57 protein-coding genes, 1 tRNA gene and 1 pseudogene (2 of these 59 cut by a window edge) are annotated in these 56,725 nt (G+C 68.4%); 34 read left to right on the forward strand and 25 right to left on the reverse strand.

The features are described from left to right. Together AB0K11_RS08545 and AB0K11_RS08550 are read left to right on the forward strand one after the other, a co-directional pair. Positions 1-205, forward strand: the end of a protein-coding gene (locus AB0K11_RS08545) for an ABC transporter substrate-binding protein (protein ID WP_364974701.1). Its footprint begins 1,064 nt before the window's first position; only the last 205 of its 1,269 coding nucleotides appear in the window; its start codon lies off the left edge, out of view; its stop codon occupies positions 203-205. A gap of 91 nt (positions 206-296) precedes the next feature. After that, positions 297-1,043 carry an SDR family oxidoreductase gene (locus AB0K11_RS08550; protein ID WP_364974703.1) on the forward strand — a complete coding sequence of 249 codons (747 nt, stop codon included), beginning with the start codon at positions 297-299 and terminating at the stop codon, positions 1,041-1,043. Here the strand turns inward: AB0K11_RS08550 and AB0K11_RS08555 are convergent. The 4 genes from AB0K11_RS08555 to AB0K11_RS08570 are packed head-to-tail and all read right to left on the reverse strand — an operon-like array spanning position 1,040 to position 3,936. Then, positions 1,040-1,525: a MarR family winged helix-turn-helix transcriptional regulator gene (locus tag AB0K11_RS08555; RefSeq protein ID WP_364974706.1), complete on the reverse strand. Its 486-nt coding sequence runs from the start codon at positions 1,523-1,525 to the stop codon at positions 1,040-1,042. The genes AB0K11_RS08550 and AB0K11_RS08555 overlap by 4 nt on opposite strands. Positions 1,526-1,585: 60 nt before the next feature. After that, complete coding sequence (locus tag AB0K11_RS08560; protein ID WP_364974708.1) at positions 1,586-2,473, reverse strand: sucrase ferredoxin; 888 nt, start codon at positions 2,471-2,473, stop codon at positions 1,586-1,588. Beyond that, positions 2,470-3,681, reverse strand: a complete 1,212-nt coding sequence (locus AB0K11_RS08565) for a cupin domain-containing protein (RefSeq protein WP_364974711.1) — start codon at positions 3,679-3,681, stop codon at positions 2,470-2,472. The genes AB0K11_RS08560 and AB0K11_RS08565 overlap by 4 nt, the downstream gene beginning before the upstream one ends. Positions 3,682-3,690: 9 nt before the next feature. Beyond that, on the reverse strand, positions 3,691-3,936 hold the full coding sequence (locus tag AB0K11_RS08570; RefSeq protein ID WP_364974713.1) for a BatC protein: 246 nt from the start codon (positions 3,934-3,936) through the stop codon (positions 3,691-3,693). A 105-nt stretch (positions 3,937-4,041) separates the two neighbouring features. Between AB0K11_RS08570 and AB0K11_RS08575 the strand changes: the two genes are divergently transcribed. Next, positions 4,042-4,338, forward strand: a complete 297-nt coding sequence (locus AB0K11_RS08575) for a hypothetical protein (RefSeq protein ID WP_364974715.1) — start codon at positions 4,042-4,044, stop codon at positions 4,336-4,338. 18 nt (positions 4,339-4,356) lie between these two features. On the opposite strand, the gene AB0K11_RS08580 is transcribed toward AB0K11_RS08575, so the two are convergent. Both AB0K11_RS08580 and AB0K11_RS08585 read right to left on the reverse strand, forming a co-directional pair. Further along, positions 4,357-4,905, reverse strand: coding sequence for a DUF1697 domain-containing protein (locus AB0K11_RS08580; protein ID WP_364974717.1), 549 nt, complete (start codon positions 4,903-4,905; stop codon positions 4,357-4,359). Positions 4,906-4,958: 53 nt separating this feature from the next. Next, positions 4,959-6,593 carry a long-chain fatty acid--CoA ligase gene (locus AB0K11_RS08585; RefSeq protein WP_364974719.1) on the reverse strand — a complete coding sequence of 545 codons (1,635 nt, stop codon included), beginning with the start codon at positions 6,591-6,593 and terminating at the stop codon, positions 4,959-4,961. A gap of 113 nt (positions 6,594-6,706) precedes the next feature. On the opposite strand from AB0K11_RS08585, the gene AB0K11_RS08590 reads away from it, so the two are divergent. Next, the gene (locus tag AB0K11_RS08590; RefSeq protein WP_364974721.1) at positions 6,707-7,948 is read left to right on the forward strand and encodes a methyltransferase domain-containing protein; all 1,242 of its coding nucleotides are present in this window, start codon (positions 6,707-6,709) and stop codon (positions 7,946-7,948) included. 59 nt (positions 7,949-8,007) lie between these two features. Here the strand turns inward: AB0K11_RS08590 and AB0K11_RS08595 are convergent. The 3 genes and pseudogenes from AB0K11_RS08595 to AB0K11_RS08605 form a co-directional block, all read right to left on the reverse strand. Further along, positions 8,008-9,090: pseudogene (locus AB0K11_RS08595) on the reverse strand (YbfB/YjiJ family MFS transporter); the annotation flags it as partial. A 70-nt stretch (positions 9,091-9,160) separates the two neighbouring features. Further along, positions 9,161-10,048: a hypothetical protein gene (locus AB0K11_RS08600; RefSeq protein WP_364974723.1), complete on the reverse strand. Its 888-nt coding sequence runs from the start codon at positions 10,046-10,048 to the stop codon at positions 9,161-9,163. A gap of 52 nt (positions 10,049-10,100) precedes the next feature. After that, a complete protein-coding gene (locus AB0K11_RS08605) occupies positions 10,101-11,027 on the reverse strand; it encodes a hypothetical protein (protein ID WP_364976693.1) in 927 nt (308 codons plus the stop codon). Between the two features lie 163 nt (positions 11,028-11,190). On the opposite strand from AB0K11_RS08605, the gene AB0K11_RS08610 reads away from it, so the two are divergent. Together AB0K11_RS08610 and AB0K11_RS08615 are read left to right on the forward strand one after the other, a co-directional pair. Continuing rightward, positions 11,191-11,847 (forward strand): lysophospholipid acyltransferase family protein, encoded by a 657-nt coding sequence (locus AB0K11_RS08610; protein WP_364974726.1) that lies wholly within the window; start codon positions 11,191-11,193, stop codon positions 11,845-11,847. Positions 11,848-12,051: 204 nt separating this feature from the next. Further along, on the forward strand, positions 12,052-13,407 hold the full coding sequence (locus AB0K11_RS08615; RefSeq protein WP_364974728.1) for an acetamidase/formamidase family protein: 1,356 nt from the start codon (positions 12,052-12,054) through the stop codon (positions 13,405-13,407). Positions 13,408-13,434: 27 nt separating this feature from the next. Here the strand turns inward: AB0K11_RS08615 and AB0K11_RS08620 are convergent, their stop codons facing one another. Both AB0K11_RS08620 and AB0K11_RS08625 read right to left on the reverse strand, forming a co-directional pair. Continuing rightward, entirely contained in the window at positions 13,435-13,809 is a 375-nt protein-coding gene (locus tag AB0K11_RS08620) for a hypothetical protein (RefSeq protein WP_364974730.1), read from the reverse strand. Next, positions 13,806-14,489: a hypothetical protein gene (locus tag AB0K11_RS08625; RefSeq protein ID WP_364974733.1), complete on the reverse strand. Its 684-nt coding sequence runs from the start codon at positions 14,487-14,489 to the stop codon at positions 13,806-13,808. The genes AB0K11_RS08620 and AB0K11_RS08625 overlap by 4 nt, the downstream gene beginning before the upstream one ends. 186 nt (positions 14,490-14,675) lie before the next feature. Here AB0K11_RS08625 and AB0K11_RS08630 point away from each other — a divergent pair, with 186 nt between their 5' ends. Next, positions 14,676-15,455, forward strand: a complete 780-nt coding sequence (locus AB0K11_RS08630) for a TIGR02206 family membrane protein (RefSeq protein WP_364974736.1) — start codon at positions 14,676-14,678, stop codon at positions 15,453-15,455. Between the two features lie 44 nt (positions 15,456-15,499). Then, entirely contained in the window at positions 15,500-16,387 is an 888-nt protein-coding gene (locus AB0K11_RS08635) for an oxygenase MpaB family protein (protein WP_364974738.1), read from the forward strand. A gap of 45 nt (positions 16,388-16,432) precedes the next feature. Here AB0K11_RS08635 and AB0K11_RS08640 read toward each other — a convergent pair whose 3' ends face one another. Beyond that, positions 16,433-17,590 (reverse strand): low temperature requirement protein A, encoded by a 1,158-nt coding sequence (locus AB0K11_RS08640; RefSeq protein ID WP_364974741.1) that lies wholly within the window; start codon positions 17,588-17,590, stop codon positions 16,433-16,435. Positions 17,591-18,258: 668 nt separating this feature from the next. On the opposite strand from AB0K11_RS08640, the gene AB0K11_RS08645 reads away from it, so the two are divergent. Further along, entirely contained in the window at positions 18,259-18,825 is a 567-nt protein-coding gene (locus tag AB0K11_RS08645) for a type 1 glutamine amidotransferase domain-containing protein (protein WP_364974743.1), read from the forward strand. A 74-nt stretch (positions 18,826-18,899) separates the two neighbouring features. Next, complete coding sequence (locus AB0K11_RS08650) at positions 18,900-19,196, forward strand: antibiotic biosynthesis monooxygenase (protein ID WP_364974746.1); 297 nt, start codon at positions 18,900-18,902, stop codon at positions 19,194-19,196. Positions 19,197-19,478: 282 nt separating this feature from the next. On the opposite strand, the gene AB0K11_RS08655 is transcribed toward AB0K11_RS08650, so the two are convergent. Next, a complete protein-coding gene (locus tag AB0K11_RS08655) occupies positions 19,479-20,282 on the reverse strand; it encodes a glycoside hydrolase family 16 protein (RefSeq protein ID WP_364974749.1) in 804 nt (267 codons plus the stop codon). 215 nt (positions 20,283-20,497) lie between these two features. Between AB0K11_RS08655 and AB0K11_RS08660 the strand changes: the two genes are divergently transcribed. Continuing rightward, a complete protein-coding gene (locus AB0K11_RS08660; RefSeq protein ID WP_364974752.1) occupies positions 20,498-21,508 on the forward strand; it encodes a hypothetical protein in 1,011 nt (336 codons plus the stop codon). A 125-nt stretch (positions 21,509-21,633) separates the two neighbouring features. Here the strand turns inward: AB0K11_RS08660 and AB0K11_RS08665 are convergent. Beyond that, positions 21,634-21,707: transfer RNA gene (locus tag AB0K11_RS08665), tRNA-Leu, on the reverse strand. 176 nt (positions 21,708-21,883) lie between these two features. On the opposite strand from AB0K11_RS08665, the gene AB0K11_RS08670 reads away from it, so the two are divergent. Continuing rightward, on the forward strand, positions 21,884-22,612 hold the full coding sequence (locus tag AB0K11_RS08670) for a GAF and ANTAR domain-containing protein (RefSeq protein WP_364974755.1): 729 nt from the start codon (positions 21,884-21,886) through the stop codon (positions 22,610-22,612). 47 nt (positions 22,613-22,659) lie between these two features. Here AB0K11_RS08670 and AB0K11_RS08675 read toward each other — a convergent pair whose 3' ends face one another. Together AB0K11_RS08675 and AB0K11_RS08680 are read right to left on the reverse strand one after the other, a co-directional pair. Next, entirely contained in the window at positions 22,660-23,307 is a 648-nt protein-coding gene (locus AB0K11_RS08675) for a DUF4396 domain-containing protein (protein ID WP_364974757.1), read from the reverse strand. Positions 23,308-23,357: 50 nt separating this feature from the next. Next, complete coding sequence (locus AB0K11_RS08680) at positions 23,358-24,041, reverse strand: decarboxylase (protein WP_364974759.1); 684 nt, start codon at positions 24,039-24,041, stop codon at positions 23,358-23,360. A gap of 321 nt (positions 24,042-24,362) precedes the next feature. On the opposite strand from AB0K11_RS08680, the gene AB0K11_RS08685 reads away from it, so the two are divergent. Genes AB0K11_RS08685 through AB0K11_RS08710 form a run of 6 tightly spaced genes read left to right on the forward strand, consistent with a single transcriptional unit; the run spans position 24,363 to position 32,333 of the window. Further along, positions 24,363-24,464 (forward strand): potassium-transporting ATPase subunit F, encoded by a 102-nt coding sequence (locus tag AB0K11_RS08685; RefSeq protein ID WP_364974760.1) that lies wholly within the window; start codon positions 24,363-24,365, stop codon positions 24,462-24,464. Then, entirely contained in the window at positions 24,464-26,134 is a 1,671-nt protein-coding gene (gene kdpA, locus AB0K11_RS08690; protein WP_364974762.1) for a potassium-transporting ATPase subunit KdpA, read from the forward strand. Before AB0K11_RS08685 ends, kdpA begins: the two co-directional genes overlap by 1 nt. 2 nt (positions 26,135-26,136) lie before the next feature. Next, on the forward strand, positions 26,137-28,266 hold the full coding sequence (gene kdpB, locus AB0K11_RS08695) for a potassium-transporting ATPase subunit KdpB (RefSeq protein WP_364974765.1): 2,130 nt from the start codon (positions 26,137-26,139) through the stop codon (positions 28,264-28,266). A 2-nt stretch (positions 28,267-28,268) separates the two neighbouring features. Beyond that, positions 28,269-29,135 (forward strand): potassium-transporting ATPase subunit C, encoded by an 867-nt coding sequence (locus AB0K11_RS08700; RefSeq protein ID WP_364974768.1) that lies wholly within the window; start codon positions 28,269-28,271, stop codon positions 29,133-29,135. Beyond that, on the forward strand, positions 29,128-31,653 hold the full coding sequence (locus tag AB0K11_RS08705) for a sensor histidine kinase KdpD (RefSeq protein ID WP_364974771.1): 2,526 nt from the start codon (positions 29,128-29,130) through the stop codon (positions 31,651-31,653). Before AB0K11_RS08700 ends, AB0K11_RS08705 begins: the two co-directional genes overlap by 8 nt. Beyond that, the gene (locus AB0K11_RS08710) at positions 31,650-32,333 is read left to right on the forward strand and encodes a response regulator (RefSeq protein ID WP_364974773.1); all 684 of its coding nucleotides are present in this window, start codon (positions 31,650-31,652) and stop codon (positions 32,331-32,333) included. Before AB0K11_RS08705 ends, AB0K11_RS08710 begins: the two co-directional genes overlap by 4 nt. A gap of 16 nt (positions 32,334-32,349) precedes the next feature. Here AB0K11_RS08710 and AB0K11_RS08715 read toward each other — a convergent pair whose 3' ends face one another. Further along, positions 32,350-32,856: a hypothetical protein gene (locus AB0K11_RS08715; protein ID WP_364974775.1), complete on the reverse strand. Its 507-nt coding sequence runs from the start codon at positions 32,854-32,856 to the stop codon at positions 32,350-32,352. A 355-nt stretch (positions 32,857-33,211) separates the two neighbouring features. Here AB0K11_RS08715 and AB0K11_RS08720 point away from each other — a divergent pair, with 355 nt between their 5' ends. From AB0K11_RS08720 to AB0K11_RS08745, 6 genes are all read left to right on the forward strand, one after another. Then, a complete protein-coding gene (locus tag AB0K11_RS08720) occupies positions 33,212-33,874 on the forward strand; it encodes an MspA family porin (RefSeq protein WP_364976695.1) in 663 nt (220 codons plus the stop codon). Between the two features lie 58 nt (positions 33,875-33,932). Next, on the forward strand, positions 33,933-34,622 hold the full coding sequence (locus AB0K11_RS08725; RefSeq protein ID WP_364974777.1) for an MspA family porin: 690 nt from the start codon (positions 33,933-33,935) through the stop codon (positions 34,620-34,622). Continuing rightward, positions 34,615-35,244, forward strand: coding sequence for a hypothetical protein (locus AB0K11_RS08730; RefSeq protein ID WP_364974779.1), 630 nt, complete (start codon positions 34,615-34,617; stop codon positions 35,242-35,244). The genes AB0K11_RS08725 and AB0K11_RS08730 overlap by 8 nt, the downstream gene beginning before the upstream one ends. A gap of 10 nt (positions 35,245-35,254) precedes the next feature. Then, positions 35,255-35,620: a hypothetical protein gene (locus tag AB0K11_RS08735; protein ID WP_364974782.1), complete on the forward strand. Its 366-nt coding sequence runs from the start codon at positions 35,255-35,257 to the stop codon at positions 35,618-35,620. A gap of 138 nt (positions 35,621-35,758) precedes the next feature. Continuing rightward, complete coding sequence (locus AB0K11_RS08740) at positions 35,759-36,895, forward strand: serine hydrolase domain-containing protein (protein WP_364974784.1); 1,137 nt, start codon at positions 35,759-35,761, stop codon at positions 36,893-36,895. Between the two features lie 169 nt (positions 36,896-37,064). Beyond that, entirely contained in the window at positions 37,065-37,706 is a 642-nt protein-coding gene (locus AB0K11_RS08745) for a TetR/AcrR family transcriptional regulator (RefSeq protein WP_364974787.1), read from the forward strand. 43 nt (positions 37,707-37,749) lie between these two features. On the opposite strand, the gene AB0K11_RS08750 is transcribed toward AB0K11_RS08745, so the two are convergent. Together AB0K11_RS08750 and AB0K11_RS08755 are read right to left on the reverse strand one after the other, a co-directional pair. Beyond that, entirely contained in the window at positions 37,750-39,339 is a 1,590-nt protein-coding gene (locus tag AB0K11_RS08750) for an NAD(P)/FAD-dependent oxidoreductase (protein ID WP_364974790.1), read from the reverse strand. Continuing rightward, positions 39,336-40,136 carry an SDR family NAD(P)-dependent oxidoreductase gene (locus tag AB0K11_RS08755; RefSeq protein ID WP_364974792.1) on the reverse strand — a complete coding sequence of 267 codons (801 nt, stop codon included), beginning with the start codon at positions 40,134-40,136 and terminating at the stop codon, positions 39,336-39,338. Before AB0K11_RS08755 ends, AB0K11_RS08750 begins: the two co-directional genes overlap by 4 nt. A 73-nt stretch (positions 40,137-40,209) precedes the next feature. Here AB0K11_RS08755 and AB0K11_RS08760 point away from each other — a divergent pair, with 73 nt between their 5' ends. From AB0K11_RS08760 to AB0K11_RS08790, 7 genes are all read left to right on the forward strand, one after another. Next, entirely contained in the window at positions 40,210-42,081 is a 1,872-nt protein-coding gene (locus AB0K11_RS08760; RefSeq protein ID WP_364974795.1) for an acetate--CoA ligase, read from the forward strand. Between the two features lie 79 nt (positions 42,082-42,160). Then, the gene (locus tag AB0K11_RS08765) at positions 42,161-42,625 is read left to right on the forward strand and encodes a DUF4383 domain-containing protein (protein ID WP_364974797.1); all 465 of its coding nucleotides are present in this window, start codon (positions 42,161-42,163) and stop codon (positions 42,623-42,625) included. A gap of 10 nt (positions 42,626-42,635) precedes the next feature. After that, on the forward strand, positions 42,636-43,337 hold the full coding sequence (locus tag AB0K11_RS08770; protein ID WP_364974800.1) for a hypothetical protein: 702 nt from the start codon (positions 42,636-42,638) through the stop codon (positions 43,335-43,337). A gap of 49 nt (positions 43,338-43,386) precedes the next feature. Continuing rightward, complete coding sequence (locus tag AB0K11_RS08775) at positions 43,387-44,172, forward strand: prolipoprotein diacylglyceryl transferase family protein (protein WP_364974802.1); 786 nt, start codon at positions 43,387-43,389, stop codon at positions 44,170-44,172. Continuing rightward, a complete protein-coding gene (locus tag AB0K11_RS08780; protein WP_364974805.1) occupies positions 44,169-44,633 on the forward strand; it encodes a hypothetical protein in 465 nt (154 codons plus the stop codon). Before AB0K11_RS08775 ends, AB0K11_RS08780 begins: the two co-directional genes overlap by 4 nt. Before the next feature lie 8 nt (positions 44,634-44,641). Further along, on the forward strand, positions 44,642-46,186 hold the full coding sequence (locus AB0K11_RS08785; protein ID WP_364976697.1) for a radical SAM protein: 1,545 nt from the start codon (positions 44,642-44,644) through the stop codon (positions 46,184-46,186). Between the two features lie 495 nt (positions 46,187-46,681). Next, positions 46,682-47,791 carry a diguanylate cyclase gene (locus AB0K11_RS08790; RefSeq protein WP_364974807.1) on the forward strand — a complete coding sequence of 370 codons (1,110 nt, stop codon included), beginning with the start codon at positions 46,682-46,684 and terminating at the stop codon, positions 47,789-47,791. 58 nt (positions 47,792-47,849) lie between these two features. On the opposite strand, the gene AB0K11_RS08795 is transcribed toward AB0K11_RS08790, so the two are convergent. The 5 genes from AB0K11_RS08795 to AB0K11_RS08815 form a co-directional block, all read right to left on the reverse strand. Then, entirely contained in the window at positions 47,850-48,788 is a 939-nt protein-coding gene (locus AB0K11_RS08795) for a Ppx/GppA phosphatase family protein (protein WP_364974810.1), read from the reverse strand. Next, a complete protein-coding gene (locus AB0K11_RS08800; protein WP_364974812.1) occupies positions 48,785-49,276 on the reverse strand; it encodes a DUF501 domain-containing protein in 492 nt (163 codons plus the stop codon). The genes AB0K11_RS08795 and AB0K11_RS08800 overlap by 4 nt, the downstream gene beginning before the upstream one ends. Continuing rightward, positions 49,269-49,943 (reverse strand): septum formation initiator family protein, encoded by a 675-nt coding sequence (locus AB0K11_RS08805; RefSeq protein ID WP_364974814.1) that lies wholly within the window; start codon positions 49,941-49,943, stop codon positions 49,269-49,271. Before AB0K11_RS08805 ends, AB0K11_RS08800 begins: the two co-directional genes overlap by 8 nt. 7 nt (positions 49,944-49,950) lie before the next feature. After that, a complete protein-coding gene (gene eno, locus AB0K11_RS08810; RefSeq protein ID WP_364974817.1) occupies positions 49,951-51,246 on the reverse strand; it encodes a phosphopyruvate hydratase in 1,296 nt (431 codons plus the stop codon). A gap of 84 nt (positions 51,247-51,330) precedes the next feature. Next, positions 51,331-52,062: a lytic transglycosylase domain-containing protein gene (locus tag AB0K11_RS08815; RefSeq protein WP_364974819.1), complete on the reverse strand. Its 732-nt coding sequence runs from the start codon at positions 52,060-52,062 to the stop codon at positions 51,331-51,333. A gap of 188 nt (positions 52,063-52,250) precedes the next feature. Here AB0K11_RS08815 and efeU point away from each other — a divergent pair, with 188 nt between their 5' ends. From efeU to efeB, 3 genes are read left to right on the forward strand one after another with little or no spacing between them, the layout of a single operon-like run. Continuing rightward, complete coding sequence (gene efeU / locus AB0K11_RS08820) at positions 52,251-53,183, forward strand: iron uptake transporter permease EfeU (protein ID WP_364974822.1); 933 nt, start codon at positions 52,251-52,253, stop codon at positions 53,181-53,183. A 26-nt stretch (positions 53,184-53,209) separates the two neighbouring features. Continuing rightward, entirely contained in the window at positions 53,210-54,349 is a 1,140-nt protein-coding gene (gene efeO, locus AB0K11_RS08825; RefSeq protein ID WP_364976699.1) for an iron uptake system protein EfeO, read from the forward strand. Between the two features lie 13 nt (positions 54,350-54,362). Further along, positions 54,363-55,652: an iron uptake transporter deferrochelatase/peroxidase subunit gene (gene efeB / locus AB0K11_RS08830; RefSeq protein WP_364974825.1), complete on the forward strand. Its 1,290-nt coding sequence runs from the start codon at positions 54,363-54,365 to the stop codon at positions 55,650-55,652. Between the two features lie 72 nt (positions 55,653-55,724). Here the strand turns inward: efeB and AB0K11_RS08835 are convergent, their stop codons facing one another. Then, positions 55,725-56,725: the 3' portion of a nucleoside triphosphate pyrophosphohydrolase gene (locus tag AB0K11_RS08835; RefSeq protein WP_364974829.1), read on the reverse strand. Its footprint extends 235 nt past the window's final position; only the last 1,001 of its 1,236 coding nucleotides appear in the window; its start codon lies beyond the right edge, outside the window — the gene reads right to left on this strand; it ends in the stop codon at positions 55,725-55,727.

Below are 56,725 nucleotides of genomic sequence, written 5' to 3' on the forward strand. Positions count from 1 at the left end.
TTCCTTGCCCGCCTACCAGCGGCAGGCTTCGCAGTCGCTGTGGAAGGACAAGATCGTCCTGTCGATCACCCACGGCGAACTCATGTCGACCGGCTTCCAGCAGGCGGTGTACGACGCTGTCGCCGCGTTCGTCGTCAGCAAGAACCAGGACGCCTTCATCGACACGCTGCAGAACTCGATCGAGGTGCCCGTCGCAGGACGGTGACGCCGGGCGGCGCGGCATGGAATAACGTGACATGTCACGCAGTTGTCACGGGTACAGCGGAACGGTCCGCCCGAAGAGTCGAGGAGTACCCGTGAATCAGCTCAGTGGAAAGACAGCCCTGGTCACCGGCGGAACGTCGGGCATCGGCCTGGCGACGGCGCAGCGGCTCGCGGCCGAGGGAGCACACGTCTTCCTCACCGGACGGCGCCAGAGCGGTGTCGACGAAGCCGTCGCCTCCATCGGTGCCAACGCGACCGGGGTGCAGGGTGACATCACCGACGCCGACGATCTCGAACGGCTCGCCGGCGCCATCCAGGAACACGGCGAGGGGCTGGACGTGGTCTTCGCCAACGCCGGTGGCGGCGAGTTCGCCACGTTGGCCGACGAGACACCGGAGCATCTGCTGGACACGCTCACCCGCAATGTCGGCGGAACGGTGTTCACCGTGCAGAAGGTGCTGCCCCTGCTCAATGAGGGCGCATCGATCGTGTTGGCCGGTTCGACGGCGGCGTCCGCCGGGGTGCCTGCGTTCGGTGCGTACGCGGCGTCGAAGGCCGCGATCCGCTCGCTGGGCCGCACGTGGGCCGCCGAGCTGGTGGACCGCAAGATCCGGGTCAACACCGTGGTGCCGGGCCCAGTCGAGACGCCCGGACTGCGGGGGCTGGCCCCGAGTGGACAGGACCAGGCGCTGCTCGACGGTGAGGCCGCCAGTGTGCCACTGGGCCGCTTGGGCCGGCCCGACGAGATCGCCTCGGCCGTGGTGTTTCTGGCGTCGGATCAGAGCAGCTTCATGACGGGTACCGAGCTGTTCGTCGACGGCGGCTCGCGACAGCTCTAATCCGGCCTGGGCAGGCTGCCGTGCCGCAGGAGGCTCTCGTGGACGACGGCCAGCGCGTCGGCCAAGGCGGCCTCCTGCGCCGGGTCGAGGTCGGCGAAGAAGGCCCGTGCAACCCACGCGGCGTGCCGCGGCGCGGCGGCGCGCAGCTCACGCCAGCCGGCGGCGGTCAGCACCGCGTCGGTGGCGCGGCCGTCGGTGTCGGACTTGACCCGGTCGACCAGGCCCCGGCCCGTCATCCGCTGCAGGTGGTGCGACAGCCGGCTGCGTTCCCAACCGATGGTGGTGGCCAGGGCGGTGAGCTGGGCCCGTCGCCCCGGCGCCTGCGACAGCGCGTTCATCACGGTGTAATCCCCCAGCGAGACGTTGGAATCCGCGAGCAGCTGACGATTCATCTCGTACTCGAGCCGGTGGTAGACCCGCATGTAGTTCAGCCAGGTTCGCTGCTGAGACTCGTTGAGCGGGTAGGGTTCACGTTTCGGCACCGCGACACGTCTCCGATCAACAGATGGGTGATCTTTCACGCATCCTATCGCCGCGGAGCATCAGCTCGGCGTCATCGACACCAGCACGAAGGTGCGCACCCGACCCGACGCCTTCGCCGAGCACATCGACAGCAGCGGTTCGGACAACTCCTCGGCGAGCACGACCTGCACGGGTCCCGACTCCGCGCTGAGCACCACACGCACGGTGTGGTCATCGCGTTCGACGTGCAGGGGCGACAACGCCGCGATGCGGTCCTCGCCCGTGGCCTCCCTGACGAAATGCTGGGCGGCCTGCACCGGATGCGGCAGCGACGTCCGGCCCCGGAGGAATCGGTTGTCGAGCCTGCCGTCGAGATATTTGCGGATCAGTTCCGGTGAGTCCGCGGAGTCCACCCGGCCGTAGCAGAGGCCCTCGGGCAGTACGAGCATTGTCGCCGCGAACCGGTCGCCGCCGAGATGGGAGCACTCCCAGGTGAATTCGGGGAACTGCGCGGCGATCGCCGCAGTGGCGGATCGCCCCCGCACCGCACAGCACTGGTCGTGCTTACCGTGAGCGCAGATGGCGACGAGCGGGTCTGCGCTCACCTCGCCGTCGGAGCCGTCGAGGGCGAGGCTCAGATATCCACGGGCATCGTCGACCTCGCCGTGGTGGAGCGCCTCACTGCCCTCGTCGCAGTGGGCGACAAACCAGCGCCACCGCGGTGTGGCGGAGCGGCGGCCCGGGCGGCGTATCGCGGCGATCCGCATGCCCGCGGCTTCCGCCCGACGCGCGATCGCACGGCCGAGGTCACGATCGATGACCGTGCCGGAGTCCAGGAATGCCGAATGCCCCCACGGTCCCGCCAGTTCGAGCATCAGCCAGGAATGCCCGGCGGAAGCCGTGCCGTACATGGTGTCGTTGCGGGCGAGGGACTGGTCACTGCACGGTTCGCGCTTCGCCGAGGTCATCCTCCGCTCACCGGCACGACGACGGCCTCCCGCAGCAGCCTTCGAATGAGCACTGCGCCGTCCGCGCGGTCGAGGCCCGGCAGGGAATCCGCTCTCCCGACCGCCCCGTGGTGCAGCGCCTCCACCGCGGGCGCGCAGGACTCCGGGAACGTGATGGTCCTGTCCGGCAGGCGCAGAACCACGGAGCCGTCGCGGTCCTCGACGGAACCGACGAGGCCGTGACGCCACCGGACCGTGACGGTGTCGGCGTGCTCGGTGGCCTCCAGCGTCGCCAGCGGGCGGACCGCGACGGGCCGCGTCCGGTCGGCGTGGCGTCGCGACAGTCGCTGGGCCGCAGACTCACTGAGCTCGGCGGCGCTGTCGCGCATGGTGGCGATGGCCTCGGCCATGATCTTCGAGGCGGTGGCCATCATGTCATCGCGGTTCGTGGCGTCGATGCCCAAGGGCAGGGACGCCCGGAAGTCCGCGGCCGTTGTCAACGTGTCCACGACGGCCTGCAGGACGTCGAGGCGCGTCACCGCGGAGACGCCGACGGTGAGGTGGATGGACGTGGTGTCGAGCGCGTGCGCTGAATGCACCCAGCCCCGCGGCAGATACAGTGCGTCGCCCGCGGACAGCACCGTGTCGATGACCGGTTCTTCCCCGGCGCGCCTGGCGATCGCCGTCCGATGGTCTGTCCACGGCTGGGACGGCAGGGGGTGCTCGTGCACCGGTGCGTGCACGATCCACCGCTTCTGCCCGCAGGTCTGCAGCACGAACACGTCGTGCACGTCGTAGTGCGTCTCGAATCCCGTCTGGCTCGGGGGCGTGACGTACGCGTTGGCCTGAACGGGGTGCCCGAGGTCGTCGACCATGCCCCGGACGAACTCGATCATGGGCGGCCACAACCGGTGCAGGCCCTGCAGCACGATCGTGGCGCCCGCGGCAAACTCGCCGAGCACCTTCCCGGAATCCACCTGGTCGGGCATCTCGGCGCCGAAGCCGGCCGAGTCGAGGTAGCAGTTGCGCGCCAGGACGTCGCCGGCCTTGGCCATGCGGATGAACGGCGCACGTACCCCGCGCTCGGCGATCAGTTCGTCGACCATCGAGGACGACAGCAGATCGGCGAAATCGCGGGGCAGTGCACCGGACCGGCTGAGCAGAGGCCTACGGCCCCAGTACTGCTCCGCGAACTCCGCAGGGTCGACGGCGATGCAGCGGCTCAGCATGAGAAAGGGCTACGCGGTTCCGTCCGCGCCGCCGTCGTGACCGTCCGGGTTCGAACCGCCGTCCGCGGTTCCCTCCCCGCCTGCGGTGCCATCGGCGCCGCCGTCGTGGCCCTCGGGGTTCGAACCGCCGTCCGCGGTTCCCTCCCCGCCTGCGGTGCCGTCCGCGCCGCCGTCGTGGCCCTCGGGGTTCGAACCGCCGTCAGCGGTTCCCTCCCCGCCACCGGATGTCGTGATGTCGTCGTCGTCGAGTGCCATGGTGAATCCTCTCGGGGCTGCGTGCGTACCACCTGTGTTCGCAGTATCTACACCGACGAGGTGTTGCCGCCAGAGGCCTGGCCGAAACGCTGCCATCATGACGGGATGAGCTCGCCCACGCCCCGGCCCGTTCCACGCTCTCCGTCGCGGCGCATCGGCCGGACAGTGGCGGCTCTCGCGGTCGCCGCGGTGGGCGTCGTCGCCGGGTGGTTCCTCGTCACCGGGGTGCTCGCGCTGCCGCTGCGCGAGGGCCTGCTGCTGGGCCTGAGCGGACTGGCCGCTGCAGCGTTGCTGGCCGGCGCGATGGCGGTGCACCGGCTGTGGGTGCGCGCCTTCCTGGCCGGCGCCTTCCTCGGGGTCACCGCGTCGGTCACGCTGGTCCTGCTCGTCGTCGGATCGTGAACGACGCGACCGCGCCGATCAGGTTTGGTCGAGCAGGGCGAGCAGCTTGGTGGTGGTCGACCAGCTGCGGATGGTCATCTTCTGGTACTCGGGCTTGCCCACGATCCGACTCATCCGGCTCTCGGTCCGCCGCGCGCTGAGCCGGGCGAAGTACACCGCTCCGCTTCCGGGCCATGCCTGGTCGACGCCGTCGCGCACGTCGACGATGCGCATCGCCTGCGCGGCGGTCAGCGGCGGCTTCAGGAACACGACGTCCGAGTGATAGGTGTCCGGCTGCTCACCGAAGCCTGACGGCGCACGGTGCACCACTGCCCGTAACTGGCGGTGCGAGCGCACCACGACCACGAGCGGGATTCCGAGCCGGGCTTCGAGCATGCCTTCGATCGAGGACTCCAGGGACGCGCGCGGCGCATCCGAGGAGAACAGCACGTTGCCCGATTGGATGTAGGTGGTGACGTCTTCGAATTCGAGGGACTCGAACACGGAACGCAGGTCGGCCATCGAGATCTTGTTGCGCCCGCCGACGTTGATGCCTCGCAGCAGCGCCACGTACCGCGTCATCCCCATGCGCGCAACGGTACCCAGAACGCGACGGATGCGGTGCGCTTGTGGCCGAGGTGTTAGTCCCTGACTTCCAGTACCTCATAGGCGTTCTCGGCGTACCTCGACCGGATCAGTTTCTTGTCGTACTTGCCGACCCCGGTCTTCGGCACCTCATCGACGAACGTCCACCGCTCGGGCAGCCACCAGCGAACCACTTTGTCCTTGAGGAATTCCCGCAGTTCCGCCGGTGTGGCATCGGCGCCGTCCTCGAGCACCACGGCGGCCAGTGGCCTTTCCTGCCAACGCTCGTCGGGCACGGCGACCACCGCCGCTTCCAACACCGCCGGATGCGCGATCAAGTGGTTCTCCAGCTCCACCGAGGAGATCCACTCGCCGCCGGACTTGATGACGTCCTTGGCGCGGTCGGTCAGCGTCACGAACGCCTGCGGGTCGATGCGCCCGACATCACCGGTGCGCAGCCAGCCGCCCTCGAACTTCGCTTCGTCGTGTCCGCGGTGATACGAGCCGGTGATCCACGGGCCGCGGACCTCGATCTCGCCGACCGCCTTTCCGTCGTGCGGCAGCGGGTTGCCCGCGTCGTCGACGAGCCGGGTCTCGACTCCGCAGACGGGCCTGCCCTGGCTGGATCGCACCGCCCAGATCCGGTCCCCCGGGGTGGCGGGGGCCGGGCGCGCCACGGTGGCCAGTGGCGACGTCTCGGTCATTCCCCACACCTGGACGATCTCCACGCCGTGCTTCTCCTGGAACGTCTTCATCATCGAGGCGGGGACGGCTGACCCACCACACGGCACCAGCCGCAGCGACGAGAGATCGTGGCCGGGGTTCTTGTCCAGGTAACGCATGACGTCGTTCCAGATCGTCGGCACCGCGCAGGCCACCGTGGGACGTTGCGTCTCGATCAGGTCGACCAGCGATCTGGCGTCGAGGAAGCGGTGCGTCATCACCAGATCGGCGCCGGCCATCATGGCCGCGTAGGGCATTCCCCATGCGTTGGCGTGGAACATCGGCGCGATCGGAACCAGGGAGTCCGCGCAGTTCAGACCCAGACCGTTGCCCGAACACACCGCCATAGAGTGCAGGTAATCGGAACGATGGCTGTAGACAACACCTTTCGGATTTCCCGTGGTGCCGCTGGTGTAACACATCGCCGCCGCGGAATCCTCGTCGATGTCGGGCCAGTCGAACATCGGCGACTCCGCGGCCAGGATGTCGTCGTAGCGCAGCACTGTCTTGCCGGGTGACAACAACACGTCCGCATCGCCCTGCCCGACGGCGATGACGGTGTGCACGGTCTCGAGCAACGGCAGCACCGGAGCCAGCTGCGCGGCGAGCGACAAGTCGGCGAAGATGACCCGGTCCTCGGCGTCGTTGGCAATGAAGGCGATCTGCTGCGGGGACAGCCGGATGTTCAACGTGTGCAGCACCGCTCCCATCGCCGGCACGGCCAGGTACGTCGCCAGATGCTCGGCGTTGTTCCACATGAAGGTGCCGACACGTTGGTCTCCGGCGATTCCCAGCCGGCGGAGTGCGTTGGCCATCCTCGCCGCCTGCTCGCCGAGCTCGCGATAGGAGACGCGGCGATACTCGCCGTCACCCATCGCCGTGGTGACCGTTCGGTCGCCGTGCACGTCGCAGGCGTGGCGCATGATCGTGGTGATGCTGAGCGGAACCGTCTGCATCGTGCTCTTCATGACGTCCGCCCTTCAGGCAACCGGCCAGTGGGTGCGATGCTACGACCGCCGGAGGTCGCTTTCAGCGAATTGACGAATTGGGTCGATGCCGCTCCCTCTCTCGGCGCCATTCATTGACGCGCGCGACAGAAACGGCCTCCGACAAGCACAGATGTGGCGCGCCCGCTCGACAGCCGCGCGTGAAACCTGACCAGGATCGCCTAGAACAGCTAACATATGTCTGGATCTGCCGGGTTTGTGCGAACCGTCACGCCGCCTCGTTCGATGTGCCACCGTTTCGGCACGGGGCGAAGGAGGACGATGTGACCGTTTCCGAGGAGAGACTCAACGCATTTCTGGGACGGGCGGTCCACGACCTGGCGGCCTCGGTCAGCGCGGTCCTGATGTTGATCGGGGATGAACTCGGACTGTATTCGGCACTGGCCGGTCAACGCCTGTCGGCATCGGCGTTGGCCGAGAAGACCGGCACGAGCGAGCGCTATCTTCGTGAGTGGCTGGCGAATCAAGCCGCGGGCGGATACGTCGAATACGACGCCGACACCGACGAGTACCACATGACCGAGGAGCAGGCGTTGTGCCTGGCGGATCCGAACGGGCCGGTGGATCTGCCCGGCGCCTACCAGATCGTCAACGACCTCTTCCAGGTACGGGAACGCGCCGTCGAGAACTTCCGCTCCGGCAAGGGCATGGAGTGGGGCGAACACCATCCCTGCCTCTTCGAGGGCACCGAGCGGTTCTTCCGCGCCGGCTACAACGCGAACCTGTTGACCTCCTGGCTCCCCGCGCTCGACGGGGTGGTCGACAAGCTCAACGCCGGGGCGCGCGTCGCCGACGTCGGCTGCGGCCATGGCGCGAGCACGATCCTGATGGCGCAGGCATTCCCGCAATCCGAGTTCGTCGGAATCGACTATCACGACGCGTCCATCCAGACCGCACGTGACCGGGCGGCGGAGGCGGGGGTGAGCAACGCCCGCTTCGAGGCGGCGGACGCGACGTCATACCAGGGTGGCGACTACGACGTCATCGCCTTCTTCGACTGCCTGCACGACATGGCCGACCCGGCGGGTGCCGCCCGGCGCGCGAGGGAGGCGCTCAAACCGGACGGCCACTGCATGCTCGTGGAGCCGATGGCCGGTGACCACCTGACCGACAACCTGAATCCCGTCGGCCGCCTGTTCTACGGTGCGTCATCCCTGATCTGCGTGCCGGTTTCCCTGTCCCAGCAGGGACCTGCGCTCGGTGCGCAGGCCGGCGAACACCGGTTGAGGAGCGTGATGGTCGACGACGGCGGTTTCACGCGATTCCGGCGGGCCACCGAGACGCCGTTCAACATGATCTTCGAAGCGAGGCCGTGACGCTCGTCGCCGAATGCCGGACAGCCGATGCGCAGCCAGACGGCGGTGAGCGCCGCTGCCGACACCACGACGGCCGACGCCATGAGGGCATACCGAAACCCTTGATGCAGAAGGGGTGCGACGATCAGCGGGCCGAGGATCTGGCCTACCGAGTAGCCCGCGGTGAGCACGGCGACCGCACGCGGGAAGGCGAGCAGGCGACCGGCCGCCAGTGCGACCGTGCTCACCCCGATGAAGGTGCCGCCGAACAGCACTGCGCCGATGAATGCTGCGGCGGCGCCATCGGCGAGGGCGGGCAGCGCGATTCCCGCCGCCTGCAGCGCGAGTGCCACCGCCAGCAGCGTCGCGTGCGACCAGCGTCTGCTCGCCGCGGCCCACAGCGCTGCCGACGGCGCCGCTGCCAGTCCGACGACGATCCACGCACTGTTGCCCAGCCACTGCGGTGAGCTCTGGCCGATGGCGGCAACCAGGAACGTGCCCGCGATGATGTAGCCGATTCCCTCGAGGGTGTAGCACGCGAGCAGCACGACGAACCATCGGTGCGAGTCGGGTTGCTGCTGCTCATCCTTTTTCGACGGCTCTGCATTCGGCGCCGCACCACGCAGGTGCCAGGCCACGGCCGCGATCACGGCGGCCGACGCCGCGGCAGCCCACCAAGCGACCCGCCAACCCGAGGCGGGCAGCACCAGCACCAGTGCACCCGACAGGGCGATACCGACGCCGACGCCCCCGAATCCCCACCCGGACAGCGCAGACCGGCGCCCGGCATGATCGAGCATCCAGTCGACCGCGATGACGAACAGCACGGCGCTCGCGAAGCCCGCGAGGGTACGGATCGCCAACCACGCGAGGACACTGTGCGTCAGGGGCATTGCGGCCAGACTGCACACCACCACCACCAGTGCGACACGCAGCGTGACGGTCGTGCGCACCAGGCGGGGAACCACCACACCGGCCAACGCACCGGCGAGGTACCCGGCGTAATTGGCCGTGGCGAGGCCACCGGCGGCCGCGGCGGTCAGACCGGTCTGCGCGGTCATCAGCGGGAGGATGGGTGTGTAGACGAAACGGCCGATGCCCATGGCCGCGGCCAAGGCCGCTGCGCCGCGGGCGATGTGGACGTGAGGGTGGGGTCGGCTCATCCTGCCATCGTCGGCACCGCGCGGCAGCTCCGCCACGACCCGTTTGCTCCCAGCTGTGAGGGCTCAGCTCTCAGTCTCGGAGCGAGCGCCATCGGGGGCGCGGGCGACCAGCAGCCAGATCAGTGTCGCAAGACCGGTGAAGATGGCCTGGACCGCGAGGAGGAAGGCGATGTACTCGTGCCAGCGAGACAACACGTCCCCGCAGCCCTTGCCGTCCCACGGAAGCGTGGACAGGGCGCCCACCAGACCGGCGGACATCACCGTCACGGTGGCCGCGGTCGCCGCACGCTGGGCGGCGTCGGTCAAGGTTCTCCGGAAGTAGTTGAATTCGACTCCGAGCGCCAGCAGGAGAACGGGTATCGCCCACCACCTGCTGGAAGAACACGGGGCTGATCGCACCCTCGCACAACTGGGACAGCACCGACATCTGCTCGGTGAAGGGAAGTTCCATCACCTCCGCTTCGAGTTCCGGATCCAGTGAACGTGCGGTGGCGACGTCGAAGTAGTCGACGTAGGCGCTCGCCGCCAGGTAGCAGAGCCAGGCGCCGACCACCAGCGGAACGATCGCCCGCACCCTGCCCCAGTCGACGGGCAGGCTCACCCGGCGGCCGCTGTGCAGCAACGTGAGCGGATCGGCGTTGAGTGACGCTGCGATGGTGACGCCCATCGCGGCGGCGTAGACAGTCGCTGTCAGCACATCGATGCGGATCGATTCCAGTGGAATGAGCCGCAGTGCATCGATGCCGATCAGGATGACGACGCCGGTCCACCACCAGCCCCACAGCCGCGGCCCGTCGCCGTCCGCCCGGGTGACGGCGCGCTTCATCACGCCGACCGCGCCGAGCACTGCGGCGTCCACGACGATCACCGCGATCCGCCATGCCAGCTGCCCGCCAGTGTCGTTGGGCGGGAACAGCTGTGAGACCAACTGCTCGCTGTAGGAGAACACGAACACCATCAGGAAGACGACACCGAAGACCGAACGGTCGGCGCGTGGCGGTGCGGCGGCTTCAGGCATCGCCGGCTCCCCGGCCGCTGCGTTGATCGGGGCCGCTGACGACGAGCAGCCACACCAGCGTCGCCAGCCCGGTGGCGACACCCTGCACGGCGATGACGAACGTCAGGAACTCGTGCCAGTACCCGAGCACCTCACCACAACCCGCGCCGGCCCACGGCAGCGTCGACAGTGCCAGGACGAGGCCGATCGACATCATGGTCACGGTCGCCGCCGCGGCGGCGCGTTGTACGGGTTCGTCCAGAGCCCGGCGGAAGAAGTTGAACTCGACCCCGAGAGTGAGCAGGAGCAGCGGGATCACCGCGACCACCTGTTGGAAGAACGCAGGGCTGACGGCGCCTTCGCAGAGCGTCGCGACGGCGCCGAGCTTCTCCTGAAGTGGCATGGTGGCGACGGTCGCCGCCGTCTCCGGGTCGAGGGTGCGCACCGTGTCGAGGTCGAAGAAGTCGTCGAACGCGGTGGCGGCGAGGTAGCAGACGAAGGTTCCGGTGACGAGCGGGACCACGGCGCGCACGCGGGACCAGTCGGCCGGGGCCGCAAGCCTTCGCGCCCTGCTGAACAGCGTCAGCGGACAGGCGTTGAGCGACAACGCCATCAGGACACCCATCAGGACGGCCAGCGCGACCGAGGTGGTGAGGTCGATCCAGAGCGGGTGCTCATCGGGCAGCAGGCACAGGAGCACGTCGACGCCGACCACGGCGGCGAAGGAGATCCACCACGGACGCCACAGTCGCGGAAGGCCGTCGTCAGCGCGCGAGATCTGCCGCTTGAGCAGGCCGACCACCGCGAGCACCGCCACGTCGAGTCCCACCAGGCCGACGATCCACCCCGCGAGGCGGTTCTGGCCGGTCCACTCGAGCAGGGCGAACACGATCTCTTCGCTGTAGGAGAAGATGAACAGGAGAAGGAAAACCACTGCCAGTACCGCGCGATCGCGTCGATGCCGGATCAGCGCCGTTCGGTGATCGGTGTCCGCTCGAACCTCCACCGCACCCCCTCGGACCACGGCGCCTACAGCCGCGTCCACCTCAGTAGGCTCACGCTAGACCCCGCGGCGGGCCGGCACGGCGACAACGAAGGACCAGATGACCGGGAGTGGACGAGGGCGGCGCATCCGCGGGCTCGGTAAGCGTGCGTGGCTGGTCACCTGGTCGATTCGGCTCGTCCTGTGGACGCTGGGATTCACCCGCATCATCAGGACGAAGATCGTCGGCGCCGAGGTGGTGCCGGACAACGGTGCAGTCATACTGGCGGCCAATCACACATCGATGATCGACGTGCTGTTCATCCTGGCGGCGCTGCGCCGTGAGGCGATCGCCATGGCGATGGCGGAGCTGTGGAAGTCACCGCTCACCCGCTGGCTGGTCGAGGTGCTCGGTCAGATACCGGTCGTGCGCGGCGATCCGGAATCCGGGAAGCAGGCGATGGACAGCGCCGCCAAGGCATTGGCGGACGGGGCCCTGGTCGGCATCTTCCCGGAGCAGAAGTGTGTGATGCCCGGCGAGGTCGCCCCGTACCGTCCCGGAGTGGCGGTGCTGTCCAAGCGCACCGGTGTGCCGATCATCCCGGTGAGCCTGGTGAACGCCAACAAGGTGCTGCCGGTGGGTCGGAGCTTTCCGTCGTTCGGGCACACCGTCTACGTCCTCTTCGGTGAGCCGATCGATCCGGACGACTTCGACTCGGTGACCGATCTGCTCGAGGAGATCCGCTCGCGTATCACCGCGATGGCCGAAGGCGAATGAAGGAGGCGGCTTCTGGGCTGTCGCCGTCTGCGGGTAAAAGCGCACCTCGTCCGATGCCCTAGCTGCGCGGTCGCTCATGTGCGCCCGGGAAACGAAACGCAATGGAAACGTGCGGACCGTTTCGGCGAGTCAGCACACCGGGTAGAAGACGTAGGACGCAATGGCGCGGACCGATGCTGCCGATCGCCGAGCGAGGAGACCTCCATGACCGAATCGCTCGCCAGGACAGCCGCGCAGACCCTCGTCGCCGGCATCGGGCGACGCGACTTCGTGCGCGCCGCGGCACTGTTGGGCGCGGGCACCGGAGTCGCCGGTGTCGCGGCGGCCTGCTCCCACGACAGTGCGTCCCCCTCCAGTAACGCAGCCCTCGCAGGCCCCGTCACGGTGCTGCAACCCGGCCAGGGCGACACCCCCGGTGACCACTACCTGCAGTCCAACCCGGACCAGGTGCTGTGGGGATACGTGCCGAACGTGCACGCCACCTCGGTGATGCAGATGCGGTCGGGCGAGACCGTCACGATCGACGCCGTGTCGCACGAAGGCATTCTCGAGGACCAGGGCCGCGACCCGGTCACTTATTTCGGCAGTCACGGCGTCGCGCGGGGTGACGTGCTCGAGGACGCCGTCGTGATCGCGAGCGACTACCGGCGCACACCGAGGGATTTCGACAAGGACGGCCCACACGTGGTGACCGGCCCGGTGTTCGTCGAAGGCGCTCAACCGGGTGACGTGCTGAAGATCGAGACACTCGAAGCCGTGCCGAGGGTGCCGTACGGCGTGGTGTCGAGCCGGCACGGCAAGGGCTCGCTGGCGCGCACGGCCGACGGTGGCGCCCCGGCGGGAATCTCACTGGCCGAGGTGATGCCGCCGATCGCCGCGGACGGCAGAGCCACCAAAAACCCGATGTCCTACGGCAACATCTCGACGTTCACGGCCATCGAGGACGGCCAGGGCGTGATGACCTACGGCGATGCCAAGGTCCGCTTCCCGCTGCAGACGTTCATGGGAATGATGGGCGTCGCCTACTCGCAGGACCTCGAACTGACTGCGCCGACGTCCAATTCGGTGCCGCCAACCCTCGGCGGCGGGAACATCGACATCCGCCTGCTCGGCAAGGGATCCACGTTCTATCTACCGGTGGTGGCCGAGGGCGCCCTGTTCTACGTCGGCGACCCGCACATGGCGATGGGCAACGGCGAGGTCGCACTGACGGCGATGGAGGGCTCGTTGCGCAGCACCTTCCGTCTCACGGTGTGCAAGAAGGGGTCGGGCGACGCCCCGTCGGTCGCCTTCCGTTACCCCTTCGCGGAGACCGCCGACGCGTGGGTACCGATCGGCCTCTCCGATCCCGACGGCGCCCGCGACGGCCAGGGCAGCGACCTCGACGTCGCGATGCGCCGCGCCGTGGTCAACGCACTCGACTATCTCGAAACCGACCGCGGCATGGACCGCGCCACCGCGTACGCCTATCTCTCAGCAGCCTCGAACTTCCACGTCTCGCAGGTGGTCGACAAGACGGTGGGCGTGCACGGCGAGATCTTCAAGTCGCACTTCGCGTGACGTCGACGGCCGTCTGAGAGAGGCGTGTCATCCGATGTCACGGCGCACGGCGGCCTCATCCGTGCTGACGAGTTCGACCGTGTCCCCGACGTCGATGCTGACGACGTCTTCGGTTGGCTCGGCCATGAACGGAAATCGAAGCAGACCGTGGAAGTCGTCGGTCTCGACGAACGTATGCGCTCGCGCGAACAGGGGCTGGACGTCGAAGACCCTCACCCGCAGCTTCTCCCGCTTGATCGTGCCCAGCTGCCTGCCGGTGTCGGGATCGGTGACCACCCGGCCGGTGCGGCCGTAGACGGCGAAGACCATGCCCGCTGCGACGCCCGCGTCGGCGCCGCGGTTGATCACAAGGGTGTAGTCGTCCTCGACGAGCGCGACGCGTCCAGCGGACCGGTCGGTCACGACGCCACCAGTGACGGGCCCGCTTGGATGCGGGGCCGCCGGCGAAGATCGTCGACCGCCAGGGCCGCCCCGGTGTCTGCGCCCAGAGCGAGGTCGGTGGCCGTCTTCGCCTGCACCAGAGCGATCACCGCCTGCTGGTGGTGCTCAGTGCCGATGGCGCTGAGCGCGACGGAGAGCTTCTTGTCGACGTAAACGACCGATCGTGCGATCTCGGCCGCTTTGGCGTCGGCATCGCGTGCGTCGGTTCGTGGCACCCCGACGTCACCGTTCCTGCTGACCCAGCCGTGGGCGAGCGCACCGAACGCGACGGAACAGACCGGAACGATCACGATGGCGCAGAACAGCTTCGGTGTGTCGGCCAGTGCGATCGACCCGACGATTCCCAGCAGCGTGAGCAGGCCGAGAACGGCGAGCAGCCGGAGGGTGGGCGGTACGACGCCCACCGCCACCCACGCCTGCTTGACCGCGCGGCCGCCCGATCGGGCGACGTCGGCCGCGACGACGGCGATGCCGGCTCCTGCCTTCCTGGTGAAGCGACCGAGTCGGTCGACGTGCTGTCGCGTGACGTACGACTTCGGCATCGTCCAGGTTCGCTGCGTCGGCGGAAATGGACCTGTGTCGGGTTCGGTCTGCGGCGCGTCGGCGGCGGCCCCGATGATCACAGTGGCATCAGCAGTCACATCTGCATCATGCCCGCGCACGATCGATTCGAGGTTCTGACGCGCCGGAAGCGCCCTGCCGTCGACATCACGCCGCATGTCGCCGCGTCTTGCGACACGCCTCCACGGGATCGTGACGAGGCGTCGCGCCGGGCGGATGATCGTCACGGCCCGCAGCGTTGCTCGAGGGCGCAGGAGGTGATCGAGTTGGTTTCATCGCAGCACGACTTCGTCGCGTACGGCCCATCTCACGTGGCGGTGCTCGGGGTGTTCGCGGTCGGCGCAGCCGTTCTGGTGTGGCACGGTCGCCGCGAGAACGCCGCGCAGGCGCGCCTGGTGAGTCGAATGCTGGCGGTGCTGCTGCTGGCGGCGTTCGGCACGGCGCTCGTCTACAAGCTGATCCGGCCGGACCTGGCCACGTCGATACCGCTGCAACTCTGCGACATCGCGGAACTGACGGCGGCCTACGCGCTGTGGACGCAGCAGCATCGGGCGTTCGTCCTCACCTATTTCTGGGGTCTGCTCCTCAGCTCGCAGGCGCTGCTCACCCCGGACATCGGCACTCCCGGGGAGGGCGCGCCCGACTTCCCGAGCCACCTCTTCCTCACGTTCTTCGTGTTGCACGTGCTCGTCGTGTGGTCGGCCGTCTATCTGACGTGGGGGCGTGGGATGCGTCCGCAATGGCGCGACTACCGGTTCGCGGTCGTCGCGACGCTGGGATGGCTGGCGTTCACGTTCACGTTCAACACGATCGCGGGGACCAATTACGGATACCTCAACGGGAAACCGCCGACGGCTTCGATCCTGGACGTGCTGGGCCCGTGGCCGCTGTACCTCGTGATCGAGATCCTGGTCGTGATGGGAGTCTGGGCGCTGATGACATGGCCGTGGGAAAGACCGAGGCGAGAGCCGGGCATCCGACCGACGGGAGCCGCCCGGGTTCGCACCGCCGAGCGGAATCTCGGGTCCAGCGACGTCTCCGGCTGATCGACGGATTCACCAGTGCCGGCGTTGCCACGTAACGTCGAGTCATGGTGTTGGCGCGGGAACTGAGTGCAGTCAGAAGCGGGCTGGGGCGCGCACTGTTCGGATTGGTCGCCGGACCGGACGGACCGGACAACCGCGCACGGATCCACGGAACACCCGGACCGCGCTGGTTCGCCGAGGACCGGCCGATCCGCCGCGTCCACGGTGACGCGTCGATGTTCGTCGGAGGACTGCGCGCACTGCTCCTGCAGTCCCTGCATCCACTGGCGATGGCAGGCGTCGCCGACCACTCCGACTACCGCGGCGATCCCTGGGGACGCCTGCAGCGCACCAGCACGTTCCTCGCGGTGACGACCTTCGGACCTGCGGCGGACGCGCAACGAGCCGTCGACAAGGTCCGCGGGATCCACCGCCGCGTACGCGGGGTGGCGCCGGACGGCACACCCTACGAGGCCACGGATCCCCACCTCCTCGAGTGGGTCCACATCGCCGAGATCGACAGCTTTCTTCTGGCACACCAGCTCTACGGCGCACAGCCTTTGGACCAAACCGGCCGCGATCAGTACGTCGCCGACACCGCCCGCGTCGCAACCGCTCTCGGGGTGCTCGACCCGCCGCGCACCGAGGCGGAGCTGCGGGCGCGGATCGAGGCATACCGACCGGAGCTGCGGAGCACGGCCTCGGCGCGCGAGGCGGCCCGGTTCCTGTTGTTGACGCCGCCGCTGCCGCTGCCTGCCCGCGCTCCGTACGGTGTGTTGGCTGCGACGTCGGTGGCGATGCTGCCGGGGTGGGCCCGCAAGCCGTTGCGGCTGCCGCATCTTCCGCCCCTCGAGGCGACGGCCGTGCGGCTGTCCGGGCGGGTGCTCGTCGGTGGAATCCGGTGGGTGCTGACGGCCAGTCACGAAGAGATACAGCACGCGACGTCAGCCTGACCGGTCACAGCGATCGACTGAACGACGAGCGCGCATACCTCGATCTCAGCGCGCCTGCCCCGCCACGCCGGGACCGATGCGCGGCCGCCGCCATAGTTCCCAGGCCAACCGAATCCACCCGATAGCGGTGAGCAGGCCGAGCGCGGCGATCGCCGGCATGTGTAGCAGCGCCGGCAAGGTCGCCGCGGCGGCAAGCCCGGTCACGGTGCGGTCGGTCGGGATCTGTCGGTGGTCACGCCATCTGTAGGCGACATCACCCAGGTAGAACAACGCCATTCCGCCGGCGAGTGCAATGGCAGGCAGTAACGGCAAAGGGGCGTTGGCGTGCGCGACGCTGGCGTGGGCGCCGACGGCGAACAGCATGACGGCGGCGACCAGAGGCAAGTGCAGGTAGCTGTAGGCGTCGCGCGCCAGATGAGCTCGTTCGAGGCCTTGGGCCTGCTCCAGTCGCTGCTCGGCTCCGCTGGTCAGGCCGAAATAGGTCCACCAGAATGTCGCCATGATCCCGACGCCCAGGATGAGCGCGGCGATCACCTCGAAGCGGTGCAGATCGTGTGCGCCGGCGCCCAATTCGACGATCGCCTCGCCGAGCGCGATGATGATGATCGAGCCGTGGCGCGAGACGAAGTAGCCGGGCGAGACGCGGAATCCGCCGAGGCCGAAGACGGCCGGGGCGCCGTAGTCGATCACTGCGGCAGCTACCCACAAAAGTTCTCGGCCGGGTGAGTCGACGAAGGCGGCCGCCACGATGCAGGCGGGCGCCGCGACGAAGGCTGGCGCTATTCGCCAGATGCTGCGCCGCAGATCGGCGTCCTCGTTCGACGAGTGGGCGACGAACTTCGCGGCGTGGATCAGCCGGACCACCATCAGGGCGATCCCGAAGACCAACGCCCCTGACGTGAACGCGGTGGGCAGCGCCGTAGCGGCGACCAGCATGGCCGCCATCGCAGCGATGACAACGGCCTCGTGCCGGACGTTGGTGGTGTCGAAGGTGTTGATCAGCCACGTGTAGCCCACCCAGGCCCACCACACCGCGAGCAGTGCGAGCGCCGCCCGCCCGAAACCTCTGCCCGAGAGGTCGTGCAGCATCAGCTGGGTCACCTGCGACATTGCGAAGGTGAAGACCAGGTCGAAGAAGAGTTCGAGGTTGCCCTCCGACCTTGAACCGCCACCCTCGCCAGAGGTTTCGTCATCGCTCGTCACGGCATCACTCCGGCACCGCTCACTTCCTTCCCGGGAGAACCGTAGGTCAGTTTGCCAACGCAGCAGCGCACTCGCTCCGACCCCACAGGGGCAAGCCTCGCTACGAAATTGGTCCTAGCAGGGCGAAAACAGCCTCTACTCGGCACGGTTGTGCCATACCGTCGCGGCGAGTAGTCCAGACCAGGCCCCCCGCGGTGCCAGCAGTGACAGAAGCGGCGTTGCCGTAGGCACCGGCCCGATCGACGTAGATGCTCATGTCGATTTCCAATGTCCTTCTGCAGGCAGTTCGAGCTGGCCTTCGGCAACACCTCAGCCTGGCGGGACCATTCAGTGAGTACGCCCTAGGGCGACCCGATTCCGGCCCGCGCGGATCTGATCTTCGCCGCTGTCGAGGGCCTAGGGGCTGACTCGCTTGTCGATGGAACGGCGAGAATCTGACAGTCTCGACGACACCGCGACATTCGCTTGGTTGTGCAGCTGGTGGCTTACGTCGCGAAAGGCATGACGCGCCTTCATGACACGCGAGGGTGAACGGCGCTCAGAGGCTTCACCCTGGCAGGAGGAGGAAATCGGCGGCCCAACCGTCGAGCGTTGGTAGGAGCCTCCGCCCGCGCACAGCGCGCCCGACGGAGGAGCTTGCGGTACACGTTTCAAGAGAGGAGTTACGCATGACAAACACATTGCAGGGCAGGCGGATTGCGATTCTTGCCGCCGACGGTGTCGAACGCGTCGAATTGGAGACTCCGCGCGAGGCAGTGCAACGTGCCGGCGGGGAAACCGAACTGTTGTCAGTCAAGACGGGTGAGATTGCGGCCAGGAACAACGACCTCGAGTCCGCCGGTACGTTCGCTGTCGATCGAGCCGTCGCGGACGCATCGGTCAACGACTATGACGCGTTGTTGCTACCAGGCGGGACTGTGAATCCCGACAAGCTCCGCATGGACCAATCGGCTGTTTCGTTTGTCCGCGACTTCGTCAGTTCGGGAAAGCCAGTGGCGGCGATCTGTCACGGTCCATGGACCCTTGTCGAAGCCGGGGTCGCTGAAGGCCGGACCCTGACATCGTTTCCGAGCCTGCGTACCGATCTGCGCAATGCCGGTGCCAACGTCGTGGATGAAGAGGTCGTCATCGACGGCAATCTGATATCCAGTCGATCACCCGATGACCTCCCCGCGTTCTGCGATGCCATAGTTGATGAATTCGCCCAGTCCCGAGCGAGCGCATCAGGACGGTGACGTTGCTGCACCACACGACCACTCTTCCGGCGTCCCGTTGATCACTCACTCACTACAGAGAGACAGGTTCATTCATGGCTACAAAGGCATTGCTGGTGCGACTCGAAGCGAAGCCCGGCAAAGAACACGCGGTCGAGGAGTTCCTCCTTTCCGCCTTGCCTCTCGTCGAGCAGGAACCCGGGACCAAGCCTTGGTTCGCGGTCAGGTTCGGCCCGTCGACCTTCGGCATCTTCGACGCGTTCCCGGACGAGGGCGCGCGCGAGGCGCACCTCAATGGCCCCGTAGGAAAGGCACTCGCCGAGAAAGCCGACGAGTTGTTCGCCTCGCCACCCGACATCAGCCACCTGGACGTCCTGGCCAACAAGCTCTGACTGAGAATCGGGCTCGGCCAGTCCGACAAGCGGCGGGCAGCAATGGGCACGTGGCGCTGCGGGTAGATCTGCCTGCGTAGCTATTGCCGCGGTCTGCTCGTCGCCCACGACATCGGCACCGCCACAGAACGGCCCCATTAGACGCGTACACGGCGCGTACGCGACGCTCTCGCTATCGGACAGGGAGGCACGATACCCAGCCCGACAGTCGGGCAGGTGTCGAAAGCCGACTGCGCACCAGGCGCATTGAAAGATCCGCTCGCGACGGCACTTCAGCGGGACTTACCAGACCCGAACCCAGTCCACGAGCATCTCGGCCGGATAGGCACCGCCGTTGGGATCGCCGCCGCCGGAACCGGCGACAGCGAGATTCAGTATCGGAAAGAGCGTGTAATCAGGGGTATTGAACGGCCAGCCGGGCAGCGAACTGGCGGGAACGGTGAAGTACGGCTGCGCGCCGTCGACATAGTCCTTCCAAAAGCGGATACCGTCCGCATCCCACCCGGCGCGCCAGGTGTGCCACGCGCTGTCCACCGCGATTGTCTGGCTCTGGTGTTCTCCACCGTTCAAGTTTGCGTGGACGGTGGTGCCCGGCGCCCAGCTGCCGTTGCCGTACCACTCCATGATGTCGACTTCGCCGCCGTTGACTGGATTGTTGTTGGCCAGGTACCAGGCGGGCCAGCAGCCGGGGGTGAGGCAGTTCAGCTTTATCCGGGCTTCCCAGGTTGTGCCGATAGGTCCCCTGTACTTGCCGAAGAGCTTCCCGCTGAAGTACGTGTCGCCGTCCTTGGCTGCGCGGAAAACAAGGTTGGACTTGCCGTCTAGGAAGACGTTTCGTCGATCATCACGGTATTGGCCGACATTCCCGGGTAGCTCCCAGAACGTCGGGTCCTCCATGTCTTCGCGGGCCAGCGCCGGCTCCCATTTGGAGTAATCCGGGGCCGAGCCCGCCGGGCCGTCGAATTCATCGTGGAACAGGTAAGCGCTCGAGGGCGGCGCAGCTCCGGCCGTGGGCAGGGGCATTGAGGCCGCCAACGCGCCAATACCGGCAATCTGCATCACACGGCGACGATTTACTTCAGGCATCCCAATAGGTAAGCCGTTATGCCCGCCGAGCGCAAACGGCCGGGGCGGTCTCCGAGAAACCCGATGGCGTAGGGGCGACCCGTCACGCGGCTATGCGGGCGACCGTATCGGCTGAGGCGCACTCAAGGCGGACCGGTCACGGGGCGGAGTTACTGCCTTCCGACGCCCCGTGACCGGTTGCCTGCGCGCGCTCATCTAGCGTCTATCCTCGGACTATGCGCCGTCTGCTCGTTGCTGGGGCTCTGGCCCTCGCAGTGCTCATCTCCGGTTGCGGGCCGAAGCTCCCCGACCAACTCAGCCTTCCCACCGAGCTCACCGGCGGCGAACCCCAGACGCTGGAAACAGCCACGGCTGCTGCGCAAGAAATTGCGGACCGCCGCACCTCCGGTGACTTTGCCGGTGTTTGGCTCATGCTGACCAAGCAACAGCGCGATGCAATCAGCCAAGCCGACTATGTGACGCTCCAGAACGCCTGCGCCAGGACAGGGCTGCCTGCGCACGTCACTGGTGTGCGCCTCGACAACTCCACAACGGCAATCGTCCGTTGGAATATCGACATTCCGAATCTCAGCGGAGTCAAAGTCACGAAGACGATGCTCTACGAGGATGGGAAGTGGTTACTGGCACCGGATCCCGAATTTGTCTGGGACCACGGCTTGCCAGTGCAACAAATAATCGCCAATCGACAGGCGTCCGGCGACTGCGAAAAAACCGCCTCGGCGAGCGCTATCCCGACAGCTACATCAGCTGTCAGCCCGCCGCCGTCCGGCACTACCACTCAGCCACAATTACGCACGTCCTCCACCTCTGACGCGACCGCCGCCGGAAACGGCGGCACAGCCCACCTTTCCAACGTTCGGATGGCCCCCCAGGACGGGTACGACCGGCTCGTACTCGAGTTCACCGATCAGCTGCCCGACTACACGATCGGTTACCGCCCGCTGCCAGCGAAGGCCGACGGCTCGGGCGACGAAATTCCACTGCCCGGGGCGAGTGCACTTCTACAGATCACGCTCAAGCCAGCCGTCGCAGACTGGGACTACAGCAACCATGATTACCAGGGGCCCGAGACGATCACGAGCAAGACTGCTGTGGTCACCGAGGCGACGATGGCCGGCGACATCGAGGCCGTACTGACTTGGGTCGTCGGCCTACGAGCGAGAGTCCCGTTTCGCGTGGACGCTGTCGATGACCCACCTACCCTCATCGTCGATTTCGAGCACTGACCAGACGCAGACGTTGTAATTAGCTACCGCGCCGACCCCGCCGCCGCGATCCCGCCTTCCGCCGGGACGACCGGCCCTCCGAGCCGATGCATCTCGGTCGAAAGGCGTCTACCAGGCCTCTTGGGTGCCCCCAGTCGGACTCGAACCGACACTTGGCGGATTTTAAGTCCGCTGCCTCTGCCAATTGGGCTATGGGGGCTCGGCTGTTCGGAGCCGTTCTTACCCTATGGGCCTCAGGCGGTGAATCGGAGTATCCCAGTGATCCGCGATACCGATGCGGAAACGGGTCTATGGTCAGGTCATAGTGTGTCCGCAGCGGCGGTTATCGCATGCTGTTGAAGGGCACCGATCATGAGTGCTGATCTTGTCGCACCATTGGCCAGGCTGGTCACCACCGCAGAGGCGATCGAGGGCTTGCGAGATCTCTTCGTCGCCGAGGAGTCCATCGACGACATCACGGGGCGGGTCGCCAAGACGGCGGTCGCCGCGATCCCGCATGCGGACGTCGTCAGCATCACGGTGCTGTCGGGGGCCGATGCGACGACGGTTGCATACACCGATCAATCGGCGCTGGAACTCGATCGCCGGCAATACGCATCGGGACGAGGGCCCAGCCTGGAAGCCGCACGGCAGCGCACGCCGCTGCGAGCGATCATGGGCGAAGAGCTTCAGCGGTGGCCGGAATTCGTCGAGGCCGCACTGCGACACAGGATCTGCGCGAGTCTGTCGGTTCCGCTACTCATCGCGAGCGGGGCGGGCGAGCAGGAACTCGTCGGCTCACTCAACATCTACAGCCACACGGCAACAGCATTCGATCAGTTCGACGCCGAGCTCATGCGCCTCTACAGCGTTGCCGCCGGCCAGGCGATCAGCAACTCCAGCCGTTGGCAGAAAGCCCGGGAAACCGTCACCCAGCTCGAGACAGCGCTGGTCTCCCGTTCTGACATCGACATGGCCAAGGGCGCTCTGATGGCGGTACACGGCTGCAGTCCAGGCGATGCCTTCGACCGGCTCAAGAGCGAATCCCAACGGCGCAACGTCAAACTGCGTGAAGTCGTCCACGAGTTGCTGGACCGGCTGCAGACGGCGCCGACGTCCGGCTAGCACGCCACCGCGACCGCCATGTGGTGATCCGAGACCCGTGAACAGCGCTAAACGCCACCCGAGCCGACACTCGCGGCCAGCGCGTGGGCACTGCCGCCGTCCAGGCCGTCCGCGATCGACACCACCAGCCCGCCCAGCATGAACGCGGCGATCGCCGCCACGAGCGCCCCGGTGCTCAGCGACGGGATGTACCGGCGCCACCCGACCGCCTGGCCGCCGCCGTGGTGGTACTCATGGGTCAGCGCGTGCCCCTTCCCGCGCTGCAGCAGATAGCGATTCACCGGATACGCGGCGGCGAACGCCGCTGCGAGCGCGATCGACATGCCGATCCAGAACACGGCGTTGACCAGGCCGGCGTTCATCGCCCCCGGGATCAGCGCCATGACGAGGTTGTCCACGATCTCCATCGTCAAGATCGACAGGGTGTCGGCCGCGAGCACGACGCCCAGCGCGGTGCCGACCGCCAGACCGGCCTTCAGCAGCGGCAGCGTTGACAGCGAGTAGCCGAACAGGAACGCGAGCGCGATGGCGATCGCAATGGTGGCGACGTTGCCCAACCCGAGGGCGGTGCCGATCATCAGGCCCACGATCTCACCGATCGCGCAGCCGGTCAGACAGTGCAGCGTGGCGCTGAGCGCCATCGTGTTGACGTTGCCGCCCATGTCGTGGCCGGTGTGGTCGTGGTGTTCCGTCATGCCCGCACTATACCCCCATGGGGTATCACGGCGCCGGGCTGACCGTCGAGCTAACCCGCACCCACCAGCGCGGCCGCGTGCAGCGACAGCCCGAGCGCCGGCCGCGGATACCGCAGTTCGGCGCACGCCTCCTCGACCGACAACTGCAGCCGGTGGACCCCCTGCCGCAACGCCTCCGCATCGCCGCCTCCGTGCCCGAAGCCCGACAGGCACAGCCGCGTGAGAATCACGTCGTGCGAGCGCCGCAACCGAGCCATCTGCTCGATCATCGCGTGCGCCGCTTCCCCCGCGTGATCGTCGTCGCCACTGATCCGGTGGCGTAGACCCACGACGTCCACCCTGGCCGTACTCATCAGCGAGGCTGCCATCCGATCGCCGGGGCCCTCCGTCACGTCGAGCAGCACCCGCGGCGCGGATGGCCGGCACCGCGCCAGCAGCATCACCTCCGACCAGGTCCCGATGATGAATCGCCCGACATTCGCCACCACCGCCGCCTCGATGGCCGCATCATTCGCGCACTGCGCCGCCAGTCGCTCCGCCGGCACGCCGGCCGCCAGCGCCAGCCGCAGCTCCTCGGCGCTCGACACGTCGACACCCAACCCGCGCCGGCGCACCCACTCCGCGACCGAGGCGGTCGTCAGCAGCTCGGCGGGCACCTGCAGCGGCGTGCCCCGCAACGCGCGGCGGCACACCGCATACCGAGGTGATGCTTGCGGACGGCGTAAACGGTTCATGCCACCGATCCTGACTGCGACGTCTGACTTCGCACTGAGCGCAGCCTGTCAATTCGCCTCGCGAGCGTGAAGTTGTGCGCGTGAAAACGCGGAGAACACGTGCACAGCTTCACGTTCGCGCCGGCCCCCGTGCGAAAGCCGTAAAGGTCGGACCGCCGCCCGTCAAGAAAGCGTCAAGATTCGGTCGACGCTTCTGAACTCGACAGATGCTGGTGCAGGCGCCGAGATCCGGCGCCGCGTCAACGTCTGGAGTGGCATGTCCGTAGTCGCCTACATCGCGGTGACGGTGGCGATCTTCACCCTGCTCGGCCTGGTGCAGAAGTGGGTGGAGCAGCTGTGATCTACAACCTCGTCGGCCTGGCGCTGGCCGTCGTCATCGCCGTGTTCCTCTTCGCCGCCCTGCTGTTCCCCGAGAGGTTCTAGTGAGCACCGAACTCGCCGGGATCCTGTTCCTGGCCTCGCTCGTCATCGCCCTGGTGGCCGTGCACGTGCCTCTCGGCGACTACATGTACCGCGTGTACGCATCGGAGAAGGACCTGCGCGCCGAACGTGCCGTCTACCGAGTGATCGGCGCCGACCCGCGCTCACCGCAGACCTGGGGCTCCTACGCGCGCAGCGTGCTCGCCTTCTCCGCCGTGAGCATCCTGTTCCTGTTCGCCCTTCAGCTGGTGCAGGGCAGGCTGCCACTGCATTTGGAGAATCCCGGCACCGAGATGACGCCCGCACTGGCGTGGAACACCGCGGTCAGCTTCGTCACCAACACCAATTGGCAGGCCTACTCCGGCGAATCCACCCAGGGTCACCTCGTCCAGATGGCGGGCCTCGCGGTCCAGAACTTCGTCTCGGCCGCCGTCGGTTTGGCCGTGGCGATGGCCTTCGTCCGCGGACTGGCTCGTCGCGACACCGGTGAGCTCGGCAATTTCTGGGTCGACCTGGTCCGGGGTTCGCTGCGAATCCTGCTGCCCCTGAGCATCATCTGTGCGATCATCCTGTTGGCGGGCGGCGTCGTGCAGAATTTCGCGTTGCACGACCAGGTGGTCACCACGTTGACGGGCGCCCAGCAGGTCATTCCCGGCGGACCCGTCGCCAGCCAGGAGGCTATCAAGGAGCTCGGCACCAACGGCGGCGGCTTCTTCAACGCCAACTCCGCGCACCCGTTCGAGAACCCGACCACGTGGACCAACTGGGTGGAGATCTTCCTGCTGTCCTGCATCGCGTTCTCGCTGCCCCGCACCTTCGGACGCATGGTCGAGAGCCGCAAGCAGGGGCTGGCGATCGCCGCGGTCATGGGCGTCATCGCCACCGCCAGCGTGTCGCTGCTGATGTTCTTCCAGCTGCAGGCCCATGGCACCGTCCCGACCGCGGTCGGCGCCGCCACCGAAGGCGTCGAACAACGCTTCGGTGTCGCCGATTCCGCGGTGTTCGCGGCATCCAGCACGCTGACCTCCACTGGGGCGGTGAACTCGTTTCACGACTCGTACACCAGCCTCGGCGGCCTCATCACGATGTTCGACATGCAGCTCGGCGAAGTCGCGCCCGGCGGCGTCGGCTCCGGGCTCTACGGCATGCTGATCCTGGCGATCATCACGGTCTTCGTCGCGGGACTGATGGTCGGCAGGACGCCCGAATACCTGGGCAAGAAGATCACCCCTCGTGAGATCAAACTCGCTGCAACGTATTTCCTGATCACCCCAATCATCGTGCTCACCGGCACCGCCGCCGCGATGGCCATGCCCGGCCAGCGCGACAGCATGCTCAACACCGGGCCGCACGGCCTCTCGGAGGTGCTCTACGCGTTCACCTCGGCCGCGAACAACAACGGCTCGGCCTTCGCCGGCATCTCGGTCAACACCGAGTGGTACAACACAGCGCTCGGCCTGGCCATGGTCTTCGGGCGGTTCCTGCCGATCATCATTGTGCTCGCCCTCGCCGGATCGCTGGCCCGACAGGGCAAGACGCCGGAGTCGGTCGGCACGCTGCCCACACACCGGCCCCAGTTCGTCGGCATGGTCGCCGGCGTGACGCTGATCCTCGTCGCCCTGACCTACCTGCCCGTGCTCGCGCTCGGCCCACTCGCCGAAGGAATCCACTGACCATGACACTCACCACCCACGAGGCGCCGGCCGCCGACGCTCCCGATACCCAGGCGCGCAGTCAGGTAAGTAGCGGCCTGCTCGACCCGTCGATGCTGTGGCGCTCCCTGCCGGACGCCTTGCGCAAGCTCGACCCGCGCACCCTGTGGCGCAATCCGGTGATGCTCATCGTCGAGGTCGGCGCGGTCTGGAGCACCGTTCTGGCCGTCACCGATTCGAGCTGGTTCGCCTGGCTGATCGTCGGGTGGCTCTGGCTGACGGTGCTTTTCGCCAACGTCGCCGAGGCGGTCGCGGAAGGCCGGGGCAAGGCCCAGGCCGCGACCCTGCGTAAGACGAAGACGTCGACCATGGCCCGCAGGCTCACCGCATCGGGCCACGAAGAGGAGGTCGCGGCGGCACTGCTGCAGCGGGGCGACGTGGTGGTCGTCGAGGCCGGACAGGTGGTCCCGGGCGACGGCGACGTGCTGGAGGGCATCGCCTCGGTGGACGAATCCGCCATCACCGGCGAGTCCGCCCCGGTGGTGCGCGAATCCGGTGGCGACCGGTCGGCCGTGACAGGCGGCACCACGGTGCTCAGCGACCGCATCGTCGTGAAGATCACCCAGAAGCAGGGTGAGAGCTTCATCGACCGGATGATCGCGCTCGTCGAGGGCGCCAACCGGCAGAAGACACCGAACGAGGTCGCGCTCAACATCCTGCTGGCCTCGTTGACGATCATCTTCGTCTTCGCCGTCGTCACCCTGCAGCCCCTGGCCATCTACTCCAAGGCCGGAAACCCCGGTGTGCCCGACACGCTCGCGTTGGACGACAACGGCATCACCGGGATCGTAATGGTGTCGCTGCTGGTGTGCCTCATTCCCACCACGATCGGGGCGCTGCTCAGCGCGATCGGCATCGCGGGCATGGACCGCCTCGTCCAGCGCAACGTACTGGCCATGTCGGGTCGCGCGGTCGAGGCGGCGGGCGACGTCAACACCCTGCTGCTCGACAAGACCGGCACCATCACCCTGGGCAACCGGCAGGCCGCCGCCTTCGTCCCGCTCGAGGGCGTCACCGAGGAAGAACTCGCCGACGCCGCGCAGCTGTCCAGCCTGGCCGACGAGACTCCCGAGGGCCGCTCCGTCGTGGTGTTCGCCAAGGATCAGCACGCGTTGCGTGCCCGCACACCAGGCGAACTCGCCAACGCACGCTGGGTCGAATTCACCGCGGTCACTCGGATGTCCGGGGTCGACCTGGACGGCCGCCAGTTGCGCAAGGGCGCGGCGGCATCGGTCGCCGAGTGGATCCGCACCGAAGGCGGCACCGTGCCGGGTCAACTCGGTGAGATCGTCGACGCCATCTCCGCCGCGGGCGGTACTCCCCTGGCCGTCGGTGAAGTGCGCGGCGGGCAGGCCCATCTGCTGGGCGTCATCCACCTCAAGGACGTGGTCAAGCAGGGCATGCGGGAACGCTTCGACGAGATGCGCCGCATGGGCATCCGCACGGTCATGATCACCGGCGACAACCCGTTGACCGCCAAGGCGATCGCCGATGAGGCCGGCGTCGACGACTTCCTCGCCGAGGCGACGCCCGAGGACAAGATGGCGCTGATCAAGCGCGAGCAGGCGGGCGGCAAGCTGGTGGCGATGACCGGCGACGGCACCAACGACGCCCCCGCGCTGGCCCAGGCCGACGTCGGCGTCGCGATGAACAGCGGCACGTCGGCGGCCAAGGAGGCCGGCAACATGGTCGACCTCGACTCCGACCCCACCAAGCTGATCGAGATCGTCGTGATCGGCAAGCAGTTGCTCATCACCCGCGGCGCCCTGACCACCTTCTCCATCGCCAACGACATCGCCAAGTACTTCGCCATCATCCCGGCGCTGTTCGTCGGCCTGTTCCCCGGGCTGGACGTGCTCAACGTCATGCGGCTGCACAGTCCGCAGTCGGCGATCCTGTCCGCCGTCATCTTCAACGCCCTGGTGATCGTCGCGCTCATCCCGCTGGCCCTGCGCGGTGTGCGCTACACCCCGAGCAGCGCATCGAAGCTGTTGAGTCGCAACCTGACCCTTTACGGTCTCGGCGGCATCGTCGCGCCGTTCATCGGCATCAAACTCATCGATCTGCTCATCCAGCTTCTCCCGGGAATGTGACCATGAAACTCACTGCTGTCCTCCGCCAGCACTGGGCGGCGCTTCGCGCGCTGCTCGTCCTCACCGCGATCCTGGGCATCGCCTACCCCGCCCTCATCTGGCTGGCCGCCCAACTGCCGGGGCTGTCCGAGAAGGCGAACGGCTCGATGGTCGACGTCGCCGGAAAGCCGGTCGGCAGCAGCCTGATCGGGCAGCTCTACACCGACGGTGTCGGCGAGCCGGCGCCCCGGTACTTCCAGAGCCGGCCGTCCGCGGCGGGTGACGGGTACGACCCGATGGCGTCCGGCGCGAGCAACCTCGGCCCCGAGGACGTCGTCGACACCCCCGACCGCACCAGCCTGCTCACCCTGGTGTGCAGCAGGGACAAGGCGGTCGGTGAGCTCGAAGGTGTCGAGGGCGGCCGGCCGTTCTGCACCGGTGGCGGCGTCGGCGCGGTGCTGTCGGTGATCGGGCCGCGGGACGCCCACGGCAACGTCGTCGCTCCCACCAGGGTGGTGAGCGTCAACGAGCCGTGCACCACCACCGCGCGCCCGTTCCTCGACTCCTACGAGGGCGTGCGGGTCGAATGCGCTGCGCCCGGGGAGGACTACCGCCTCGGTCAGATCGTGCCGATCCGCGGTTCGGCCGAGGCGCTGGTGCCCGCCGACGCCGTCACGGCCAGCGGCAGCGGACTGGACCCGCACATCTCACCGGCCTACGCCGATCTGCAGGTGGCGCGGGTGGCCAAGGCCCGCGGCGTGAGCGCCGACGACATCCGGCGGCTTGTCGTCGACCACACCGACGGCCGCACACTGGGCTTCCTCGGCGAGCCACGGGTCGACGTGCTGTCGCTCAACGTCGCGATCGACCAGAAGTACCCGGGTGGATGATGGACGGGTGAGCACGTCGAACGCCAAGCGAGGTGAGTTGCGCATCTACCTGGGTGCGGCTCCCGGCGTCGGCAAGACGTTCGCGATGCTCGGCGAAGCGCACCGGCGACTGGAACGTGGCACCGACCTGGTGGCCGCACTGGTGGAGACCCACGGCCGCACGCGGACCGCCGAACTGCTCGACGGTATCGAGGTCGTCGCGCCCCGCCACGTCGAGTACCGGGGCGGCCGGTTCGCCGAACTCGACGTCGACGCCGTGCTGGCCCGCAGGCCCGAGGTGGTGCTCGTCGACGAGCTCGCCCACACCAACACCACCGGCAGCCGCAACCCCAAGCGCTGGCAGGACATCGAGGAACTGCTCGACGCCGGCATCACGGTGATCTCCACGGTGAACGTGCAGCATCTGGAGAGCCTCAACGACGTCGTCACCCAGATCACCGGCATCGAGCAGCAGGAGAAGGTGCCCGACGAGGTGGTCCGCGCGGCCGACCAGATCGAACTCGTCGACATCACGCCGGAGGCGTTGCGGCGCAGACTCTCCCACGGCAACGTCTACGCACCCGAGCGGGTCGACGCGGCACTGTCGAACTACTTCCGCCGAGGCAACCTCACCGCGCTGCGCGAATTGGCGCTGCTGTGGCTCGCCGACCAGGTCGACGCCGCACTGGCCAAATACCGCGCGGACAACAACATCACCGACACCTGGGAGGCGCGAGAGCGCGTGGTCGTCGCCGTCACGGGCGGCGCCGAATCGGAGACTCTGGTGCGCAGAGCCTTTCGCATCGCATCCAAGTCCAGTGCCGAGCTGATGATCCTGCACGTCGTGCGCGGCGACGGCCTCGCCGGGGTGTCCGCGCCCAGGATGGGCAAGGTCCGGGAGTTGGCGGCCGATCTCGGTGCGACGCTGCACACGGTCGTGGGCGACGACGTTCCCGCCGCACTGCTGGACTTCGCCCGAGAGCGGAACGCCACCCAGTTGGTGCTCGGCACGTCCCGCCGGTCGCGCTGGGCGCGCATCTTCGACGAGGGCATCGGCGCGGCCGTCGTGCAGGACTCCGGAAAGATCGACGTGCACATGGTGACCCACGACGAGGCCCACCGCGGTGCGGGCACCCGGCTGCCCCGGCACCGGCACCTGGCGTCATGGCTCGCCGCGCTGTTCGTGCCACCGCTGGTCTGCGCCCTCGCGGTACTGCTCGACCCGCTGCTCGGCGTCGCAGGCGAGAGTGCGCTGTTCTTCATCGGCGTACTGGTGGCGGCGCTGCTCGGCGGTGTGGCACCCGCGGCGCTCTCGGCCGTGCTGTCGGGCCTGCTGCTCAACTACTTCCTGATCACACCCCGGCACACCTTCACCATCGCCGATCCCGACAGCGCGGTGACGATCGTCGTGCTGCTCGCCGTCGCGGTCGCCGTCGCGGCCCTCGTCGACAGTGCCGCGAGCCGCACCCGCGAAGCCCGCCGTGCGTCGCAGGAAGCCGAACTGCTCGCACTGTTCGCCGGATCGGTGTTGCGCGGGGCGGACCCGGCGGCGCTGCTGGAGCGAGTGCGCGAGACGTACAACCAGCGGGCGGTCAGTCTGCTCCGGGTGGGCGCGGGGATCGTCGCCTGCGTCGGCACAGATCCCTGCGTCGACGTCGACTCCGCGGACACCGCAGTCGAAGTCGACACCGATGGCGACGAATTCTGGCTACTGCTGGCCGGCCGCAGCCTGGCGGCGCGCGACCGGCGGGTGCTGTCCGCGGTGGCCCGGCAGGCCGCAGGCCTGGTCCGGCAGCACGAACTCACCGAGGAAGCCGGGCGCGCCGAGGCGATCGCGCGCGCCGACGATCTCCGGCGGTCGCTGCTGTCGGCGGTCAGCCACGACCTGCGCACCCCGCTGGCCGGAGCCAAGGCGGCGGTGTCCAGTCTGCGCAGCGACGACGTGCAGTTCTCCGAGGACGACACCGCGGAACTGCTCGCCACCGTCGAAGAATCGGTCGACCAGCTGACCGCGCTGGTGGGCAACCTGCTGGACTCGTCGCGGCTGGCCGCCGGTGCGGTACGCCCCGCGCTGCAGCGTGTTTACCTCGAGGAGACCGTCCAGCGGGCGCTCCTCGGAATCAGCAGAGAAACAACGGGTCTCGGTCGAGGCGTGGACCGCGTCAAGGTCGACGTGCAGGATTCGGTGGCACTCGCCGACGCCGGTCTGCTCGAGCGGGTGCTGGCCAATCTGATCGACAATGCACTGCGGTATGCGCCGAACGGCCAGGTGCGCGTCACGGCGGGCCGGGTCGGGGACCGGGTGCTGATCGCCGTGGCCGACGACGGCCCCGGCATCCCCCGCGGCGCCGAGGAGCAGATGTTCGGCGCGTTCCAGCGCCTCGGTGACAGCGACACCAGCAGCGGCGTCGGTCTCGGCCTGTCGGTGGCGCGCGGGTTCACCCAGGCGATGGGCGGCACCCTCGCCGCCACCGACACCCCCGGCGGCGGGCTCACAATGGAGATCGAACTGGCCGCGCCGACGCAGGACACGCCGTGACGGCCACCAGGGTGCTCGTCATCGACGACGAACCACAGATCCTGCGGGCCTTGCGGATCAACCTGTCGGTGCGTGGCTACGAAGTCACCACCGCGGCCACCGGCGCCGACGCCCTACGCTCGGCCGCCGACCACCGGCCGGACGTGATCGTGCTCGACCTCGGTCTGCCGGACATGTCGGGCATCGAGGTGCTGGCCGGTCTGCGGGGCTGGCTCAGCGCGCCGGTGATCGTGCTCTCTGCGCGCACAGACTCCGGCGACAAGGTGGAGGCGCTCGACGCAGGCGCCGACGACTACGTGACCAAGCCCTTCGGCATGGACGAGTTCCTGGCCCGGTTGCGCGCCGCCGTCCGTCGCGGCACCGTCTCCGACACCGACGAACCGGTGGTCGAGACGGCGTCGTTCACGGTCGATCTGGCGGCCAAGAAGGTGACCAAGAACGGTGCCGAGGTGCACCTGACCCCCACCGAATGGGGAATGCTCGAGATGCTGGTGCGCCACCGCGGAAAGCTCGTCGGCCGCGAGGAGTTGCTCCGGGAGGTGTGGGGCCCGGCGTATGCGAAGGAGACCCATTATCTGCGTGTGTATCTGGCGCAGCTGCGGCGGAAGTTGGAGGACGACCCGTCGCGCCCGGTGCACCTGCTGACAGAGGCCGGCATGGGATACCGGTTCCAGCAGTGAGTTCCGGCGGCGCCGCTCAGGCCTGCGTGCCCGCCTGAGCGCACGCCATCTGTGTGTCCGTGGCGTGAGTGTTGAGTTCTGTCGCAGCGGAGTTCATCCGGTCGCCGCTGCCGTGCAGCCCCATGACGAGCACGAGCTTGGTCGCTCCGAGGGACCAGGCCCGCATCGGATTGGCGATCTCCGGCTGCAGTCCGGGAGTGCCCGCGGCTCTCATCGCCGCGGCCGCGGACTGGCGGAGCGCGGTGCGCGCGTCGTCGTTCGTTCCGACGACGTTCGCGTCGCGAAAAGTCCACCGGTCGCCCGCGATGGCGTCGGCGAAGTCCGAGTAGTAGCTGGCCGCGTGGTCGAGTGCGGCCCCGAACTGTGTGCACGCGTCGCTCGCCGGGCCGGCGGGCGGCCCCACCTCGACCGCTGCCACGGGGCCCCCGGTGTCCGCCGGTTGGGCAGCTGCGACGGGCGCGAGGCCGAGGGCCGCGAGCAGCACCGTCGCGGGAAGCACCTGGGTGCGGAAGTGTCGACGCATTGTTCCTCCAGAACGTTCGAGCCGATACGCAGTGTGGGCGGCGGCGCCGTCGCACCCCCAATGACGAACGTATATGTCAGCCGATCCCGGTATCCATTCGATGAACACAAGCTGTGAAAGACCTGGCAGTAATTCTGCCAAAATGCTGTCAGCGTGCCATTCCATAATGTGGCGTGTCACACATTCCCGGCACCACCTGCACGATTTCCTCACCGACAGCTTTCTCACAGCTCAGCGCCGCCTTCTGTACTTAGAATCAGTCTGACGTATTGCCCTTGGGTTCATCATCAGTCCACCTACCGTACTGATGATTTCCGCGACACGATCTGCGGAGCCACAAACCCCGAGAGGCGCAATGTTGAACCGAATCCTTCCGCTCGTCGCGGCCTGCCTGGTGCTGCCGTTGGCGGCCGGGAATGCCGCCGCGCAGCCACTGCCTGCTCCGGCGCCTGCGCCGCCGCCTCCGGTGGCTGCAGTGCCGTCGGGTCCGCCCGGGGTGCTCGACACCCCCGACGGGTGGCACCTCAATGTGTTGGGCAGCAATGAAACCCAGCAGTCGGTCGCGCCCCTGACGACGGCGCTGTCCTCTCGCGAGTATCTGGTGGGCGGCACGTTCACGGGGTCTGTCGACGGCAGCGGCGACACCAAGCTGTCCGGCGGGTCGCTCGAGGCCGGCTTCCAGATCGGCTGCGGTATAAACGCCGACGACGTCGAATTGATCGGCGGCGCCGGCCTGACGCCGGGAATCGCCATTCCGCTCGCCAATAATGATCCGGTATTCGGTGCGTCCATCACCGGACAGATCAAGGTGGTCTTGAAGCCGGGCACCGTAAGCATTGTCCCGGTCGACAAGAAATCGTTCAAAGGCAAAGCGCCCCGGATCACGATCACTGGATTCCGGGTGAAAATCGACGGCTGCGCCGGACAGTCATTCTTGCGCTCTTATGCGACATTGACGAGTTCGACGGAGAACACCGACGACGTGATCACGTACCTCGGCGTCACAAAGGCCGTCTGAAATGAATGGGAATATGCGACCACACTCCAATGACTTCGACACGACGACGAAAGGCCGCATGATGAGGTGCATCGCGCCACTGGCTGCGCTGTGCGTGGTGGTGCCGCTCTACGTCGCGCCGACGGTGGCTGCCGAACCCGCCCCACCACCACCGCCGGCCGGTGACGCGGCGCCGCCCCCGCCGCCGCCGAACACGGGTGCGGTGCCGTCCGGGCCGGCCGGAATCGTCCACACGCCCGACGGCTGGGAATTGAATGTCGCAGCAAGCAATGAATCGCAATTGCCGGTGGCGCCGCTGACCACGGCGGTGTCGTCGCGCGAATATCTCGTCGGCGCGACATTCACCGGTTCGGTCAAGGGCGACGGTTCGACGACACTCGGCGGCGGAACGCTGGAGACCGGATTCCAGATCGGTTGCGGCATCGCCATGGACAAGATCAAGTTGAACGGCTCGGTCGGTCTCGGAACGTCCGGATCGCGGTTCGCGGGCGGCCTCGTGCCCACCGGTTTGACGGTGCCCATTCAGGGCCAGATCGAGGTCGAACCCCGTCCGGGTGAGGTGATCAGCGTCCTGGTCGACAAGAAGTCGTTCAAGGCGACCGAAGCACGGGTCACGGTGAAGGACGTGCACATCAAGATCGACAACTGCGTCGGCCAGTCCTTCTTGCGGTCGTATGCGATCTTGACCAGCACCACGACCGACACCGACGACGTCGTGGCCTACTACGGTGTCACCAAGGTTGTCTGACGTCCGCGTGCGCGCCGCCCTGCTCGGTGCGCTCGCCTGCGCGGGCGTGTTCGGTGCGGGCGGTGTGGCGGGGGCCCAACCAGTTTCGGAGGTTCCGCCCCCGCCACCGCCCGCACCTGCGCCACCCCCGGCGGCCGTCACCAGTCCGCTCGCGCAGGCCGGCCAACCGGGCGGCCCGGCGGGCATGCCCATCGCGGGTCCGACCGGCACCGAGATGCTACTGGGCCAGAACCCGGTGCCCGCAGCTCCCTGCGCCGCGCCGGGCACCCCGCCGAACCTCAACGCGCTCAACGGCGGATACCTGCTCCCGCAGAACACCGAACCCGCCGCACCCGGTGATGGCGCGGTGGCCGGGGTGACCCCGGGACAGGAGAACGCCGACCTGGGTCGGCTGGACTACCTGCGTCGGCTGCACGGGATGTACCGCGAGGGCAACCTCAAGGGTGCGCTGCTGGGCCGGGTGCCCAAAGAACAACTCAGCGAACCGTTCCCGGGCACCGCACCGCCACCCGGGACGGCTCTTCCGCCCGGCCTCGGCGGTCCGCCGGCCGCATCCGTTCCTCCCCCACCCACGCCTGCCGAGGTGCCCCCGGGCCCCCAGGCCCCGCCACTCACCCCTTAGGACGACACACATGAATCGCGAAACCTTCACGGTGATGGCGGGTACCGCCGCACTGTCGGTCGCGGTCGTGCTGGGCGCGGCGAATGCCACCGCACAGCCGTCCGCCCCCAACACCAATGCACCCGCGTCACGATCGAGCAGCACCACGACGTCGAGCAGCACCTCGTCGAGCACGGCAGCCCCCACGGCCGTCGGCAATTACAACGCCGGGTCCGGGATCAACCCCGCCGCAGGGCAGGGCACGGGCGGAACCGCAACCGGCAACGGCAGCACGGGCACCGGCACCAACCCCGCGGCTGGACAGGGCCCCGGCGGAACGGCCACCGGCAACGGCAGCGCGGGCACGGGAACGAACCCGGCAGGCAAGGTGGGCTGACCGCCCGGAGCGGGGCATGCCCGAGGTCGGGATCGGTTACCGTCGGCAGCGATGACCCCTCCGCCGGCGAGCATTCGCAAAGTCGCATCACAACCCCGTAGCGCGTGCGAATTCATGTCTGTTCACGGAGCAAGTCGGGTGGGCAGTCGGCGGTGCGCGGCGCTGCTGACCCTGGTGGCACTGCTGCTCACCGCACCGGTGATCGCCAACGCACAGCCCGCCGACACCCTGACCGCCGCGCTGGACGCGGCCGTCGACAGGGTTTTCGCCGAGGCCGGCGTGCCCGGCGCGATCGTCCGCCTGTCGATTCCCGGCACGGTCGAGTACGTCAGGGCACTGGGCGAAAGCGACACCGCCGCAGGCACACCGATCTCACCGGCGGACCACACCCGCATCGGCAGTGTCACCAAGACATTCACCGGCACCGCCGTCCTGCAACTGGTCGACCAGGGCCGGATCCGGTTGAGCGACCCCATCTCCCGCTACGTCAACGGCGTGCCGTCCGGTGACGTGATCACCCTCGACATGCTCGGCCGGATGCGCAGCGGACTGTTCAACTACACGACCGACGAAGCGTTCCTCGACCGCTACCTCGCCGAGGGCGGCAAGGGGCCCGACGCGGCTGCGTTCGCCCCGCGCGAACTCGTCGACATCGCGTTCGCCCACCCGACGAACTTTTCGCCCGACACAGATTTCGAGTACTCCAACACCAACACCGTGCTGCTGGGCATGGTGATCGAGAGTGTCACCGGGCAGCGTCTCGGCGACTACCTGACGCAGCACGTCACCGGGCCACTCGGGCTGACATACACCAGCTTTCCGGCCAACGGAGCGCTGCCCCTGCCCTACACCCACGGATACGCCGAAACGCCGGACGGCGAACCGGTCGACACCACGTTGTGGAATCCGTCCGTCGCCTGGGCCGCGGGCGCGATGGTCTCCACCTACCAGGATCTGCACACGTGGGCGCCCGCCGTGGCGAAAGGTGCGCTGCTGCTGCCTTGGACGCACCAGGAGAGGATGTCCAGGCCCACCGAGGCGGCGCCCGGCATCGGCTACATGTTTGCCCTCGCCGATTTCCACGGCTGGATCGGGCACAACGGCGACATCCCCGGTTATCAGACGGTCGCCGTCTACCTGCCGGAGCGCGACGCGACCCTCGTCGTGATCGTGAACTCCGATGTCTCCGAGGACGCCTCGACGAAGATCGCGGAAGCGGTCACGACCGTCGCCACTCCCGGCCGCGTCTATGCGATCCCCGCCTCCTCGGCCTAGCTCCCACCATGTGTTCAGAAGCGCATCGGGTGCCCGACCATGACCGCGCCAGATACGTGAGATACGTTTTCAGTAGCATGCGTACCACCTACGCCCCGGGAGGCAGTCCGATGGGTTCGCGCGAGCACGCCACGAGGACGGTGCGCGTAGCACACGGCACCGCGCCCGGATGAGCGCCTCGGAGTTCGCGGTCCTCGTCGGCCAGGCCGCGCGCGGCCTCGCGCCGGATCCCGACACCACCCGGGACCGGATATTGGACGCCGCGTTGACCGAGGCCGCCGCCGTCGGGCTCGATCGCGTCACCGTGGAGGACGTCGTGCGCCGCAGCAAGCTGGGACGGATGACGGTGTACCGGCGCTTCCCCCGCCGCGACGACATGAATCAGGCGTTGCGGCTGCGGGAGATCCAGCGCTTCCTCGCGGCCGTGGCGGCCGGGATCGACCGCGCCGAGGACCGGCGCACCAGCGTCTCCGAGGCGTTCGTCGCGGCCGTCACCTTCGCGCAACGACATCCACTACTGAGACGACTGGCCATCACCGATCCCGGGCTCGCGTTGGAGACTGTCGCCGCCAACGACAACGAAATACTGTCCATGGGTGCGGCATTCATCGCGCGCGAGATCCACGGCGACGCACCCGGAGAGCCCTCACAGCAGGTGCGCTGGGTCGCCGACACGTTCGCGCGGCTGTTCGTCACCTACCTGGGCGCTCCACCCGCTGACCCCGCCGTCGGCGACGAGGCGCAGCTGCGGCGCTTCGCAGACGAGGTGCTGACCCCCGTCGTCGAGAACGCACTGGGAAACGCACGCTGAGGCCGGCTGCCGCTCAGCCCGCACCGCGGCAGGTGACCTGACCTCAGCGCAGGAGCAGTGAGTTCACCGCGGCAGTGAGCCGGCGCCGCGGCCAGCCCCGCACCCCGGCGGATGCCAACGCGGCGCTCGCGGCGTTGCGGCCGCATATCCCGTGCACACCGCCGCCGGGCGTCGCGGCGGCGCTGCCGAGGAAGACGTTCTGCACCGGCGTCTCGGCCCGCCCGAATCCCGGTGCCGGCCGGAAGATCAACTGCTGGAAGATCTGTGACGTCCCGCCGTTGACGGCGCCGGTGTGGAGGTTGGCGTCACTCGCCTCGAGGTCCGACGGCCGCTGGATCGCCTTGCCCACGATCCGGCCGGCGAAGCCCGGCGCATGCTCCTCGAGCACCCGGTCGACCGCGACCGACAACCGGTCGGCGGACTCGTCGTCGGCCATGCCTCGGGGCAGGTGGGTGTACGCCCAGGCGCTCTCTGTGCCCGCCGGTGAGCGGCCGGCGTCCGCGGTGGTCATCTGACCGAACAGCATGAACGGCTGCTCCGGCACCGTGGCCGTGTTGAGGTCGGCCATCCACCGGATCAACCCGTCGCGGTCGGCGCCCAGATGCACCGTGCCTGCCTCGTTGAGGTTCGGCGACCGCCATGGAATCGGCCCGTCGAGCGCGTAGTTGATCTTCAAGACCGGTGTGTCCCAGACAAACTGGGCCATCCCCCGGTGCACGGCGGGAGGCACTGCCGCCTCGGGGAGCAGGCTGCCGAACAGCCGCGGCGCCGAGGTGTCGGCGACCACCGCGCGCCGGACCCGCACGGTCGATCCGTCGGCGGTGTGGACCGCGACCGCGCGCCCGCCGCTGACGTCGATCCGCGTCACCTCGCGCGAGCACTCGATGCGCGCACCTGCAGACCGGGCCCGGCGTGCCAGGGCCGCGGTGAGCTGACCCGCGCCGCCCTCGGGCACCGGGAAACCGCCGTCCTGGGCCATCATCACCAGCAGGTATCCCATCAGGCCGCTGCCCGGCGCGTCGATCGGCACGTCCGCGTGCATCGCGTTGCCCAGCAACAGAAGCCGGGCGGCATCACCGTCGAACAACTGCTCGGCGAGCACGCCGGCCGGCAACAGCAGCCGGTGCAGGAACCGCAGCGCCCCGGCACTGCCGAGCCGGCGCAGCATCCCCGCCGCGCCGCGGACCGGCGGGAACGGTGCGAACAGGGCCGAGAACACCGGGTCCTTGATGTGCTGCCACTGGTCGAACAGCTCCCGCCACCGGTCACCGTCGCCGGGCGCGCGCCGCTCCAGATCGGCTGCGGTGCGGTCGATGTCACGATAGATCACCGGCGCGTCGTCGTCGGCGGCCGACCGTGCGTGGCCCACCACCGCGGGAGCGTGCACCCAACGCAGGCCGTGCTCCTCGAGATGCAGCGCCCGAAGCGCCGGTGACTCGATCGACAGCGGGTAGAACGCGCTGTAGAGGTCGGAGACGTACCCGGGGAACAGTTCCGCGCTCTTCACCGCACCGCCCGGTTCGGGCTGCGCCTCGAGCACCAGGACGTCCCAGCCGGCGTCGGCCAACAGCGCCGCGGCGACCAGGCCGTTGTGTCCCGCGCCGATGACGACCGCGTCCGCCGATTCGCTCACCGCGCCCGCTTGTCCAACGGAGTCATGATCAGCCTGTTGGCTGTGGCCTTCACCGAGTCCGGCAGCACCGAGTTCGCCAGTGCCGTCGCCTTGGAGAGCGGCGAGGCGGCGACCACTCTGGCTTCCCCGCGCATCATCGCGCGGTAGCCCTGCTCGGCGACCTGACGCGGATCGTCCTTGCCGGGTAGTCGCCCGAGCACGGTGTCCAGCATCCCGGTCCGGGCGAAGAAGTTGGTGTCCACCGGGCCGGGGGCCAGTGCCGTCACCGTCACCCCGCTGCCCCGCAGTTCGTCGTGCACCGCGGTGGCGAACGACTGCACGAACGACTTCGACGCGTTGTACATGCTCTGGTGCGAGCCCGGCATGGTGGCCACGATCGACGACGTGATGAGGACCCGGCCTGCACCCCGCGCCGCCATGTCGGTGAGCACGAGCTTGGCCAGGTGCACCGTGGAGCGCACGTTGAGGTCGACGATGCCCAGGTCCTCCTCGAGCGGTCCGGTGACGAACGGCCCGGCCCGGCCGGTGCCCGCGTTGAGCGCCGCCGCGTCCAGCACTCGCCCCTCGGAGGTGGCCGCGCGGTAGAGCCGCTCCACGCCGTCGGGGTCCCTCAGGTCCACCTGGACGGGTTCGACGTCCACACCGGCGTCCGCCACGACATCGGCGACCTCGTGGACGCCGTCCCCGTCGGCGGCCACGATCACGTCGTAGCCGTCCCGCGCGAACAGCTTCACCAGCTCCAGACCGATACCACTCGACCCGCCGGTGACGAGAGCGCGCGGACGCTGGGCTGCCATGGCCACGGACTACCCGCCGCCCCTCGCGTCAAACGACCACGGTGGGCACCGCCATCGGGGTTACCGTACGGAGATGGGTGCCTACCGGGAACTGTTCGACGCCAGCATCGCCGAACCGACGGCCTTCTGGGCTGACGCCGCGACCGCTGTCACCTGGACCCGCGAACCGAAACGCATTCTGGACGACGACAATCCGCCGTTCTACCGATGGTTCCCCGATGGCGAGATGAACACCTGCGCCAACGCGCTGGACCGCCATGTCGACGGTGGCCGCGCCGAGCAGGCAGCCCTGATCTACGACTCGCCGGTCACCGGCGCCACCCGCACCTACAGCTACGGCGAACTGCTCGACCTGACATCGCGCTTCGCCGGCGCTCTGCGCGGACTGGGCGTCGAGAAGGGCGATCGCGTCGTGATCTACCTGCCGATGGTGCCCGAGGCCGTCATCGCGATGCTGGCCTGCGCACGGCTGGGCGCCGTGCACTCGGTGGTGTTCGGCGGCTTCGCGGCCCACGAACTCGCCGCCCGCATCGACGACGCCCGCCCCACCGTCGTGGTGACGGCGTCGTGTGGCATCGAACCGACCCGCATCGTGGAGTACAAGCCGATGCTCGACGCCGCCCTCGAGCGCGCCGAGCACCAGCCGTCGGCATGCGTGATCCTGCAGCGCGAGCAGTCGCCGTGCACGCTCACCCCCGGCCGCGACCACGACTGGGCCGAACTGGCAGCAGGCGCCGCACCCGTCGACCCGGTACCGGTCGCCGCCACCGACCCGCTCTACGTGCTGTACACCTCCGGCACCACCGGAAGACCCAAGGGCATCGTCCGCGACAACGGCGGCCACGCCGTCGCGCTGCTGTGGAGCATGCGCCACGTCTACGACACCGCGCTCGGCGACGTGTACTGGGCGGCGTCCGACGTCGGCTGGGTCGTCGGCCACTCCTACATCGTCTACGCGCCGCTGCTCGCCGGGGCGACGACCGTGCTGTACGAGGGCAAACCGGTCGGCACGCCCGACGCGGGCGCATTCTGGCGGGTCGCCGCCCAGCACCGGGTCAAGGCGTTGTTCACCGCGCCGACGGCCATCCGGGCGATCAAGAAGGACGACCCCGAGGGCCGGCACATCGGCGACCACGACCTCTCCGCGCTGCAGTACCTGTTCCAAGCCGGTGAGCGGCTCGACCCCGGCACCTACCACTGGGCCGCAGAGAAACTGGGCGTTCCGGTGATCGACCACTGGTGGCAGACCGAGACCGGCTGGGCGATCGCCGCGGACCCGATGGGCGTCGAGCAGATGCCGGTCAAGCCGGGATCGGCGACCGTGCCGATGCCCGGTTACGACGTACGGATCCTGCGGCCGGACGGATCGCCGTGCGACCCCGGCGAAGAAGGAGCGATCTGCGTCCGGCTGCCGCTGCCGCCGGGCACCCTGCCGACGCTGTGGGGCGACGACGATCGCTACGTGTCGTCCTACCTGTCCGCCTTCCCCGGCCACTATCTGACCGGCGACGGCGGCTACCTCGACGACGACGGCTACCTGTTCGTGATGGGCCGCACCGACGACGTCATCAACGTGGCAGGGCACCGGATGTCGACGGGATCGATCGAGGCGGTGCTGGCCGACCATCCGGCGGTCGCCGAGTGCGCCGTCATCGGGGTGGCCGACGACATCAAGGGACAGGTGCCGCGCGGATTTGTCGTGCTCAAGTCCGGAGCCTCAGCCACCGGACTGGCCGAGGAACTCGTCGAGGCCGTACGGCAGAACATCGGCGCCGTGGCTGCTTTCAAGACCGTCGACGTGGTGTCGGCGCTGCCGAAGACGCGTTCGGGCAAGATCCTGCGCAAGACGATGCGCGGTATCGCCGAGGGCCGCGACGAGCCGTTGCCGTCGACCATCGAGGACCCGTCGGTGATCGACGCCCTCGCACCGGTGCTGAAAGGCTGACCGCCGCCGGTTAGTCAGACCCCCGCAGGGGTATTTCCCTTCTACTGCTCCGTCAATATGAGCGAAGGGAGGCATGGCGATGACGACGACCACTCCGAAGTACATGGCCGTCCAGGGTGCGGCGATCATCGTCGCCGCCGCATTCCTGGTGGCCGGTGCCGCCGGCTTCATTCCTGGCCTGACAAGTCACTACGACCGGCTGGAGTGGGTGGGCCACCACTCCGGGGCCATGCTGCTCGGGACGTTCGCGGTGTCCGGACTGCACAACGCGCTGCATCTGGCGTTCGGCGTGATCGGGCTGTTGTCGGCCCGCAGCTACGTCGGCTCCCGGCTCTACCTCCTGGGCGGTGGCATGGTCTACCTCGGACTGTGGGTGTACGGCCTGCTCATCGACCATGGCAGTCAAGCCAATTTCGTGCCGCTCAACAGCGCCGACAACTGGCTGCATCTCGGGCTGGGCGCGGGCATGCTGCTGCTGGGCCTGACGCTGAGCGGACGGCGCGATCCGACGAAGCAACGAGCGCGCAGGCGGGCCCCGGCCTAGGCTCGACCATGTGCTGAGCGCGCTGCTGTGGGGTGCCGTCGCAGCGTCGTCCCTGTTGATCGGCGCGCTCGCAGGCGTGGCGCACACCTGGAACGGGCGACTGGTCGGCTGGGTGCTCGGATTCGGTGCGGGCGCCCTGGTGTCGAGCATCTCGTTCGAGTTGGCGGAGGAAGGTTTTCGCGTCGGCGGCGCGGTAGCGGTCTCGGTCGGGCTGGCGCTCGGCGCCGTGACCTTCTTCGTCGCCGACCGGGCCGTCGACCGCATCGGTGGGGGCGGGCCGACGACGGGATGGCCACTGCTGCTCGGCGCCCTCCTCGACGGCATCCCGGAGCAGGCCGTCCTCGGCATCGGCATCGCCGGGGGCGGCGCCGTCAGTCCCGCGCTGCTGCTCGCGATCTTCGTGTCGAACCTGCCGGAGTCCATCGGCTCGGCCACCGACATGCGCGCCGCCGGGCGCCCCGCGAAGCGCATCATGGCGGGCTGGGGCGCGGTCGCGCTGCTGTGCGTGGCGGCGACCGCCGCGGGTTATCAGCTCCAGGAGTTCGCCGGCGACCAGATGCGCGGCGGTATCGACGGATTCGCGGCGGGTGCCTTGCTCGTCATGCTGGTCGGTTCGATGATCCCGGAAGCCACCGAGAAGGCCCGGGAATCCGCCGGATTGGCCGCCGTCCTCGGCTTCGCCCTCGCGGCCGGGCTGTCACTCTCGTCCTGAGTGACGCGACCGGGTGCCCGATTCCGGCCGAACACGATAGGTTGCGCCCATGGTTCCCGTCTGGCACGTCGGGCCGCTCGCGGTGCCGGTGCACAGCGTGTTCGTGGCGCTCGGGGTGCTCGCGGCGATGGCGGTCTTCGTGCACGAGGCCAGAAGGCGCGCAGCGGTGAACGAACAGTCGCTGGTCGCCGCGGCGGGCGCCCTCATCGGCGGGGCCATCGGCATGCGGCTGTCCGGATGGGCGCGCCATCTCGACTTCTCCACCAACCCGAGCCTGGCCGAGGCGTGGCAGTTCGGTTCACGCAGCATCCTCGGCGGACTGCTGGGCGCCTACATCGGAGTGCTCGTCGCCAAACGCGTCGGCGGCTACCGCGGAAAGACCGGAGACCTGTTTGCGCCTGCCGTGACGCTCGGCATGGCGATCGGCCGCATCGGCTGCCATCTCACCGAGGCGCCCGGCCGCCCGACCGGCCTGCCCTGGGGCGTGCACGCATCCCCGGACACCCCGGAATGCCCGGGCTGTCTCGCCGGTCTGGCCATGCACCCGTCGTTCCTGTACGAGATCGCCTTTCAGCTCACCGCGTTCGCGGTGCTGCTCTGGCTGCGGCCGCGCATCGGCCGGCCCGGCGAATTGTTCGTCATCTACATCGCCGGTTACGCGGCGTTTCGCTTCCTGGTCGAGTTCACCCGCGCCAACGAAACCGTGTGGCTGAATCTCACTCGGCCGCAATGGTTCCTGTTGCCCTCGCTGCTCATCATCGCGGTTCGGCTGTGGTACGGCCACCGACGTGGGTACTATCGCTCACCGGCCCGCGACCAGGAAGTACCTGTATGACGTTCCCACCCTCGGAACCACCGCCGGAGGACTATCCGGAGGACGGCCGGCCGTTGGGTCCCCCGCCCGGTTACCCGCAGGGCTATCCGCCGGGACCGCCGCAGGGCTATCCGCCGGGCTACCCGCCGCCGGGATATCCGTACTACCCGGCGCCACAGCAGAAGTCCGGTATCAGCGCAGGCCTGGCGGTGCTCGGCACTCTGCTGTACATCATGGTCAACTCCGTGCTGGCCTTCGCCGCATTCATCGTCGGAGCGGAGGCCAGCAATTCCGACGCCGTGTTCGGCGGGGCCGCAGTGATGCTGCTGCTCATCGCGTTCGGTGGGGGTGCGGCACTGCTGCGGTCGAAGAACCCGAACGCCAGGGGGCTGGGGCTCGGTTTGATGATCGGCTGGGCGGTCACCTCTCTGGTCACCGTCGGTTTCTGCACCGGCATCAACCCCGAGTTGTACACGACGTGACGCCAGGGATGTCGCTGCGCGGCGACCGCATTCACCGCTACGTCACCGCCTACTGTCCTCGCTGTCACGACGAGGCACCGGAGCGGCCACTCGCCGACGTCGTCCGGCTCAACGCCTGGCTGGTCGAACGCGACGGCCGGGTATGGCTGGAGCGAGGGTGCCGCGAGCACGGTCTGGTCCGCACCCTCTACGACGAGGATCCCGAGATCCTGAGCTACCTCGAGGAGTGGACCGCGCCGACCAAGACCCATGTGCCCGACGTCGCCGGGAACTTCGACCCGGTGCCCTCGGCGTATCTGCGCGGCCTGCCCGAGATGCAGACCCAGCACACCTGCATCCTCCTCGAGGACATCGCCGAGACCTGCAATCTGCGTTGCCCCACCTGTTTCACCGATTCCTCCCCCGATCTGCGCAACGTGGTACCGGTGGCCGACGTGCTCGCGAACGTCGACCAGCGACTGGCCCGGGAGAACGGCCGCATCGACGTGTTGATGCTCAGCGGCGGCGAACCGACGCTGCACCCGGAACTCCCGCGGCTGCTCGCCGAACTGACGACTCGGCCGATCACCCGGATCCTGGTCAACAGCAACGGCATTCGGATCGCCACCGACGACGCGCTGCTCGACCTGCTCACCGAACACCGGCAACGCGTCGAGGTCTACCTGCAGTACGACGGCCAGGCTGCTGCGACCCACCGCTTCCACCGCGGCGGAGACCTGAGCCGGATGAAAGCCACTGCACTGCAGCGTCTTTCCGAGCGGGAGATCTTCACCACGCTGGTGATGACCGCGACGCTCGGGGTCAACGACCACGAGATCGGGCAGATGGTGGGGCTGGCGCTGGCCACCCCCTACGTCGGCGGGCTGACGATTCAGCCACAGTTCGGTTCCGGCCGGTCCGGACTGATCGATCCGCTCGACCGGCTCACCCACACCGGGGTGCTCAGCAGGCTGGGTCCGCAGACCGACGGACTGGTGACCTGGCGGGATCTCACCGCACTGCCGTGCTCGCATCCGCACTGCTGCTCGGTCGGTTACCTCATTCGCGACGACAGCGACCGGTGGCGCTCGCTGGTGTCACTCATCGGTCACGACGTCCTCAAGGACCGGCTCGGCCTGGTGGCCAATCGCATCGCCGACGCCGAGATCCCGCAGCAGCTTCGGGTCGCCGTGCAGGAGTCGCTCCTCGGCCTGCTCTCGGAGCAGTCGTCCCTGTCGCATCCCAAGATCGGTGACATCTGGCGGATCATCTGCGAGAGCTGCGATCTCGGCATGTCGACGATGCTGACGCTGGCATCGTCGGCACTACCCGGACGCCGCAACAAGATTCGCCGACTCCTCGGCGAACGGGTGGTGCGGCTCACCGTCAAACCGTTCATGGACATGTCCACGATGATCGAGGAGCGCCTCGTGCAGTGCTGCGTGCACGTCGGCACCAGATCGTCGCAGGACCAGTGTGCCCCGTTCTGCGCCGTGCAGGCCTGGCCCGCGCTCGGCCGGCAGCGGCTCTCCATCGCCGCGGGGCGCGAGTTGCCGTTGATCGAGCTCACCTGACGCACCGGGTCCATCCCGCGGTGATCTCGACAAACTATTTCGACGGTGAGTATTGTCGAAGGCGACTTCTTTCTGGTCGACCGGCACGAAGGCGCTCGGCGCCTTCTTTCTCCGCCCCTCGTTGACGACACAGCGTGCGGACGACGAGTTCACCATGTCTCAGGGGTCTCACCGCAAATCGAGATCGTCGGCTCTGTGGCGGTTCCGCGCGCCACCGAGTGCCGACCCCTGCGACGCGTGTCCCGAATCGTCCGAGCACCCCGATCTACGTGTGGGACGAAGGACAGGTCGCGTCCATATCCCCACGAGGTGGTCGTCGGGAGCAACCCTGACGTTAAGAAGCCAGCGCAGCTCGACGCACCGCCGACAAACCATTGCGACGGCACGAGGGGTCGGCCCGGCACCCCGATTCCGGTGGCGGGCTGAAGCTGACCCCCGCCCGAGCGGCGTCCGCTCTGGCGGGGGTCAGCCCCGGTTATCGGGACCGTGCTGTTGATGCGACCACGCCAACCGCGCGAGGAAGACCGTTACTACTGGCTGACCGCGTTCTTCGCGAGCCATGATCTGCAGGGCGTGCTGTGCCGGGCCATCGCCGCGACCATCGTCGGCCTCGGGTTGATTTCGGCCGTCCTGATCGCCAGCCCAGCCGGCCCCCAGGGTCCGTTGCACCGAGCCGTCGCGGTCGGCATCGCCGGATGCTGCCTGGCCATGGGATGGATGTGGCGCAGGCCCCGTTGGCCGACCCGCAGACAGTCGCAGGGCACCGTCGTCGTCGGCACCGTGTGCATCGCGCTCGCCTGCCTGATACAGAACGACCCGCTGGTCGGCATCCTCGGCGCAACGTCTCTGGCGATCCTGTCCGCGTTCGCCATGCTGTTCCACTCCGGCAGGCTGCTGGCCGTCCCGTGGTTTTTCGGAGGCGGTGTCCTCGCGGTCCTGGCGCCACGAATCGCCGCGGACGACGTGGCCCTCGCGGTCTGTGCGGTCGGCATGGTGCTGCTGGTCAACGTCCTCTTCGGCGTTGCCTGCCGGACGGCGATCCGGATGATCGACGACGAGCCGGGTTACGCGGGGATCGAGCCGCTCACCGGACTGCTCACCCGCGAGACGTTCGACGAGCGGATGGCCACGCTGCTCGGCGCGCGCAGCCGGGGCGACGACCGGTACCTGGTGGTCCTGGTGGTCAGCCTGGACAGCTTCTCGCTGCTCACCGGCCTGGACGGCGCGGTGACCGGAGATCGCGCCCGTGTCGCGATCGCGCAGCGCCTGCGGGAGACCGTACGGCGCGACACCGTCCTGGCCCACGTCGCGGATACCGAGTACCTGATTGCAGACCTGTTCACCAGGGCAGATCCTGAACCGCTGACCGAACGCATCCACGCCACCGTCAGGAATGCGCCGTTCCGGCTGACGGCCAGCATCGGCGCCGTCAGCACATCGCTGATGCCGCTGAGTGATCAGCCGGTGCCCGCCGTCGTCGACGAACTGCTCACCGTCGCCACGGCCGCCATGGCCACTGCCCGCAGCGCAGGTGGCAGCCGGACGGCGCTGCGGCTGTCACCGCGGTTGCACGTGCTCGACCGGCTCGACGACGAGTGGTGCTGACTTCCGGCGATTTCGGCGCGCTCACGCTCGCTGAGCGATCGTTTCCACGCCGAAATCGCTAGGAGACCGACAGCGCGATGCCGTCGAGGATGTCGTGCTCGCTGACCACCAGCTCGTCCAGTCCGGCCCGCGTGCCGAGCGCGTCGGCCAGCTCCTCGACGATGATCGCGCCGCCGCCGATGACGTCGACCCTGCCCTCGTGCATCGGCCCGAGCACCGCACGCTGCGCATGCGTCATCGTCAGCAGTTCGTCGCACACCTCGCGCAGCCGGGTGAACCCCACCCGCGAGAGATGGATGGCGTCGGAGTCGTAGGTCGTCATCTTCGCCGCGAGTGCGGCCAGCGTGGTCATCGTCCCGGCCACCCCCACCCACGTCCGCGCGCCGTCGACGGGCACCGCACGGAACGCCGCGGCCAGCCCATCGCGCACCACTTCCCGTGCGGCGGAGATCTCTTCGGCGGTCGGCGGATCGGAGTGCAGGCACCGCTCGGTGAGCCGCACGCAGCCGATGTCGGCCGAGTGACTCGCCTCCACGTCGACCCGGCCCACCACCACCTCGGTCGAGCCGCCACCCAGATCCACCACCACGAACGGCCCGCCGTCGGGATCCAGTTCGCCGACCGCGCCGCGATAGGACAGCTCGGCCTCCTCGGTGCCGCTGATCACCTCCGCGACGGCACCGGACACCACGTCGCCCAACACCTCGGCCGTCATCGCGAAGAACTCTTCCCGGTTGGCCACGTCCCGGGCCGCCGACGTCGCGACCATCCGCACCCGCTCGACGCGGTGGTCGCGCATCAGCGCGGCGTAGTCGACGAGCGCGGCCCTGGTGCGCGCCAACGCCTCCGGCGCGAACTCACCCGTGGCGTCCACGCCCTGGCCCAGCCGTACGATGCGCATCTCCCGGTGCACGTCGCGCAACCGGCCGTCGACCGGGTCGGCGATCAGCAGCCGGATCGAATTCGTGCCACAGTCCACGGCCGCGACTCTGCTCATGTCCACACCTCCGGGTCCAAGATGCCCTCCATCCCAGGTTCTGCGGCAAGCACCGCCAACGCCTCGTCACCGAACGGGTTCGTGCCGGGCCCCTTCGCCAGCGAGTGGGCGATCACCACGTGCAGGCACTTGACGCGGTCCGGCATGCCTCCGCCGGAGAACGTGGTGCCCAGCGATTCGATCGCGTCGCGCTCGGCCAGATACGACTCGTGCGCCCGCCGGTACGCCGCGGCCAACTCCGGGTCCTGCTGCAACCGTTCGGTCATCTCGCGCATCAGACCCGCCGACTCCAGCCGGCTGGCCGCCGCGGTCAGCGCCGGGTGGGTCAGGTAGTACAGCGTCGGGAACGGCGTGCCGTCGGGCAGTCTCGGCGCGGTCTTGACGACCGCCGGCGTGCCATCGGGACACCGGTAGGCGATCTCGAGCACCCCGCGGGCCTCGCGACCCAGTTGCCGCGCGACGGCCTCGAGGTCGGCGCGCTCAACCACCGGGCGGGGGTGCGGGTGGGCCCGGCGGGGGCGGTGGAAGCGGCGTCGCGCTCGGCGGAAGACCGTGCGGCGCATCGGCGATGGTGCCCCACAGCGCCGAATACCACGGCGTGCCCGGCGGCACGGTGTCCACCCGGGCGTCGGGCGCCTCCGGCACCACCGCCGACGGCGGCAGCTGCACCTGGTACGGGATGTCGCCCGGCATCACGAAGCCGAGCCGCTCCCTGGCCTGCGCGGCGACGAAGACGGGATCGGCCAGCTTCACCTTCTGCTGCTCGAGTTCGGCGATCTGCTCACGCAGCACCGCCTCGCTCGCCCGCAGCTGCTGCATCTCCGTGCGCTGCCCGAAGTAGGTCCGCACCGGGCCGGCGATCGTCAACGTCAGCACGCAGACCACAGCGGCCAGGATCGCCGCCCGCCGCGCGGCCGACCCGAACCGCTGCTCCGACTGCTGCTCCGCCGACGCCGCGATCGACTCCCGGATGGCGTCGGCCACCTCGGGTGTGGTCTCGGGGACGGACGGCTTGGCCTCGATCGCCCTGGGCTCGCGCCGCACCGGCGACGCACCGCGGGGACGGTCCCGCTTCGACTCGCCCGGCTTCGCCGGCTTCCCTGGCCGGGAAGCCGGTGACCGCCGCTTCGGGTCGGGCCGTTTCGCCTCGGGCACGTCTGTGTCAGGCCTGACCCTCGCCCACCCCGAACCGCGGGAACGCCAGATCGCCTGCATACCGCGCCGCGTCGCCGAGGATCTCCTCGATGCGCAGCAGCTGGTTGTACTTGGCGACGCGCTCGCTGCGGGCCGGTGCACCGGTCTTGATCTGCCCGCTGCCCACGGCGACCGCGAGGTCGGCGATGGTGGTGTCCTCGGTCTCGCCGCTGCGGTGACTCATCATCGTGCGGTAGCCGCTGTTGTGCGCCAGTGCCACGGCGTCGAGGGTCTCGGTGAGCGTGCCGATCTGGTTGACCTTGACCAGCAGCGCGTTCGCCGCGCCGCGGTCGATGCCCTCCTCGAGCCGCTCGGGGTTGGTGACGAAAAGGTCGTCGCCGACGATCTGGACGCGGTCGCCGATCTCGGTGGTCAGCGCCACCCAGCCGTCCCAGTCGTCCTCCGACAGCGGGTCCTCGATCGACACCAGCGGATAGGAGTCGAGCAACTCCCCGTAGAACTGCGCCATCTGCTCGGCGGTGCGGGTCTCCTTCTCGAACGCGTAACCCGTCCCGGCGGTGTAGAACTCGGTGGCGGCCACGTCGAGCGCCAATGCGATCTCGGAGCCGAGCTTGAAGCCTGCCCCCTCGATCGCCGACGAGATCAGGTCGAGTGCCGCCTTGGTGCCGGGGACGTCGGGCGCGAATCCGCCCTCGTCACCCAGGCCGGTGGACAGCCCCTGCTTCTTGAGCACCGACTTCAGCGAGTGGTACACCTCGGCGCCCCACCGCAGCGACTCCTTGAACGACGCCGCCCCGATCGGGGCCACCATGAACTCCTGGACGTCGACACCGGTGTCGGCGTGCGCGCCGCCGTTGACGATGTTCATCATCGGCACCGGGAGGATGTGGGCGTTCGGACCGCCGATGTAGCGGAACAGCGGCAGGTCCGCGGCCGTCGACGCGGCCTTCGCCACCGCCAGAGACACGCCCAGGATGGCGTTGGCGCCCAGCCGGGACTTGTCCGGTGTGCCGTCGAGATCCAGCAGCGCCTGGTCGATCAGCCGCTGGTCGTCGGCGCTCATGGTGATGACCGTCGGGCCGATCTCGTCGAGGACGGCCTCCACCGCCTTCTGCACGCCCTTGCCGCCGTAGCGCGAGCCACCGTCGCGCAGCTCGACCGCCTCGTGTTCACCGGTCGACGCACCCGAGGGCACCGCGGCCCTGGCGAAGCTGCCGTCGTCCAGCACGACTTCGACCTCGACCGTCGGGTTGCCGCGGGAGTCGAGGATCTCGCGGGCTCCGACCTGCTCGATGATGGGCACTGGCGTCTCCTTGGTATGCGGCGACCGGCTCGTTGCGCACTCAGCCTAGAGGCTTCAGATCGCGACGGCGGAACGAGGACGCGCCTAGAGCGAGCGACCCTGCGCGTAGGCGGTGGCCCAGTCCCGCACCGTCCGCGCGTACTGGTCGGAGTAGTTGTACGCACGCAGCGCGTTCATCCAGCCGCGCGGCGTCGAGAGGTCCTTGCCGCGGTAACACAGGTAGCCGGCCGCCGACAGCACGGCGTCGTCGATGTTGTCGGGGCTGACGTGGCCGTCGTTGTTGGCGTCCACGCCGTAGAGCCCCCACGTCTCCGGGATGAACTGCATCGGTCCCATGGCCCGGTCCAGCTCGGAGTCGCCGTCGAGTTCGCCGCCGTCGCTGTCGTCGATCTTCAGGTTTCCGCTGGAACCGTCGAGCTGCATCCCCCGGATCGGCGGCGTCACCTCGCCGTCGGTGGACACCATCGAGCCCCGGTAGCCGCCGTGGTGGCTCTCGACCATCCCGATCCCCGCCAGCGTCGTCCAGGACAGGTGGCAGTCGGGGTTCTCCACCTCGGCGACGCGGGCGGCGTAGGCGTAGGCCTCCAGCGCGGTCACCGGGATCTCCAGCGCATCGGCCCGTTCGGCGGCCCAGTCGTGCAACTGGTCGGCGGGCCGTCCCGAGGCGTGGGTGTCGATGGCAGGCACCGAGTCCCCCGCCGGTGGCGGGATTCCCTCTGGGATCGGTGCGCCCAGCTGCCATGAACAACTGGAAGCCATCAGCAGGGCCGTCGCGCCGATCACCGCGACAGCCCGCAGCCAACGAACTGGCGACACCGGACTCCTCAACCTGCTCTGCTGTCTCCATCGTTGCATGCGTTGCGCCGTGGTTCGCAACGCCGGTCGTGCAACGTCACCTCTCACAGACCCGTTCAAGTAGCCAGAACGCCCTGCTAAGGTGAGCCACGCCTTGCTATGGATAGGCATAGCTGGCTTACCGAATTTCCTGAAGCGAGGTTGCGTCGATGACTGCGTTCGCGGGATTTCCGGCCAGTATCCACGCCGCCGCCCCCAACGTGACATCGCAGCTGTTCGGCAGCGGTCTGATCGGTCTCCGCGAAGGCCTGGAAGCCGCAATCGTGGTGTCCATTCTGGTCGCGTTCCTCGTCAAGTCCGACCGCCGCGACGCCCTGAAATGGGTGTGGCTGGGCGTGGGCGCAGCAATCGCGATGACGATCGTCGTGTTCCTCGCCATTCAATTCTCCGCATACACGATCACCGGCCTCGGCGCCGAGGCGATCGCCGGCGTGGCGTCGCTGGTGGCGGTGGGCATCGTCACCACCATGGTGCTGTGGATGAAGAAGGCCGCCGCCGGGCTGTCCGGCGAGCTGCGCACCGGGATGACCCGCGCGCTGGAAGCCGGCGCATTCGCGGTGACGGCGCTGGCCTTCCTGGCCGTCGGGCGTGAGGGCGTCGAGACCGCGCTGTTCATGGTCGGCTTCGCCGAGGCCGAGACCGCCTGGCCACTCCTCGGACTGATCATCGGCGTCCTGATCGCCGCGGCCATCGCCTACGGCATGTACGCCGGCGCGGTCCGGATCAACCTGGCCAAGTTCTTCAAGTACACGGGCGTGTTCCTGATCGTCGTCGCCGCCGGGATCCTGTCCTACGGCATCGGGGCGCTGCAGACCGTCGGCTGGCTGCCCGGACTGGGCTCGCGCGCGTTCGACGTCAGCGCGTCGTTCAACTGGTCGGCCTGGTACGGCGAGGTCATCCAGGGCGTCTTCAACATCACCCCGTCACCGACGTGGCTGCAGCTGTTGCTGTGGCTGGCCTACCTGGTGACGGTGCTGATCGCGTTCCTGTGGCCGGTCACCAGCGCCAAGCCGGCCGCCGCACCCGCCGACTCCCCGAGTTCTCTGCCGTCCCAAACCCCGTCCGAAAGGTCCACCACGTGAACAATCTCCCCGGAGCCAGAGCCGGTATGGCCGCCGTCGCCGCCCTGCTGGCCGGCGTCTCGCTGACCAGCTGCCAAGTCAAGGACGAGGGCACCGACACCGCAGGCGGCGGCAACGGCGCGAGCGACATCACCGTCGAGGCCTCCGACAGCGAGTGCAAGCTCTCCGGCACCGAGGCCTCGACCGGCCCGAGCACCTTCGTCGTCACCAACAACGGCAACAAGGTCACCGAGTTCTACGTGTACGGCGAGGGCGACCGGGTGATGGGCGAGGTGGAGAACATCTCCCCGGGGCTGCAGCGCAAGCTCATCGTCCAGCTGACCGAGCCCGGCACCTACCAGACGTCGTGCCGCCCGGGGATGGTCGGCGACGGCATCCGCAACGACTTCACGGTCTCCGGTGAGGCCGTCCAGATCGACACCGAGGGCAAGTTCAAGGAAGCCGCGGACAGCTACAAGCGGTACGTCAACAGCCAGGCCGAGGCCCTGGTGCCCGCCGTCGAGGCGTTCGTCGCCGCGGTCAAGGCCCGCGACGTCGCGTCGGCCAAGGCGCAGTTCCCCACCTCCCGCACCTACTTCGAGCGGATCGAGCCCGTCGCCGAGTCGTTCCCCAACGACCTCGACCCGCGCATCGACCTCCGCGAGGCCGATCTCGAAGAGGGCCAGAAGTGGACCGGCTTCCACGCCATCGAGAAGGCGCTGTGGGTCACCGGTCTCACCCCCGAGACCGACAAGCTCGGCGACCAGCTGATCGCCGACGTCAAGGAACTCAACGACGGCGTCAAAGCCCCTGACTACTCGATCGATTCGACCCAGATCGCCGGTGGCGCGCAGGGTCTGCTCGACGAGATCGCGATCAGCAAGATCAGCGGCGAAGAGGACATCTTCAGCCACACCGACCTGTGGGACTTCAACGCCAACCTGCAGGGTTCGCAGACCGCGGTGTCCTCGGTGCGGCCGATCCTCGACGAGAAGGACGCCGAACTGGGCAAACGCGTCGACCAGCGCTTCGAGGACGTCGAGGCGCTGCTCGAGAAGTACCGTGAGGGTGACGGCTTCGTCTCCTACGACAAGGTGACCGAGCCGCAGCGTCAGGAGTTGTCGCGCGCGATCGACGCGCTGAGCAAGGAAGTCAGCCAGGTCCAAGGTGTCGTCGCCCAGAAGTAATCCCGAAACGCCCGTGCCGCAGGCCGAGCAGCAGAACGCCGGGCTCTCCCGGCGCAAGCTGTTCGGCGCGGCGGGGGTGACGGCGGCTGTCGTCGGTGCGGCCAGCGCGGGTGCGCTGGCCGGCCGTGCCTCAGCGGCAAGCACGTCGACCGCCGGGCTGCAGAGTCCGGTCGAATTCCGGGGCGAGCATCAAGCGGGCATCGTGACCGCGCAGCAGGATCGGATGAACTTCGTCGTCTTCGACGTCACCACCGACCGCCGCGAGGACGTCGTCGCGCTGCTCAAGCAGTGGACCGAGATGGCCGAGCGGATGGCCCGCGGTGAGGAGACCGTTGCAGGCGGCGCCGTCGACCACAACCCCTATGCCCCACCGCCGGACACCGGTGAGGCACTCGGCCTGCCCCCATCGCAGCTGACGCTCACCGTCGGGTTCGGCCCGTCGTTCTTCCGCAAGGACGGCAAGGACCGGTTCGGCATCGCCGACAAGCTGCCGAAACAGCTCGCGAAGCTGCCGAAGTTCCCGAACGAGACGATGGACCCGAACAAGAGCTACGGCGACATCTGCATCCAGGCGTGCGCGAACGACCCGCAGGTCGCGTTCCACGCCGTCCGCAACCTCGCGCGCGTCGGCTTCGGCACGGTCGCGGTGCGCTACGCGCAGCTCGGCTTCGGACGCACCAGCTCCACCACCCAGGATCAGGCGACACCGCGAAACCTGTTCGGCTTCAAGGACGGAACGGCCAATCTCAAGGCCGAGGAAACCGACAAGATCAACGAGTTCGTGTGGGTGGCCGACGGCGACGGCCCGGACTGGCTCACCGGCGGGTCGTACCTCGTCACCCGGCGGATCCGGATGCGCATCGAGAACTGGGACCGCACGACACTGCTCGAGCAGGAACGGGTGATCGGCCGGCAGAAGGGCAGCGGTGCCCCCAACGGGCTCACCGACGAGTTCGAGGAGCTCGACTTCGACCTGCGCGACGACAAGGAAGCGCCGCTGATCGACGTCGACGCGCACGTGCGCCTGGTCTCACCGGAGAACCTCGGCGGCATCGAGATCCTGCGCCGCGGTTACAACTTCACCGACGGCACCGACGGCTTCGGGCACCTCGACGCCGGGCTGTTCTTCATCGCCTTCGTCCGCGATCCCATCACCCAGTTCATCCCGATGCAGGCGGAGATGTCGCGCAAGGATGCGATGAACGAGTACATCACCCACACCGGGACGGCGATCTTCGCCTGCCCGCCCGGACTGCGCGAGCGCGACGAGTCGGCCTACTGGGGCTCGACCCTGTTCGCCTGAGCGCTGCGCGCTGAGTGTGAAACCACGGCGACATTCGGCGCCGATTCTCGCCACCACTTCACATTCGGCGAGTCAGCGCTCGGCGGTGCTCACCTCGTCGGCGGCAGGCGAATCGGCCGGTGCGGGCTCGGGCACGTCGACCGGTGACGGCTCGGGCACCTCGACCGGGCCGGGCTCGGGCACCTCGACCGGTAACGGCTCCGGGATCCGGTCCGGTGCGGGTTCGGTGTCCATCTCGACCTCCGGCTCTGCCTCGTCGTGCGCTATGTCGTCGTCCGCAACGTCTTCGTCGGCAGTGTCATCCGCATCGACGGCGTCGTCCACATCGGAGGTGGCAGCATCGGTGGTGACATCCACGTCCGGCGCGGTGTCCGACGGCCAGTACGCCCGCCATTCGTCCTCGCTCACCGCACCGAGCGCCGCGATGTCGAGCTCCTCGGGCACATCCTCGCCGCGGCGGCCCGCGGCGATGTCCCTCTCCACCCGCCGCACCGTGTCCATGAATCGCAGAGTCGCTGTGCGCAAGTCGTTCTCGGCGTCGGCATCGGCCGAGATCGTCACGGCGGTGAGTGAGACGGGGATCAGGTCGGCAGGCAGTCCCGCCTGCGTGACCCGGGCGATCACCTTCTGCGTCAACGCCAGCGCCGGCTGACCGGTCGGCACGTCGTCCATCGACGACCTGCGCGACCTGACCGCGTGCTCCTGGGCCTTGCGTTCCTCCCACTGCGCGAGCTGCTCGTCCAGCGAGATCGACTCGCCCGCCAGCACCGCGGGCACCCGGTTGCCGAGCTTGCGCACCAGCGAGTCGGCGACGTCGTCGATCGTGAACGGATGTTCCGGGGCATCCTCGGCGATCCGGGCGTGAAAGAGCACCTGCAGCAACACATCTCCGAGTTCCTCGCGGAGTTCGTCGGCGTTGCCGCTGTGCACCGCGTCGAACAGCTCGTAGGTCTCCTCGAGCAGGTAGCGCCGCAGCGAGTCGTGGGTCTGTTCGCTCTCCCACGGCCCCGCCGTGCGCAGCTTGTCCATCATGGCGACGGCGTCGACCAGTCGTTCGCCCGACTGCGCTTCCG

This window comes from Mycobacterium sp. NPDC050551 (assembly GCF_040674075.1).
GTDB lineage: Bacteria > Actinomycetota > Actinomycetes > Mycobacteriales > Mycobacteriaceae > Mycobacterium.

Excerpts from the sequence above, each read along its gene's own strand:
- AB0K11_RS08745 (WP_364974787.1), top strand. The coding sequence starts at position 37,065 with ATGAGCGCCTCGGAGTTCGCGGTCCTCGTCGGCCAGGCCGCGCGCGGC.
- AB0K11_RS08660 (WP_364974752.1), top strand. The coding sequence starts at position 20,498 with ATGCGCCGTCTGCTCGTTGCTGGGGCTCTGGCCCTCGCAGTGCTCATC.
- AB0K11_RS08720 (WP_364976695.1), top strand. The coding sequence starts at position 33,212 with ATGTTGAACCGAATCCTTCCGCTCGTCGCGGCCTGCCTGGTGCTGCCG.
- AB0K11_RS08735 (WP_364974782.1), top strand. The coding sequence starts at position 35,255 with ATGAATCGCGAAACCTTCACGGTGATGGCGGGTACCGCCGCACTGTCG.
- efeU (WP_364974822.1), top strand. The coding sequence starts at position 52,251 with ATGACTGCGTTCGCGGGATTTCCGGCCAGTATCCACGCCGCCGCCCCC.
- AB0K11_RS08715 (WP_364974775.1), bottom strand. The coding sequence starts at position 32,856 with ATGCGTCGACACTTCCGCACCCAGGTGCTTCCCGCGACGGTGCTGCTC.
- AB0K11_RS08795 (WP_364974810.1), bottom strand. The coding sequence starts at position 48,788 with ATGAGCAGAGTCGCGGCCGTGGACTGTGGCACGAATTCGATCCGGCTG.
- AB0K11_RS08560 (WP_364974708.1), bottom strand. The coding sequence starts at position 2,473 with ATGACCTCGGCGAAGCGCGAACCGTGCAGTGACCAGTCCCTCGCCCGC.
- AB0K11_RS08565 (WP_364974711.1), bottom strand. The coding sequence starts at position 3,681 with ATGCTGAGCCGCTGCATCGCCGTCGACCCTGCGGAGTTCGCGGAGCAG.
- AB0K11_RS08655 (WP_364974749.1), bottom strand. The coding sequence starts at position 20,282 with ATGCCTGAAGTAAATCGTCGCCGTGTGATGCAGATTGCCGGTATTGGC.
- AB0K11_RS08635 (WP_364974738.1), top strand. The coding sequence starts at position 15,500 with ATGGTGTTGGCGCGGGAACTGAGTGCAGTCAGAAGCGGGCTGGGGCGC.
- AB0K11_RS08785 (WP_364976697.1), top strand. The coding sequence starts at position 44,642 with ATGTCGCTGCGCGGCGACCGCATTCACCGCTACGTCACCGCCTACTGT.
- efeO (WP_364976699.1), top strand. The coding sequence starts at position 53,210 with ATGGCCGCCGTCGCCGCCCTGCTGGCCGGCGTCTCGCTGACCAGCTGC.
- AB0K11_RS08610 (WP_364974726.1), top strand. The coding sequence starts at position 11,191 with ATGACCGGGAGTGGACGAGGGCGGCGCATCCGCGGGCTCGGTAAGCGT.
- AB0K11_RS08570 (WP_364974713.1), bottom strand. The coding sequence starts at position 3,936 with ATGGCACTCGACGACGACGACATCACGACATCCGGTGGCGGGGAGGGA.
- AB0K11_RS08760 (WP_364974795.1), top strand. The coding sequence starts at position 40,210 with ATGGGTGCCTACCGGGAACTGTTCGACGCCAGCATCGCCGAACCGACG.
- AB0K11_RS08780 (WP_364974805.1), top strand. The coding sequence starts at position 44,169 with ATGACGTTCCCACCCTCGGAACCACCGCCGGAGGACTATCCGGAGGAC.
- kdpB (WP_364974765.1), top strand. The coding sequence starts at position 26,137 with ATGACACTCACCACCCACGAGGCGCCGGCCGCCGACGCTCCCGATACC.
- AB0K11_RS08725 (WP_364974777.1), top strand. The coding sequence starts at position 33,933 with ATGATGAGGTGCATCGCGCCACTGGCTGCGCTGTGCGTGGTGGTGCCG.
- AB0K11_RS08600 (WP_364974723.1), bottom strand. The coding sequence starts at position 10,048 with ATGGTGTTCGTGTTCTCCTACAGCGAGCAGTTGGTCTCACAGCTGTTC.
- AB0K11_RS08680 (WP_364974759.1), bottom strand. The coding sequence starts at position 24,041 with ATGAACCGTTTACGCCGTCCGCAAGCATCACCTCGGTATGCGGTGTGC.
- AB0K11_RS08675 (WP_364974757.1), bottom strand. The coding sequence starts at position 23,307 with ATGACGGAACACCACGACCACACCGGCCACGACATGGGCGGCAACGTC.
- AB0K11_RS08575 (WP_364974715.1), top strand. The coding sequence starts at position 4,042 with ATGAGCTCGCCCACGCCCCGGCCCGTTCCACGCTCTCCGTCGCGGCGC.
- AB0K11_RS08790 (WP_364974807.1), top strand. The coding sequence starts at position 46,682 with ATGCGACCACGCCAACCGCGCGAGGAAGACCGTTACTACTGGCTGACC.
- AB0K11_RS08585 (WP_364974719.1), bottom strand. The coding sequence starts at position 6,593 with ATGAAGAGCACGATGCAGACGGTTCCGCTCAGCATCACCACGATCATG.
- AB0K11_RS08755 (WP_364974792.1), bottom strand. The coding sequence starts at position 40,136 with ATGGCAGCCCAGCGTCCGCGCGCTCTCGTCACCGGCGGGTCGAGTGGT.
- AB0K11_RS08775 (WP_364974802.1), top strand. The coding sequence starts at position 43,387 with ATGGTTCCCGTCTGGCACGTCGGGCCGCTCGCGGTGCCGGTGCACAGC.
- AB0K11_RS08765 (WP_364974797.1), top strand. The coding sequence starts at position 42,161 with ATGACGACGACCACTCCGAAGTACATGGCCGTCCAGGGTGCGGCGATC.
- AB0K11_RS08615 (WP_364974728.1), top strand. The coding sequence starts at position 12,052 with ATGACCGAATCGCTCGCCAGGACAGCCGCGCAGACCCTCGTCGCCGGC.
- AB0K11_RS08700 (WP_364974768.1), top strand. The coding sequence starts at position 28,269 with ATGAAACTCACTGCTGTCCTCCGCCAGCACTGGGCGGCGCTTCGCGCG.
- AB0K11_RS08580 (WP_364974717.1), bottom strand. The coding sequence starts at position 4,905 with ATGGGGATGACGCGGTACGTGGCGCTGCTGCGAGGCATCAACGTCGGC.
- AB0K11_RS08645 (WP_364974743.1), top strand. The coding sequence starts at position 18,259 with ATGACAAACACATTGCAGGGCAGGCGGATTGCGATTCTTGCCGCCGAC.
- AB0K11_RS08650 (WP_364974746.1), top strand. The coding sequence starts at position 18,900 with ATGGCTACAAAGGCATTGCTGGTGCGACTCGAAGCGAAGCCCGGCAAA.